This window comes from Proteiniphilum sp. UBA5384, assembly GCF_002410825.1.
Taxonomy (GTDB): Bacteria; Bacteroidota; Bacteroidia; order Bacteroidales; family Dysgonomonadaceae; genus Proteiniphilum.
Genome location: NZ_DHOS01000047.1, coordinates 72,022 through 129,692, shown reverse-complemented (window position 1 = coordinate 129,692; position 57,671 = coordinate 72,022). Strand labels below are relative to the sequence as shown.

The 57,671-nt window shown below is 44.4% G+C and carries 41 protein-coding genes, 1 tRNA gene and 1 pseudogene (1 of these 43 running past the window's edge); 18 read left to right on the top strand and 25 right to left on the bottom strand.

The genetic code is table 11. From position 1 onward, the window contains the following. The 3 genes in view from B4G81_RS09330 to B4G81_RS09320 are tightly spaced (at most 15 nt apart) and all read right to left on the bottom strand, a layout consistent with a single transcriptional unit that may run on beyond the window. Positions 1 to 438 carry the start of a hypothetical protein gene (locus tag B4G81_RS09330; protein WP_294081830.1) on the bottom strand. Its footprint begins 465 nt before the window's first position, so 438 of the gene's 903 nt are visible here — the first part of the coding sequence; its start codon is at positions 436 to 438; its stop codon lies beyond the left edge, outside the window. Further along, on the bottom strand, positions 425 to 1,759 hold the full coding sequence (locus tag B4G81_RS09325; protein WP_294081828.1) for a DUF3868 domain-containing protein: 1,335 nt from the start codon (positions 1,757 to 1,759) through the stop codon (positions 425 to 427). Before B4G81_RS09325 ends, B4G81_RS09330 begins: the two co-directional genes overlap by 14 nt. A 15-nt stretch (positions 1,760 to 1,774) precedes the next feature. Continuing rightward, entirely contained in the window at positions 1,775 to 2,350 is a 576-nt protein-coding gene (locus B4G81_RS09320) for a DUF3575 domain-containing protein (RefSeq protein WP_294081826.1), read from the bottom strand. A 584-nt stretch (positions 2,351 to 2,934) separates the two neighbouring features. Here B4G81_RS09320 and B4G81_RS09315 point away from each other — a divergent pair. Next, on the top strand, positions 2,935 to 4,386 hold the full coding sequence (locus B4G81_RS09315; RefSeq protein WP_294081825.1) for a LuxR C-terminal-related transcriptional regulator: 1,452 nt from the start codon (positions 2,935 to 2,937) through the stop codon (positions 4,384 to 4,386). Positions 4,387 to 4,498: 112 nt separating this feature from the next. Here B4G81_RS09315 and B4G81_RS09310 read toward each other — a convergent pair. From B4G81_RS09310 to uxaC, 7 genes and pseudogenes are all read right to left on the bottom strand, one after another. After that, positions 4,499 to 5,158: pseudogene (locus tag B4G81_RS09310) on the bottom strand (3-keto-disaccharide hydrolase); the annotation flags it as partial. Positions 5,159 to 5,278: 120 nt separating this feature from the next. Then, positions 5,279 to 6,700, bottom strand: coding sequence for a Gfo/Idh/MocA family oxidoreductase (locus tag B4G81_RS09305; protein ID WP_294081823.1), 1,422 nt, complete (start codon positions 6,698 to 6,700; stop codon positions 5,279 to 5,281). 15 nt (positions 6,701 to 6,715) lie between these two features. Next, the gene (locus B4G81_RS09300; protein ID WP_294081821.1) at positions 6,716 to 7,996 is read right to left on the bottom strand and encodes a lactate racemase domain-containing protein; all 1,281 of its coding nucleotides are present in this window, start codon (positions 7,994 to 7,996) and stop codon (positions 6,716 to 6,718) included. A gap of 107 nt (positions 7,997 to 8,103) precedes the next feature. Next, positions 8,104 to 9,558, bottom strand: a complete 1,455-nt coding sequence (gnd, locus tag B4G81_RS09295; RefSeq protein WP_294081820.1) for a decarboxylating NADP(+)-dependent phosphogluconate dehydrogenase — start codon at positions 9,556 to 9,558, stop codon at positions 8,104 to 8,106. Between the two features lie 77 nt (positions 9,559 to 9,635). Beyond that, positions 9,636 to 10,715: a PfkB family carbohydrate kinase gene (locus tag B4G81_RS09290; protein ID WP_294081818.1), complete on the bottom strand. Its 1,080-nt coding sequence runs from the start codon at positions 10,713 to 10,715 to the stop codon at positions 9,636 to 9,638. Between the two features lie 33 nt (positions 10,716 to 10,748). Then, on the bottom strand, positions 10,749 to 11,561 hold the full coding sequence (locus tag B4G81_RS09285) for an SDR family oxidoreductase (RefSeq protein WP_294081816.1): 813 nt from the start codon (positions 11,559 to 11,561) through the stop codon (positions 10,749 to 10,751). A 99-nt stretch (positions 11,562 to 11,660) separates the two neighbouring features. Next, positions 11,661 to 13,067 (bottom strand): glucuronate isomerase, encoded by a 1,407-nt coding sequence (gene uxaC / locus B4G81_RS09280; protein WP_294081812.1) that lies wholly within the window; start codon positions 13,065 to 13,067, stop codon positions 11,661 to 11,663. Between the two features lie 413 nt (positions 13,068 to 13,480). Here uxaC and B4G81_RS09275 point away from each other — a divergent pair, with 413 nt between their 5' ends. The 3 genes from B4G81_RS09275 to B4G81_RS09265 all read left to right on the top strand — a co-directional run bounded on the left by B4G81_RS09275 (position 13,481) and on the right by B4G81_RS09265 (position 17,188). Further along, positions 13,481 to 14,974, top strand: a complete 1,494-nt coding sequence (locus B4G81_RS09275; RefSeq protein WP_294081811.1) for an MFS transporter — start codon at positions 13,481 to 13,483, stop codon at positions 14,972 to 14,974. Positions 14,975 to 15,212: 238 nt separating this feature from the next. Further along, a complete protein-coding gene (locus B4G81_RS09270) occupies positions 15,213 to 16,559 on the top strand; it encodes an MATE family efflux transporter (protein ID WP_294081808.1) in 1,347 nt (448 codons plus the stop codon). 2 nt (positions 16,560 to 16,561) lie between these two features. Then, positions 16,562 to 17,188 carry an AAA family ATPase gene (locus B4G81_RS09265; protein WP_294081806.1) on the top strand — a complete coding sequence of 209 codons (627 nt, stop codon included), beginning with the start codon at positions 16,562 to 16,564 and terminating at the stop codon, positions 17,186 to 17,188. Positions 17,189 to 17,227: 39 nt separating this feature from the next. Here the strand turns inward: B4G81_RS09265 and B4G81_RS09260 are convergent, their stop codons facing one another. Further along, complete coding sequence (locus B4G81_RS09260; protein ID WP_294081804.1) at positions 17,228 to 17,449, bottom strand: helix-turn-helix domain-containing protein; 222 nt, start codon at positions 17,447 to 17,449, stop codon at positions 17,228 to 17,230. A 472-nt stretch (positions 17,450 to 17,921) separates the two neighbouring features. Here B4G81_RS09260 and B4G81_RS09255 point away from each other — a divergent pair, with 472 nt between their 5' ends. From B4G81_RS09255 to B4G81_RS09210, 10 genes are all read left to right on the top strand, one after another. Next, complete coding sequence (locus tag B4G81_RS09255; RefSeq protein ID WP_294081802.1) at positions 17,922 to 19,316, top strand: hypothetical protein; 1,395 nt, start codon at positions 17,922 to 17,924, stop codon at positions 19,314 to 19,316. A gap of 422 nt (positions 19,317 to 19,738) precedes the next feature. Continuing rightward, entirely contained in the window at positions 19,739 to 24,172 is a 4,434-nt protein-coding gene (locus tag B4G81_RS09250) for a hypothetical protein (protein ID WP_294081798.1), read from the top strand. Between the two features lie 59 nt (positions 24,173 to 24,231). After that, on the top strand, positions 24,232 to 24,711 hold the full coding sequence (locus tag B4G81_RS09245) for a helix-turn-helix domain-containing protein (protein ID WP_294081795.1): 480 nt from the start codon (positions 24,232 to 24,234) through the stop codon (positions 24,709 to 24,711). An 80-nt stretch (positions 24,712 to 24,791) separates the two neighbouring features. After that, a complete protein-coding gene (locus B4G81_RS09240) occupies positions 24,792 to 25,373 on the top strand; it encodes a DUF3575 domain-containing protein (RefSeq protein WP_294081793.1) in 582 nt (193 codons plus the stop codon). A 10-nt stretch (positions 25,374 to 25,383) separates the two neighbouring features. Beyond that, complete coding sequence (locus B4G81_RS09235) at positions 25,384 to 26,841, top strand: DUF3868 domain-containing protein (RefSeq protein WP_294081791.1); 1,458 nt, start codon at positions 25,384 to 25,386, stop codon at positions 26,839 to 26,841. 68 nt (positions 26,842 to 26,909) lie between these two features. After that, positions 26,910 to 28,523: an Mfa1 family fimbria major subunit gene (locus tag B4G81_RS09230; protein WP_294081789.1), complete on the top strand. Its 1,614-nt coding sequence runs from the start codon at positions 26,910 to 26,912 to the stop codon at positions 28,521 to 28,523. A 172-nt stretch (positions 28,524 to 28,695) separates the two neighbouring features. After that, complete coding sequence (locus tag B4G81_RS09225) at positions 28,696 to 29,703, top strand: FimB/Mfa2 family fimbrial subunit (RefSeq protein WP_294081787.1); 1,008 nt, start codon at positions 28,696 to 28,698, stop codon at positions 29,701 to 29,703. A gap of 44 nt (positions 29,704 to 29,747) precedes the next feature. Then, positions 29,748 to 31,154: a fimbrial protein gene (locus tag B4G81_RS09220; RefSeq protein ID WP_294081785.1), complete on the top strand. Its 1,407-nt coding sequence runs from the start codon at positions 29,748 to 29,750 to the stop codon at positions 31,152 to 31,154. Positions 31,155 to 31,185: 31 nt separating this feature from the next. After that, positions 31,186 to 32,271 carry a fimbrial protein gene (locus B4G81_RS09215; protein WP_294081783.1) on the top strand — a complete coding sequence of 362 codons (1,086 nt, stop codon included), beginning with the start codon at positions 31,186 to 31,188 and terminating at the stop codon, positions 32,269 to 32,271. Between the two features lie 47 nt (positions 32,272 to 32,318). Beyond that, positions 32,319 to 33,179, top strand: a complete 861-nt coding sequence (locus tag B4G81_RS09210; RefSeq protein ID WP_294081781.1) for a leucine-rich repeat domain-containing protein — start codon at positions 32,319 to 32,321, stop codon at positions 33,177 to 33,179. Positions 33,180 to 33,339: 160 nt separating this feature from the next. Here the strand turns inward: B4G81_RS09210 and B4G81_RS09205 are convergent, their stop codons facing one another. From B4G81_RS09205 to B4G81_RS09185, 5 genes are all read right to left on the bottom strand, one after another. After that, positions 33,340 to 34,929 (bottom strand): PQQ-binding-like beta-propeller repeat protein, encoded by a 1,590-nt coding sequence (locus B4G81_RS09205; RefSeq protein ID WP_294081778.1) that lies wholly within the window; start codon positions 34,927 to 34,929, stop codon positions 33,340 to 33,342. A gap of 154 nt (positions 34,930 to 35,083) precedes the next feature. Continuing rightward, a tRNA-Ile gene (locus tag B4G81_RS09200) sits at positions 35,084 to 35,157 on the bottom strand. Positions 35,158 to 35,324: 167 nt separating this feature from the next. Further along, the gene (locus tag B4G81_RS09195; RefSeq protein WP_294081776.1) at positions 35,325 to 37,178 is read right to left on the bottom strand and encodes a 4-hydroxy-3-methylbut-2-en-1-yl diphosphate synthase; all 1,854 of its coding nucleotides are present in this window, start codon (positions 37,176 to 37,178) and stop codon (positions 35,325 to 35,327) included. Positions 37,179 to 37,261: 83 nt separating this feature from the next. Then, positions 37,262 to 37,642: a VOC family protein gene (locus B4G81_RS09190; protein ID WP_294081774.1), complete on the bottom strand. Its 381-nt coding sequence runs from the start codon at positions 37,640 to 37,642 to the stop codon at positions 37,262 to 37,264. A gap of 128 nt (positions 37,643 to 37,770) precedes the next feature. Next, complete coding sequence (locus tag B4G81_RS09185) at positions 37,771 to 38,499, bottom strand: MBL fold metallo-hydrolase (protein ID WP_294081772.1); 729 nt, start codon at positions 38,497 to 38,499, stop codon at positions 37,771 to 37,773. 219 nt (positions 38,500 to 38,718) lie between these two features. Between B4G81_RS09185 and B4G81_RS09180 the strand changes: the two genes are divergently transcribed. The 4 genes from B4G81_RS09180 to B4G81_RS09165 all read left to right on the top strand — a co-directional run bounded on the left by B4G81_RS09180 (position 38,719) and on the right by B4G81_RS09165 (position 42,778). Next, positions 38,719 to 39,405 (top strand): MIP family channel protein, encoded by a 687-nt coding sequence (locus B4G81_RS09180; protein WP_294081771.1) that lies wholly within the window; start codon positions 38,719 to 38,721, stop codon positions 39,403 to 39,405. 227 nt (positions 39,406 to 39,632) lie between these two features. Beyond that, complete coding sequence (locus B4G81_RS09175; protein ID WP_294081769.1) at positions 39,633 to 40,490, top strand: enoyl-ACP reductase FabI; 858 nt, start codon at positions 39,633 to 39,635, stop codon at positions 40,488 to 40,490. Positions 40,491 to 40,592: 102 nt separating this feature from the next. After that, a complete protein-coding gene (locus tag B4G81_RS09170; protein WP_294081767.1) occupies positions 40,593 to 41,201 on the top strand; it encodes an L-threonylcarbamoyladenylate synthase in 609 nt (202 codons plus the stop codon). 11 nt (positions 41,202 to 41,212) lie between these two features. Next, positions 41,213 to 42,778 (top strand): S41 family peptidase, encoded by a 1,566-nt coding sequence (locus B4G81_RS09165; RefSeq protein WP_294081765.1) that lies wholly within the window; start codon positions 41,213 to 41,215, stop codon positions 42,776 to 42,778. A 57-nt stretch (positions 42,779 to 42,835) separates the two neighbouring features. Here B4G81_RS09165 and B4G81_RS09160 read toward each other — a convergent pair whose 3' ends face one another. From B4G81_RS09160 to B4G81_RS09120, 9 genes are all read right to left on the bottom strand, one after another. Further along, positions 42,836 to 43,195 carry a hypothetical protein gene (locus B4G81_RS09160; protein ID WP_294081763.1) on the bottom strand — a complete coding sequence of 120 codons (360 nt, stop codon included), beginning with the start codon at positions 43,193 to 43,195 and terminating at the stop codon, positions 42,836 to 42,838. 52 nt (positions 43,196 to 43,247) lie between these two features. Beyond that, complete coding sequence (locus B4G81_RS09155) at positions 43,248 to 44,504, bottom strand: DUF4886 domain-containing protein (RefSeq protein ID WP_294081760.1); 1,257 nt, start codon at positions 44,502 to 44,504, stop codon at positions 43,248 to 43,250. A 61-nt stretch (positions 44,505 to 44,565) separates the two neighbouring features. Continuing rightward, positions 44,566 to 46,599, bottom strand: coding sequence for an Ig-like domain-containing protein (locus B4G81_RS09150; protein ID WP_294081757.1), 2,034 nt, complete (start codon positions 46,597 to 46,599; stop codon positions 44,566 to 44,568). Between the two features lie 37 nt (positions 46,600 to 46,636). Then, on the bottom strand, positions 46,637 to 48,862 hold the full coding sequence (locus B4G81_RS09145; protein WP_294081756.1) for an alpha-galactosidase: 2,226 nt from the start codon (positions 48,860 to 48,862) through the stop codon (positions 46,637 to 46,639). 1 nt (position 48,863) lies between these two features. Beyond that, complete coding sequence (locus B4G81_RS09140; RefSeq protein ID WP_294081754.1) at positions 48,864 to 49,727, bottom strand: endonuclease/exonuclease/phosphatase family protein; 864 nt, start codon at positions 49,725 to 49,727, stop codon at positions 48,864 to 48,866. A gap of 11 nt (positions 49,728 to 49,738) precedes the next feature. Further along, on the bottom strand, positions 49,739 to 50,974 hold the full coding sequence (locus tag B4G81_RS09135; RefSeq protein ID WP_294081752.1) for a BT_3987 domain-containing protein: 1,236 nt from the start codon (positions 50,972 to 50,974) through the stop codon (positions 49,739 to 49,741). A 20-nt stretch (positions 50,975 to 50,994) separates the two neighbouring features. Further along, positions 50,995 to 52,866: a RagB/SusD family nutrient uptake outer membrane protein gene (locus B4G81_RS09130; RefSeq protein WP_294081750.1), complete on the bottom strand. Its 1,872-nt coding sequence runs from the start codon at positions 52,864 to 52,866 to the stop codon at positions 50,995 to 50,997. 11 nt (positions 52,867 to 52,877) lie between these two features. Further along, positions 52,878 to 56,216: a TonB-dependent receptor gene (locus B4G81_RS09125; RefSeq protein ID WP_294081748.1), complete on the bottom strand. Its 3,339-nt coding sequence runs from the start codon at positions 56,214 to 56,216 to the stop codon at positions 52,878 to 52,880. Between the two features lie 204 nt (positions 56,217 to 56,420). Next, positions 56,421 to 57,401, bottom strand: a complete 981-nt coding sequence (locus B4G81_RS09120; protein ID WP_294081746.1) for a FecR family protein — start codon at positions 57,399 to 57,401, stop codon at positions 56,421 to 56,423. Positions 57,402 to 57,671 lie beyond the last annotated feature (270 nt).

Sequence of the window (57,671 nt, the reverse complement as noted above, 5' to 3'; positions counted from 1 at the left end):
ATTAGTCGGCAAGTCGTAATTGATAATACCCCAATCGACCAGTCCTCCTTCCACGTTGAAGTCAATGGCACCTGCCACAAAATTACCTGGTTCACCGGCCGCCCCGTTTTCAGAGCTGACAGAGACCGTCGAACCAGAGTGTATCGTCACCTGGTCGGTTGCTCCTTTCACGGAGTAGGCCCTGTATTGTCCTTTCAGCAACTCGAGGGTGTTATCCGGTCCCACTTCGGTTATACGCCATTGCGCATCGGTAGGATACTTCACAGAAGTGGCTGCTTCGGACAAAAATTCATTGGTACTCTGTTGCAGTTCTACCGGGACAAGAGGGGTAATGGTATAGAGCCCCGGGCAATTTTCCGTGTCGTAATCAGATTTGATACAAGACACAAGCAGTAAAAGCAGTGTAATCCCTGCTATCTTATAGCTATTTTTTATCATTGCTTTTTTTCAATATTTTGATATATTCCATATTATTCTTACCCTCCGGTGTGGAAAGGTCTGCCTTCTGCATATACTTTTGGGCAGCCTCAATATCTCCTTGTTCCAGTGCTGCGGAAGCAGCATTCAGGTTGGCATCGGGATTATCGGGATAGGTACGCACTGCGGTTTCTATCAACTGATAATACTCCTCCGACCCACGTCCGCAGAGCAGAGCGGCATCATACATCTCACGCACACTTAATTGTGAAGGATTCTCCATGGCCACGCCACGCGCTTCCACAGCCGTATATTCCGGCAACACATACTCAATTTCGTAATTGGTATGGCGAAGTACCGGGAACCAGTTGCGGGTCATGTGGCGGAACGCTTCAGGCATCGCCTTCAATTCAGCCTCTTTCCGGTCGGGCTCGATATCCTTTCCGGCAATTTCGAGGATGCGCTCTTTTTCCTTCAACTGGGAGCTTTCGGCCAGCCGGATAAATCCTTCCCAGTTCTCCGGTGTATAGTTGGTTTCTATAATGGTTCCGGGGATTTTGAATTTCCGGATAATATAATCTTTCAATGCTTGCGTACGCCCTTTTGCGAGGTACACGTTATTATTATAAGATCCTTCGGGAGAAGCAAACCCGTGGAGGGAGAGCCTCTGTATATCGCTTGCCTCGAATCCTCTCAAGGTACTGTCTATCTTGGCCAATTCGATGGTGTTTCTCATATAATCGGGATAAATAACGATCTCGTTGATGGGGAAATCTATATAGGCTTGCCCTTGTAGCACGCGCCGTTTCACTTTCTCGGCCTCAGGCACCCTGTAAAGGATCGCCGGCAACTCGGGTGCCCGGGGTATGTCGATACCTGTCAAGGAGAGGTATGTGATATCTTCCGACTGATTCCCGCATCCACAGATATCCAGTTCCAGGATCAGTTCCGATTGATCCATCCACGGCTCGGCGGGTAAGGTAGCGCTATAGTTGATCACCTGCTCCTGCTTGTTGGTCCGCCGGAATACCCGCCCAGTCTCTTCTTCCGGTATACGATCATTACGTTCCGACAGGATCTGGCGCTTCCTGCCATATACATATACGGAAGGGAGCAACTCCTGATTACTTGTTCCACGGACGATAGGGGTGAGTGTCATCATCCGGTTCGTCTTCACTTTCAACCCTTCCGGCAGGACAAAGTCGAGATTGACATCCAATAGGTTGTTGTCCTCCAACAACTGTACATTCAGGTTCTCCACACGCACACCACCGGGGTATGATTGCCCCTGTAAAGTGACAATGGATAATAGGAGAAAACCGGTTATAAATATATTTCTCATTGCAATCATCATTTTTTAAAATACATAGATTATACTTAGTGCCGCTTTGGTGGGACCGAAATAGTGCTTGTCCTTGTCCTTCTCAAGACGCTTCCCGCAATCACCACACTGGTACTTGTCGAAATTGATATAGGCATATCCTGCCCCCACATTCGCCTCAAGATTCCAATGCTTTGAAAGCACCCATTGGTAGCCATACGAGACCCCTCCTCCGATAAATGCTCCCTCATAGCGATGCGTCCTTAATTGGGGATACATTTTGAAAGGCAGTTTCACATCTGCCCAATTGAAAAATCCGCCATGCAGGTGGACTCCCAGGAACGACCCGGCAAACTTCTCACAAAACCACCAGCGATACTCGGGCTGTACAAGCAAATGCTTGATAAGTCGTCCTCCACTTGGCTCCCATGGATTCCAATTCACGTAAAGATCCAATGTATTCTTAGGGGTCGTTGCAATCTCAACTCCCAGATTCATTGTTGTGGTGGCATCCGCTATCAAATTGGTCTTGATACCGGCTACCTGCGCATACGTACTATTACCGGCAAGTAATAGCGCTGTTGCGATAATTAACAGTTTTGGTTTACTCATACTTTTTAATAGATATATTATGTGTCATTATAATAAAAAGTTGATTCCTACCCCTATAATATGTCAGTTAATAATCCACTTTTTCAAAAATGCACAAAATGATGGCGCATTTTCTTCATTGTCTATATAATGAAATATTATTGTCTATTTTTATTGCAATTTTTATATAAAAAAGGACATGTTATTTATTAATAAGGACAATTTTATTTTCGACCATCACCTACCTCATATAGGGAATATTTCAGTTTTACAGACCTTTAACTCTCACCTAAAACTAGCTAATGGGATATCGGTACTAACAACTTGAAATTATCGGTAAAGTTCACACTATTTATAAAAAAAAGGACAATTCAAGGTACAACATACATACAACATCTCTTATTAAAGATTCCGCCTACAAGGATATCTCTCTAAATATCAAAGTATAATAGTTATCACCTTTTTTCTACCGGAAATATAGATTGAGATAAAACCCATATTTTTATTGACATAAAAAAGAGCGGATTCCGATACCAAAAGAGATAAAAATAAATTTTGAATTGAGTGGTATTAATACTATTTTTGCGAAAAGAGCACCAACATCTATGAGGCATTTCTTATTCTTTTGTTCATTATTCCTTATTTTTATCGACGCAGAAGCTGTATCCATTCACTTGGGGGAAGGAGGTATAGAAAAAGCCGACAGTTTAATTTCCACGGTGTCTGTAGAAATATCAAAAGTAAGACCGGTCAGAGCACTTGAACTCGCCACCGAAGCATTATCATTGAGCAGGGATATAAGGTATTCGAAAGGAAAAGCGATGTCCTGTTTTTATATAGGACAGGTGATGAGCTATCTGGGCAATTATCAGAAATCGCTGGAATACCTCTCACATGCGGAAGAAGAGCGCTACAGCAGAGATAATCCGATAATTCAGTCAGAAATAAGCAGGATAAAAGGGCAGGTATACTATATGCTCAATTTGGAGAATGCATCAATGAGAGAGTTCATGAAAGCCCAGGCCTATACCCGGAAGATAAAAGACAAGCAGGAAAGGGACCGTTTTACCAGTCTGGCTTATGAAAATTTGGCCATGGCTTATAGCATGATACGTGAAAAGCCGGATTCATCACTCTACTGGATGAAAAAAAATGAACAATTGCTCTCTACCATGAATGACAGTCTGTCATTCAGGAACAAGATCAACCTCTATGCCCATTTCGGCGAATATTATACGAAACAATTGCAATATGATTCGGCAACATATTACTTTCATAAGGCACATTCCATCATCCGTCAATATAATTACCCCTATTCCTCCTGGCTTTACCGGCGATGGGGCGATCTGCAAGTGGAAACAGGGAAAAGCGATTCTGCAATGGTGCTTTATCGTGAGGGACTGGATAACTTGATGTTAACCAATATAAAAAATGAATTACCGGAATTTTACACAAGCATAGCCGAGATTTACTCCCGCCGGGGTGAAGAAGACTCGGCAAGATGGTACCGGGAAAAACTGCAGCAGGTATCAACCGAATTGGGCGAGTCAAGGAATGAGGCGGCGGAGGAGGCTTTCTCGATGTTACTCGGTGAAGAGCGAAAAATGTCACACCTGAAACTGCAGGGAATCATTTCCCTGGTAGCCATATTCTTTATAATTGCTTTATTAATTTCAGGTATCATATACCGGAAACTGGTAATAAAAAGAAAAAAGAAAGAATCGGAAATCCTGGTACTGAAACAAAAACTGAGCGATGCGCTGGGGGAAGTGATTGAGTTGGCCAAAAGGAACAGCTCCGCTTTCCTGCCCCGCTTCAACGAGGTCTATCCCGAATTTTCACAAAACCTCCTCACTCATCATCCGGACCTGACCAATACCGAGTTGCGATTAAGTGCCCTTATTTACCTGAATTTCTCATCGAAGGAAATAGCCGATTGCATGTTTATTACGCATCGTTCGGTACAAACAAGCAAAAACCGGCTGAGAAAAAAACTGGGTATCCCGAGTGAAACCGACCTTTACCAATATTTCAAGTCGTTCACATCATTGGAATGAATCCCTCCTCCGCACGACCTTAGATTTTGATCGTTCCGTTTTCATCTATCAGCTCGCGAGCACCAATCACGTGCTTATTCCCTCCGTTTGTAACTCGCCCGAATTTAAAATGTCATAACTCTTTTATCTTAATATTCCGGAACCACACTTCATCACCATGATCCTGTAACAGAAGCAGGCCCTCTTCTGCATTTCCAAAATCAGGCCAATCCTTATATTTACTGTAATTTACTAATGCTTCCCACATCTGATTGTTGCGCTCATATTCAATGATCTTTATACCGTTCAACCAATGCTCCACATGATTTCCCTTGACAACCACCATGGCTGTATTGAAAACACCACTCCTGAATGGCTTATTTTCAGGAGCCGGTATCAGGTCGTAGAGCGAACCCAGCGTACGGTTCCCTTCCACACCAAGTTTTGCATCGGGGTGGTTGGCGTCGTCGAGTATCTGGAATTCACACCCGATAGCCGATCCCTCTCCTTTATTCAGGTTAGTATCTACAAAGTATTTGATACCGCTGTTAGCACCCTCGGTAATCTTGAAATCCACTTTCAGTATAAAGTTCTTGTAAGGGCGGATAGTAACAATATCGCCGCCGTTGGCGGACTCACCTCCACCGCTTTTTTGCACTTTCAGTATCCCATTATGGATTGACCATCCTTTTTCGGGAAAATGTTCCAATTTGGCTCCGCGCCACCCTTCGGTGGTCTTTCCGTCCCATAACAACTTCCATCCGTCTTTTTTCTCTTGTTCCGAAAGTGTGTTGGGATTATCCTGTGCGCATGCAGAAAAAGTTATTATCACTGCTAAGATCACTAATACTGTTTGTTTTATCATTGTTTTTTTGTTTTAAAGTGAATGAAAACGGGAAGAATCGGAAGATTCCTAAATCTTATAAAAGTCTTCCCACCCTTTCCGTGGTGGTTCGCCCGTAAGATAGGCATCTGCAAAAGGGTCATTTGTAACCCGTTTAGTTTTTCTATCGAAAACAATTTTGCGGTTGAGTCGCTGTGCTGCTACTCCTAAATTGAATACCTGACTTAAAGGAGCCGATACCTCGAATGGAGAACGGGTTTTCTCTTTACCCTGACAAGCCAGGAGGAAATTGGCAAAATGATTGGAGGGACTCTCGGGTACTGTGGGAAGATCCTTCGCCATTGCCTTTGCTTTTTCTTCCGGAATGATACTCAGTGTACTACCGTGTGACCCTCCTTTAAAAATGAGTTCCTTACTGTAAATCTCTTTTCCGGGATTCAATTTGGTCGGTTGTATCTGTCCGCCACCTACGGAGGGAATATTGGGATCGAGTTCCGATACTCCGTACCCTTCGGGAACAGGTGGGATATTGTCCAATCCGTCATACCATGTGATAACCAGCGGAGGCATCTTCCCCCGTTTCGGGAATTTGAATTCTATGGTACTCGACATCGGAAAGAAATAATCGTTATGATCCTTCAGTTTAACTGGTATGACTTCTTCCGGTAAGCCCAGGTCAAGGAATTCATGTACCGTATCGATAATATGTGCGCCCCAATCACCCAGGGCACCCATCCCGAAGTCATACCAACAGCGCCATTGCCCGTAGTGGAAATCCTTATTATAATCATGATACCGCTGTGCCATCATCCATACATCCCAATCCAATGTTTCTGGGATAGGTTCAGCGGCAGGAAATTTCCTGATATTGGGATCCCAGCCGTGCCAGCGGCGCGGGTTGTTCATATGTGCCGTAACAGCCGTTACATCCTTGATGATACCGGCCTCTTTCCACGCTTTGAATTGAAAGTAATTAGCTTCCGAATGGCCTTGATTTCCCATCTGGGTGACCACGTTCGTATACTTTCTGGAGGCTTTTAACAGTAATTCCGATTCATGAAAAGTACGACTCAGCGGTTTTTCGACATACACATGTTTTCCCTCCGCCATCGACATCATCACAGCGGGAAAATGGGCAAAATCGGGAGTTGCAATCGCTACAGCGTCAATCTCGTTACCCACTTTATCAAACATCTCCCGGAAATCCTTAAACCGCTTCGCTTTCGGAAATTTGTTGAGAGCATTTTTAGTATGTTCAGCTCCCATATCCACATCACAAAGGGCTACCACATTGGCCAATCCCGTTTTATCGAAATCATTGATAATTTCCCATCCCCTGTTTCCGATACCGATATGGGCTAAGTTCACCTTTTTATTGGCACCTACCACCCTACTGTAACTGGCAGCATTCATCTTAGTCGATATACCACCCATAGCCACCCCCACTGAAGCGAGGGCTGCGTTTCTGATAAATTCTCTTCTTGTTGTCATGATATATATAGAGTTTTATAACCTCTCTTTATATGCCCACAAACCAAGTGCAGGACTTGAGATATAGTATATCTCCTCTCCATCGGGAAGCACATTGAATCCTTCTTTAAGATACCGTGGATTATATCTTTGCATGGTCTCCTCGATATCTCCCCAAGAGAAACCAACGCTTTCGATCTCTTCCGCCGTAAGGTTCCAGTCTTCTTTACCGGGACAATAAGTGATAGAAAATCGCCCCTCGGAAGAGCCATGAATAAGATGTGCCGCCGCCCCGAGGTTATCCCTCAATTCCCGACTTCCGGATACAGCTTTAAGCGTATGGGGAGTCCCAAAATAGCCATACTTACGGATCAGTGCATCAATCGCCTTATCTTCGCCGAACTCTTTCAAAGCCGGGGCCAGGACAATCAGCTCGCCTCCATCGGCTATCGCCATCCGGGTACGGTAAATCGACTTATTCCCCAGCCAGGTACTTTTAAACTCGGAAGGATCAAGCCATACAACCACCTTTTTCAAAGGTCTCTCCACCATCACAAAATTAACCTCCAGGGAAAGTCTGACAGCATGATCAAACACTTCCAAATCGTTCCCGACGAACAATCCGTAGGTCTGCTGCTTCCCATGAGCATTTACCCCTACTACTGTCAAGACATATACGATAGGTAATTCTTTTAGATAATGTTCAGTGGCGTAGTTGAACACACGCCTTACCGGGGTATCGGCCTTTCCCATCATCCGTTCCATCCCATAGACTGCCCCGATATAATGACTTTTATTGATACCCTCACTTCCTCCGGTCCCGACAAGGATATTCTTGTTATAGTTGGCCATTCCTACCACTTCATGGGGGACTACCTGACCAATCGAGAGGATAAGATCGAATCCCCCTTCAACCAGTAGTTTGTTAACCTGTGCAGGCCATGAGAAATCCACCTTATCCTCTGAAATGCTGCGTATATATTCTGCCGGCACCTCTCCCAGCGTAATCACATCATTCCGCCAGTCATGGTCACGAAAAAGTGATTTAGGAGTTTTTCCGAACATATGACTGATTTGCTCCGAAGTCATAGGGGTATGTGTTCCTAAAGCAGGTAGGATATCGGTGAGTTTTTCTTCATAATACTCCCATGCGATTTCCGTAAGTTCTCCGGCACGACTGGGCAGACGGGTATAATCGGGCGGAACAGCAAGTATTTTTTGCCGTTCGCCCAATTTCTCCAGTGCTTCATACAACCCACCCCTCAAATCATCATGAGAGAGAGCAGTCGTAGGAGAACCATTTTCGTAGTAAATCATATTATTGATTTGATAGTCCCGATAAAACGGGAGAAGTTGTCCCGACTTTCAGGAAGTAGTGATAATTTATTGATTTGATGATCTTCATAACTCAATCATCACATCAATTAAACATCATACGTAGTGGAGGCCGTATTTCCTCCATGTCCGGTCCAATCGGTATGGAAAAATTCTCCGCGAGGCCTGTCTACCCGCTCATACTGATGTGCTCCAAAATAGTCGCGTTGCGCCTGTAAAAGGTTGGCCGGAAGACGTCCGCTCCGGAATCCATCAAAATAACACAGGGCCGAAGTAAGTGCCGGTATGGGAATCCCATTTTGCAAGGCTGTAGCACAAACCCTTCTCCAACCACCTTCTGCCGATAGTATAGCTTCCTTAAAGAAAGGGTCGAGCAACAAGTTTTCCAATAATGGGTTATTATCGAACGCTTTTTTGATATCTCCCAAAAAACGAGAACGAATAATACAACCTCCACGCCACATCAGTGCGATACCTCCATAGTTAAGATTCCATCCGTATTCTTTGGCGGCTTCCATCATCAGATCATAACCCTGCGCATAAGAGATAATCTTGGCTCCGTAAAGCGCCTTTTCCAGATCATCAATAAACAGGTTTTTATCTCCTTTAAAATCGGATTTCTTTATAGAGATGGCTTCAGAAGCTTTTACCCTCAGGTCTTTCTGTGCCGAGAGACAACGCGAGAAGACTGATTCACCGATCAGCGTAAGCGGGATTCCCAGGTCGAGGGCAGAGACTGCTGTCCACTTACCCGTCCCTTTCTGTCCGGCCGTATCAAGGATTTTTTCCACCAGCGGGCTTCCATCATCATCCTTATATGCCATGATATCAGCCGTAATTTCTATCAGGTACGAATCCAATACGCCGCTGTTCCACTTTTTAAATACTTCGTGCTGCCCAAAAGCGTCTATGTCAAGCAATTCTTTCATCAGATGATATGCCTCGTTGATAATCTGCATGTCTCCATACTCAATGCCGTTGTGCACCATCTTCACGAAATGGCCGGCACCGTTTTCACCTACCCAATCGCAGCAGGGTATACCTACCCCCACTTTGGCCGCCACGGCTTGGAATATCTCTTTTACATAAGGCCATGCTTCGGGTGAACCTCCGGGCATCATGGAGGGTCCGTTGAGTGCACCCTCTTCACCTCCTGAAACACCTGTCCCTATATAGAGTAACCCTTTGCTCTCTACATATTTTGTCCTGCGGATAGTATCCGGGAAATAACTGTTTCCTCCATCAATGATAATATCACCCGGTTCGAGTAGCGGATTCAGCTGTTCAATAAAATCATCCACCGGCTTACCCGCTTTTACCAGCATCATTACTTTGCGGGGCCTTTCCAGGGATGATACCAACTCTTCCAGCGAATGAGTTCCTATAAAATTTCTCCCTTTTCCCCTTCCATTGACAAACCTATCTACTTTATCCACAGTACGGTTGAACACTGCTACTGTGTAGCCTTTACTTTCCATATTTAAGACCAGATTTTCACCCATCACGGCCAATCCGATCAATCCTATATCTGCTTTTTTATTCATTTATTTTTTATATTTCAAGATTTTGAATTCCAAAATTATGAATTGTTTTGCGATCGACATGTCGTCAAATCGTGAAATCATCTCACCACCCTTGCATTCCCTTTCCAGATGCTCCAGATCATCTCCTCATCAGTCGGCTGGGCATAATCAGTCAGAAATGTCGTTGCCAGTGCACCGCTTGCCCACGCAAACTGTACCCATTTACCAGGTTCCATTCCTGTCAGAATACTATACAATAATCCACCCACAAAGCCATCTCCCCCACCTATACGGTCCATTACGTTGATCCTCCGCAAAGGCGCTTCGTGCCAATTCCCATTTTCATAAACAATAGCGCCCCAGAGATGTTCATTGGCACTGACCACTTCACGAAGTGTGTTGGCAAAAACAGAAACATTCGGAAAAACTTTCTTCGCATTCAAAATCATCCCTTTGAAAGCCTCCAGTGTGCTTCCAATATTTTCACCCCCTGCTTTCGGGCCTTCGATACCCAGACAAAGCTGAAAATCCTCTTCATTACCGATTACGATATCAGAGAGCGAAACGATCTCGGTGAAAGCCTCTCTCAAGATGTCTTCCCTACCTTTCCAGAAGGTAGCTCTATGGTTCAAGTCGAATGAGATAAGTGTTCCGTACTTTTTTGCGTAACGGGCAATCTCAAGGCAGAAGTTGTTCGTATCAGAAGAAAGAGCAGCGATAAGTCCGGAAAGATGTACGATCTGCACGCCCTCTTCACCAAAAATCCGCTTCAGATCGAAGTCTTTCACTTTCAATGTCTTCCCTACTTCCCCCGCACGATCGTTCTGTACCCTCGGCCCACGTAACCCAAAACCACTATCGGCAATATTGAACTGATGACGATAACCCCAGGGATCACCCTGTGCCACCTCCGGCCCTTCGTATTCCATATTTCTCGCTCTTAAATCGGCTTTGATAAAAGCTGCAATCGGGCTATCCTTTACAAAGGTAGTAAGAACCTTTACTGGAAGTCCAAGATAGGACGAGACACTTGCTACGTTGGTCTCGGCACTAGTCGCCTGCATCCGGAAAAGATTGGTACTCTGTACCGGTTGTGCATCTATCGGGGTAATACGTACTCCCATACTGGTAGGTACCATCAACGAATATTTGAATTCTTTTTTTAAATCTAAAGACATGTTTATTGATTTACTGATGTGGTGATGTGGTGATTAAATACTAAACGCATCAAAGCCGCCGTCGACAATTGCTACCGTTCCGGTTACAAATTTAGAGGCATCACTCACTAAATAGTGGAGTGTACCTAACAAATCTTCCGGGACTCCGAACCGGCGGAAAGGGGTATGCGCGATAATGGCATTGCCCCGGGCGGAATAGGATCCATCGGGATTGGTGAGCAACGTCCTGTTTTGTTCCGTGACAAAGAAACCGGGGCACAACGCGTTCACCCGAAAATCTTCCCCAAATTTAGTAGCCAGTTCTCCCGCCATATACTTGGTAAAATTGGTCACTGCCGCCTTGGCGGCACCGTATCCCGCAACACGGGTCAATGGGCGTAATGCCGAAGCGGAAGAGATATTCACGATATTCCCTTTTTTCTCCTTCACCATATATTCCGCAAAAGCCAGTGTGGGCATGACTGTACCCATCAAGTTCAGGTCGACCACCTTCCGGAAATCATCCGCTTTCAGATCGAAGATGGTATTGTCGGGGCCAATGGTAGCACCCGATATATTTCCTCCGGCACCGTTGATCAATACATCAACTTTCCCATACCGGGACACAATCTCTTCTGCATTTTGTTTCAACACTGCTTTATCTGTTACATCAGTTTGAAGAAATATGGCTTCTCCCCTGGCAGCTTTTACTTTTTGCACCAATACATCACCTTTGTTCCTGTTTCGTGCCATTATAGCCATTTTAGCACCATGTGCCGCCAGATACTCTACCATGGAGGAACCCAGAACTCCGGTCCCCCCTGTAATGACAATCACTTTACCTTTAATATCAAATAATTCATACATAGCTTATTGATTTTAATTACAGAGCAAAGATAGGCTACTCATCTTGCTTTCAATTCCTATTTTCCGCAAAACACTCTTCACTGTTTTATCGTATCGCCACTAAAAATTAAAAAATTGTTTTGCATTCTTATAGGATATGTTCTCCACCATCTCTCCAAGGAATTTCATTTCCGAAGCAGGTAATAATCCCTGCTCTATATCATTACCGATAAGATTACATAAAATTCGCCGAAAATACTCGTGGCGCGGGTAGGACAAGAAACTGCGAGAATCGGTCAACATGCCTACAAATCGACTTAAGAGACCCAGGTTAGAGAGGGAATTCATCTGTGCTTCCATTCCTGTTTTCTGGTCGAGAAACCACCATCCTGACCCGAACTGCATCTTTCCGGCAACCGATCCATCCTGAAAATTACCGATCATAGTGGCAATAAGATCATTATCTCTTGGATTCAGATTATAGATAATGGTCCTGGTCAATCGGTTGTCCTTATCCAGTTGGTCGAAGAAACGACTCATCGCTTTTGCAATAGTAAAATCACCCATAGAATCGAATCCAGTATCAGGCCCCAATTGATTAAACAACCGGGTATTATTGTTACGAATCGCGCCATAATGAAATTGTTGCGTCCATCCTTTTTCCCAGTCCATTAGGGCGCCTTCATAAAGCATCGCCGATTTGAATTTCAATATCTCTTCTTTTGTCAGTGCTTTCCCTCCGTACACCTTATTGAAGATCTGTTCAATTTCAGGTTGGGTATAAGGTTCGGCATAAAATTCCTCAATACCGTGGTCAGAAAGCCTACAGCCTACTGCTGCAAAGAAATCGTGCCGCTTACGGAGCGCCTCAATAAGGTCGTTATACTTGTGGATAGCCACTCCCGACACCTCGGATAATTTTTCCAGATATGCACGGTACTCCCGGGGATTTTCCACAGCCATCGCCTTGTCGGGACGCCAAGTGGGCAGCACTTTGATTTCAAAATTTTCTCCTTTCAACGCAAGATGATATGCTAAATGGTCAGCAGGATCATCGGTAGTACAAACCACCTCTACCTTGAATTTTTTCATCAATCCCCGGGCAGAGAACCCGGGTGTATGCAGTAACTCTGTACATCTGTCAAATATTTCTTTTGCCGTTTCGGGGTTCAGTAGCTTATCCACTCCAAAGGCAGTCTTTAATTCAAGGTGAGTCCAATGATAAAGAGGGTTCCGCATAGTATAAGGTACCGTTTCGGACCATTTCTCAAATTTTTCCCAGTCAGATATATCTTTGCCGGTACAATATTTTTCCTCCACGCCGTTGGCACGCATGGCGCGCCACTTATAATGATCGCCTTCGAGCCATATCTGACCCAGATTATCAAAAGTATGATCATTGGCGATATATTCAGGGTTCAAATGACAATGGTAGTCAATAATAGGTTGCATTTTGGCATGATTATGGTATAATTCCTTTGCCGTATCTGTCTGAAGTAAAAAATCTTCATGAATAAAGCCCTTCATAAGATATATTTGTTTGCTGTTTTAATATTTTATTTTACTGTTTACGTACACACAAGTTATACTGTGCAAGTACACAACCCTTATAAACTTCCAAAGTTATATATTTTTATTTGATAATAGCCACCTACAATAATTAAATTTTCACATTATTCCATATAATCCTTCTAAAAGTCTTTTTCATCTTCTGAAGGAGACGGGCCAAATAAGCAATCTAGTGATTTGATAATTCCAGATTTATAAATACGGATAAAAATTTAATATTTTATTTTGAATATGTCAAAACATATCGTAATTTTGTGCGCGTACACATCTGCCATGACATAGAGAATTACAAATTTAAAACAGCAAATTAAATACCGACAGATTAGATCCGAAGCATCAATTGTAAATAATAATAATCATTACAAAAAATCATGGGTAAACTACAACAGGGAGAGAAGGGAAAAATGACCAATTTCCGCTGGACAGTGGTTGCAATGCTATTCTTCGCAACCACCATCAACTATCTGGACAGGCAGGTATTGTCGCTCACATGGGATGAGTTTATCAAACCCGAGTTCCATTGGAATGAATCGCATTACGGGACTATCACCTCATTCTTTTCTATTTTCTATGCCATCAGCATGCTCTTCGCCGGGCGTTTTGTAGAATGGATGGGAACTAAAAAGGGGTTTCTCTGGGCCATCGGCGTATGGAGTTTTGGAGCCTGTCTGCATGCATTGTGCGGTATCATCACCGAAGCCTATGTCGGTCTGGACAGTGCGGCAGAGCTGGCAGCTGCCACGGGAGACTTGGCAGTAGTAATCGCCACGGTCAGCATGTGGTGCTTCCTAGTGGCACGCGGCGTGCTGGCACTCGGTGAGGCGGGCAACTTCCCCGCAGCCATCAAGGCAACAGCCGAATATTTCCCCAAGAAGGACCGTGCCTATGCCACTTCCATCTTCAATGCGGGGGCATCCATCGGGGCATTGTTTGCTCCTCTGAGTATTCCTCCTTTGGCAAAAGCGTTTGGCTGGGAAATGGCCTTTATCATTATCGGCGTGCTGGGTTTTATCTGGATGGCATTCTGGGTTTTCTTCTACGATAAACCGACAGAAAGTAAAAGGGTCAATCAGCTCGAACTGGATTATATTGAGCAGGACAACTATGAATTGGCCGAAGAGGATGCCAAGCCCGGTGTGGCAAAAGTATCCTTGAAGAAATGCTTTTCATATAAGCAGACTTGGGCATTTGTTGCCGGGAAGTTCATGACCGACGGTGTATGGTGGTTCTTCCTGTTCTGGACCCCCTCCTACCTGAATACGCAATTCGGCATTAAAACAACCGAAGGATTAGGCATGGCTCTTATTTTCACGCTCTACCTGATTGTGACCATACTCTCGATATATGGTGGAAAACTACCCACTGTGTTTATTCACAAGAGCGGACAGAATCCGTATGCCGCACGCATGAAGGCGATGCTGATTTTTGCATTTTTCCCGTTGGTGGTGTTGCTTGCACAACCCTTGGGTGTGGAGTTTGCTTATTTGGGTAAGAATGCTGCCTGGATTCCCGTATTGCTTATCTCTATCGGATGTGCTGCACACCAGGCCTGGAGCGCCAACCTCTTCTCAACTATTGGCGATATGCTTCCGCAAGGTGCCATTGCAACCGTCACGGGCATTGGTGGAATGGCCGGGGGTGTAGGGTCGATGATTATGCAGAAAAGCGCCGGTAACCTGTTCCATTTTGCCGGTGAAACCAATATGACATTTATGGGATTTGAAGGAAAACCTGCCGGTTATTTCATTATCTTCTGTATCTGCGCCTTTGCCTATCTGATAGGGTGGGCAATCATGAAATCACTCGTTCCCAAGTATGAACCCATCACGGAGTCTGACATTTTCTACACTCGACAAAACAAATAAATTTGACTGTATTTTCTTTCTTCACGCCTTATCAAAATACAAATCAGCAGCCTATACGTTTTGAGAAGCATAAGGATTGTTTGTTTATATGATCTATATAAAACGAACAAACCGGCCTCTCTTTGATCATCAATAGTATGCCGGATACCTTTTATTCAAAACATATATTTATTTAACAAAATCATCATTTTCTTTTTAGTAGCTTTGATGCCGCAAAATAAAAAAAGAATAATAACGAATGAGTGTAGTGAGAAATCCGACCGAATTAGGTACGGAGAAAATAGGTAAATTGTTGGCACAATATGCCCTCCCGGCTATTATTGCGATGACTGCTTCATCTCTGTACCATATTACGGATAGTATTTTTATCGGACACGGGGTGGGATCATTGGCCATTTCAGGATTGGCCATTACCTTCCCGCTGATGAATCTCGCGGCGGCATTCGGTTCACTGGTCGGTGCGGGAGCAGCCACGTTGCTTTCCATACGCATGGGACAGAAAGATTATAAGACCGCCAACATCATCCTGGGGAATGAACTGACATTGAATGTTATTTTCGGTATAGGATTCTCGGTTGTGGCACTTATTTTCTTAGACCCGATCCTCTACTTTTTCGGGGCTAGCGAAGTAACAATCCCTTATGCACGCGATTTTATGCATGTTATCTTATTGGGGAACGTTATCTCCCACTTATACCTCGGTCTGAACGGTATGTTACGCTCGTCGGGAAGGCCTGACAAGGCCATGGTTGCCACCATCGCCACCGTAATGATTAACCTTGTGCTGAATCCACTGTTTATCTTTGTATTTGAATGGGGAATAAAAGGAAGCGCATGGGCCACCGTCATTTCGCAAACGGTTATGTTGATCTGGCAATTGAAGTTCTTCAGCGATAAGAATAATTTCATCTACCTTCAAAAAAAAGCCTTCAAGCTACATAAAAAAATTGTGACCGATTCGCTTTCGATCGGCTTGTCTCCATTCCTGATGAATGCCGTGTCGTGCCTGATTGTCATTGTCATCAATCAGGGATTGTTACGCACGGGAGGCGACCTGGCCGTAGGGGCTTATGGCATCGTGAACCGTATCTCCTTTTTGTTTCTTATGATTGTGATGGGATTGAACCAGGGAATGCAACCCATCGCCGGTTATAATTTCGGTGCGATGCTCTATAAACGGGTGAACGAGGTCTTGAAAAAATCGATCATCGTGGCTACCGGCGTGACTACTTTCGGCTTTCTGGTGGTACGCCTTTTTCCGGAAGCGATTGCCTCCCTATTTACCAGCGACAGGGAACTGATTGAGCTTTCTAAAAATGGGTTACGCATTACTTTCATCACATTTCCGATCATCGGCTTCCAGATGGTGACGTCCAACTTTTTCCAGAGTATCGGTATGGTCGGCAAAGCCATCTTCATGTCACTTAGCCGCCAATTGTTATTCTTATTGCCATGCTTGCTGATCTTTCCTCATTACTGGGGAATCAACGGCATCTGGTACAGCATGCCCGCCGCCGACCTGATTGCGAGCATCGTGGCTGCCGCCATGTTAATCTATCAATTCAAGAAATTCAAAACAAAATGAATATGAACGACAATTTTATTATTAATATAGGTCGCCAATTGGGTAGTGGCGGACGGCAAATAGGACGGATCTTATCGAAGCAGCTGGATATGGCGTTTTATGACAAAGAGTTGATCGCGTTGGCATCGCAACAGAGCGGTTTGGCCAAAGAGGTATTTGAAAAGGCAGATGAGAAGAAACGTTTCACCTTGACCGGAGGACTGCTGGGACTTAAATCACCGGTGCTGGACGAAAATTTTTCCAACAGTTACCTTTGGAACGAGAAGTTATTTCAAATTCAAAGTGAAGTGATACAGAATTTGGCCCGCGAAAAATCGTGCATATTTGTAGGGCGTTGCGCCGATTATATTTTACGCGATCATCCACATGCCTTAAACGTCTTTATCAGCGCTGAAGAAGACGACCGGATAAAGCGAGTCATGGATTACTATGAACTGACCGAGAAGAAAGCCTTGGAGCTGATTGGGAAAACAGATAAAAAACGGGCCGGATATTACAATTATTACAGCAATAAACAATGGGGCGCCGCCGAGTCGTACCATTTATGCATCAACTCATCGGCATTGGGCATCGAGGCGACCGCCGATTTTATCGAGGATTTTCTATATGGATTCACCCAGCGCGGATGACATCCTTGGGAACCATATAAACAGTAGCCCAAGTATAGGTCAATCATCCACATTTACCAAATCTCTTAACTTGATATTGAGTGATTGACTAATTTTATATAATGTCTCCACAGTTGGATTAGTTCTCCCTTTCTCAATCCTTATTAGGTTATTGTACTCAATATTCAGTTTATCAGATAATTCTTGCAAAGATAAATTTTGAGACATCCTAAATTCTCTGATTCTTTGACCAATCTTTAGACATAAATCCTCCTTATCCATAAAACTCTATCTTTTATGATTGAAAAGCAAAGAAAAATCTTTATTTTCGCACTTCACCAATCATATATGACAGTGTCGATATGGCATAAAATATATAATTATACATACCAATGATAGAGTCTGTTAAATGTGATATCAATGATCAAGAATTTGTATATAAATTTTCTTCTGGCGATTTGCGGATGGGAATAAAGTTTCTATTCTATCCTCCCAAACACTTCTAATCGAAAAAAAGCAAAAAACACATCTTTTAGACTGGAATAAGGGAAATAGAGTGTATTTAGAGTGTCTGTTTTTAATGCTTAAATCGATGAAAATGATTTGTTTTGCAACAAATTAAACCAAAACTATTTGCTTTTCGAAAGCAGACAATGTCATGTCAATTGTAATCACTCCAATATTGAAAACAATCTCGTTGTTTTCAATAGTCCTATTGTTACTTGGGGGTTGTTCCAGGTTCAAAACATCGCCGGTGAAAGTGAGGCAAGAGGTAGATAGCCTACTCGACCTCGCACAGGATTATAGTGCTTTAATTGATACTGAAAACAGTCTCCGGTTTGCTTTTAAAGCGCTTGAATCAGCCCAATCGTCAAACTTCCGCAAGGGGATAGCTGAATCTTATTTTTATATTTCACAAGCACTTTTTGACACGGGGAATTATGATAAAGCAATGCACTATGCTATTCTTGGAGAGGAAAATACAGATGGAGATCCCAAATTAATCTCCGAATTTATCAGGATACGGGCCCGGATTTATTCCTACGTGGGTTTACAGGAAAAGGCTAAAGACGAGTATTTAAAAGGTCTTACCTATACAAAACAGATAAATCAACCATTGCATAGAGATTATTTTACCGCTCTCGCTTATGAGAACCTAGCACATCTATATACAATAATTGATTGCCCTGATTCAACACGGTTATATACCCAAAAAGAAATTGAAATATTAACCTCGATGGATGAATCTATCGTTTATACTCTCCTTATCAATGCATATACTAACTTGGGAACATTCAAGGCCGATGAAAGCGAAATAGACTCAGCGCATAATTTCTTCAACAGGTCCATTGAGTTGGCAGACAAGTACAATTACCCTTATTATCACAGAACCTATTCCCGCAAAGGAGATATGTTCTTTTCAATGAATAATACAGACTCGGCATTATACTACTATTACAAGGCATTGGACAGTCTCGATGAATTAGGCTTAAAAGCTGCATATCCATCTATCTATGAGCGTTTGAGCAAAACATTATTACTACTCAATGATACAATAGCTGCCAAAGAATTTGATAAGAAGAAATTTCTTATTGAGAAGGAGCTTGACGAAAATAAATTAGGAGTAGCTAAAAACATGATTAACTTACTAATAAACAACGAGAAAAAGTTAAATAATGAGCAAAACAAAAAATTCTATATGGATAGAGCTGCTATTATCTTGTTATTAAGCACCATAGTTTCTATGCTGGTATTTAGTAGACGATACAAAGCAAAATATCACCGGCAAATAGAACAGAAAATGAAAGTGCACGAAAAAAAGATAAATGAATCATTGACAGAGGTGATAGAGCTGGCAAAAAAGAATGATCCGGCTTTTATGCCTAAATTCCAAGAGGTTTATCCTGATTTTACAAACAAACTTTTTAAGCATTACCCAAAGTTGCTTTTAAGTGAATTACAAACACTTGCCTTTATTTATCTTGGATTCTCCAACAAAGAAATATCTGATTTTACCCACCGCTCATTCAGGACAATCGAAAATCGTAAATACCGGCTCAGAAAAAAACTGAATATCGATACGGAAATTGATATGTATTATTGGTTGAATGAGTTTCTCCAACATACATCCAAAGAAAAAAACAGATAATCTTCAATTTACACATCCACAATCACCCTATATTGCCATAGAGTATAAATAGAGTGCCTGCAAACACACCCGCGAAGTGTATTTGAAGTGTGAGAATATTTCTCATGGATTCCGAATAACTATAGTTTTGCTGCCTTAATCCCAAAACCTACAAAGCTCAATGACGAGTGGAGTAAGATCCATTGAGTTGAAACTAAAACAACCAACCTGTAATTATGAAAAAAGAAAATTCTTTCTTTTTTACCCTAACATTATTATCTGCTATGACATTTTTTGTCATGTCCATTTTTAATAATGTTAATGCACAATTCCCATAAGTTTTGATTATATCAGCAAGCAGGACGGTAGTTATACTTCCGGTTCCACATGGTTCGGAGGTTACCGATGCGAGGAGAGTCACTATAAATTAAAGTAGCACTAGAATGATTATTTTCACAGCAAAAAAGAAATCGCTTTTATTGGCAATGGTACTGGGATTATTTTCGTCCGGTATCTTTGCCCAGACGGTTACAGTTGTAACAACTCCCACATTCTGCGAGGGTGATGGCAAAGCCGCTTTCACCGTGCGGAACGCAAAGGTGGGCGCCACACTCGATTTTATACTCTACAAGTTACCCGACACGAGTAATCCTTACCGGACACCCATCTCCCAGGTAGAAGCAACCGCAGCAACCGTAACGCACACCGAAGACTTTCTGCAACAAGGTAGCTACACGGTGCAGGTAGTGCAAAATTTCGAGGGGGAGATCGCCAACCTGATCCCCGTTGACTTCAATGTCGGTAACAATTTTGTGGCCATCCCCACGGCAAACATAACCATAACACCCAAGCTTGTTTGCGGCGATAAGAGTGTGCTCACCGTAAATACAGGCACAACCGGCAGGCCCGTCCACTACGAACTGCGCGACCTTACCGGGGCGGTTATTTATCCTTTCCAAGACTCCCCGACCTTTACGGAACCGGTCGCATCGGGCACCTATCGCGTGGCAGTGGAAGACGCTTGCGGCAACGTGGTAACGAAAGATGTGCCCGTAAACCCGCTCATCGCAACAGTGAGGCCTTCAAACGCATCGCTATTTGTTTCCGGCAACCTCACTTCCTGCAACGGATTTAGTTTTACTCAAAGCATAGGAGGAGACAGAGGGGGAGCCTACTCACCTTCATATATTCTTGATTACCAATATCCCGTGGAAGTGTATATGAAAGCAACGAAAACAGCTACCGGAGAGGTCATTTATGAAGAAACCCGAGTAGTAAGCAATTTTACTGAAACGCAAATACCGGTACATGTCGGGAATGTCAACCCGGGAGATGCGTTGAATTATACCGTCACCACAACGGATGCCTGTGGAAAAGTGGAAACACGACAGTCGAACTCCACCTATCAACCTGACTATAGCTTCGGTAGTTATATTGGCAATTGCGGGAATAGGTATTTCAAGATACACAACTTCAGTTATTTTTACGTGGGTGCGGAGACCACGGTAACGTTCGACAGTTACCCGTCCGATTTTAAACCCTGGGAGTATAACGACGATTTCGCCGACGGGGAATACAGCCATACCTACACCTCGTTGGAGGAAGCGTACACAAGCGGTACAGAGATAGCATTCGGTTCCGCATCCCATCCGGTGCCATTCGGGAATTATACAGTTACCGTTACCAATGAATGTGGAGTTTCCAAAACGAGGACTTTAACAATCACTCCCCCTACTACTAAACCAACTCTTTTTCAAGCCTCTAATCCCGACTGTGAGGAGGGATGGTACAATATCGGGTTCTATTACAACAACACAACCGAAGTTGTCAAAGTTATCGTAACCGAAGCACCCCAGGCATTTATCGATTCTTACGGTCCGCTGCCTTTTGACGCATCGGCGTATATTTTTGAATCCAACGGCAGGATGGCATTCAAGATGAGAGTGCCGGAGGGTGATTATACATTCTTAGTAACCAACAGTTGCGGAGAGGAGATTACACAGACAGTGTCCCTCCGGAGCAAGGTAGTAGAATTGACATCCTCAAATGTCTCATACACCCGTTATTGCGGAAGCTATTTTACCGTAGCGGCATCGGCTACCATGACCAGTTCAAATAACGCTTCAAATTCATATTATCTTCAGAAATGGTATCCGGAAAAGAATGCCTGGGGGCATCCCACTACGGCGGTTACCGGCGATGTACCGATTCGCAATGAATCCTGCATGAAATTCTCAACTAATACACCGTTCTACGTGTCCGGCGATTTCCGGGTAATCACCTTTCCTGTGTTATCTCGTTTCGTCGGTGGTACTAATAACTATACGGACACGGAATGTCCCAATATCTGGTTTGAACTGGACAGGTTCACCATCCCCGAAGGATCCATCGCCCTGAACGACTATTACACCATCGGCTGTGAATACGGAACCTATAACTTGCTGATAGATGCCACGGGCGTGGGCGATCTCAAATATGAAATTATCAGCAAGGACGGACAGGCATTCCCCGTAAACAACGGAAACGACCCCGTCTTCACCGGTCTTGCCCCGGGAGAATACACCGTAAGGATTACCGACTCGAAGTGCGGCGACGCACTCACCGCCAACCTGAAACTGATTACCAACAAACTGCCGGTCATCAAGTCGCAGGAGCTGTGCGAAGGCAATGACGGACGGCTGTATGTCAACGGCGCATCGTTCCTTACGGTGGAATGGTATAAGAATGGGACACCCACCGGCATTACAGGCCATTATTACCCATTTGCCCCTTACGATGCCGAAGCCGACAAAGGTCTGTACGAAGCACGGCTAAGCTATCCATCCAATTCCAACTGGTGCAGTAGCGACGGAAATACGACTATTTCTTTCGACTTGAAACCCTCCATCACCAACGACGCACATGCGGGCACCGGAAAGACAGTCACCATCGCGCGGAGCGATTTCGATGACGGGCTGGTCAACCTGTTCGATTATCTGGAAGGAGAATACGACAAGCACGGAGAATGGATGGATATGAACGATACCGGTTTCCTGTTCGGCAATATGTGGTATGTAAAAAACATGCCGGGAGGAACCTACCAGTTCAAATATGCGGTGGAAGGTACCTGTACGGCTTATGACGAAACGATTGTCACCATTACCCTTATCGGCTCCAACTACTGGCACGGCACCATCGATACCGACTGGGCTAAAACCGGTAACTGGACGGCCAACTATGTGCCCGGCGAAGGCGAAGACATCGAGTTTGCCACCGCCGCCAACAACGGCGCGCTGGGTGGGGGCAATGGACAGGGTCCTGCGAAGAATCACCTGCTGCTCGACCAGGACCGCATCATCGGCGACCTAATCAACGATTCCGATAAGGATTTGTGGGTTACCACCGATAACCAACTGGTGGTAAACGGTGAAGTGAAAGATGGTAATCCTTCAGCCGGAACCATCAGGGTAAAAGCGGATCCCGAGAACAAAGAGACAAACGGTACGCTTATCTTCGCCAACCCCGAAAGCAACTCAAATGTGCAGGCAATCGTGGAATTTTACAACAAGGCTTATGAATGCGACAATTGCGGTTTTTATCGCAACCAGTGGCAGTACTTCGGCATTCCGGTACAGCAGGCGGCATTTCCCGCCACCGGAAACGAAACGGTGAACCAGTGGTCGGAACCGACCAACGGCAACAAATGGATCACACCTGCTTCTCCCATGCAGAAGTTCAAAGGCTACCAGATTACCCATAACGCCACTATCCCGCCCTCTCATATCTATGATTTCAAGGGAACACTCAACGTGGGCAACGCCCTTGTCACACTCTCGAAAACACCGATGGTGAACTATTCAGGTGCCAACTTGGTGGGTAACTCCTTCACGGCGGCAATACCCATCAATTCCGAGGCATTGCAGTTCTCAACCGAAATTGGCGACAAGACGGTGTATCTTTTCAATACGGGAACACGCGACCAGTGGCGCAAACTCAACGGCGGAACTGCAGACGGTCTTGCCGCAGGACAGTATCTGGCTGTACCCATCAACCTTGCCGGGCAAGTAGATTTGCCAAACATGATTCCCTCGACCCACTCCTTTATGGTATTCGCCGATCCGGCGACGATGCTCACCATCGACTATAAAAAGTTAGTAAAGAACGAATTGATTAATGATGCAACGGGCAACAAGATTGCCACCCGTTCGGCATCGATACCGGCTCCGGCGGGAAAAACCTCCACCGTGCAACCATTGCCTTTCGTACGCATCGACATCATCGGAACGGCATCCGCCGACCGGATATGGATATTCAACAAGCAGGGAACCACCCACGGCTTCGACAGCGGTTGGGACGGCAGGAAAATGGAAGAGGACGGAATAGCCCAACTCTATGTGTCGGCGTCCGATAACAGCAAATTGCAGGTGGCTACTGTACCCGACATACATAATACATCCGTAGGATTTGTAGCCGATGCCGATGGCAAATACACGCTGGAATTCTCGTTGTCTGAACAGTTGAAAAACGCAGAAGTCTATTTATACGACGAGGTAACAAAGACCAGGGAACGCATACATAACGGTGTATCCTACACTTTCGAGACGAAAAAGGGAGAAACAGCAAACCGTTTCCGTTTGCTGAATGAGACACCCCTCTCACAACTCTCGCCCGACGAGGAACTGATCAACGTCACGACCACAGCCGACGGAAAAATAATAATCACCAACCGGAGCAAAAACGACTGTTCAGCATTTATCTCGGGTATAGAGGCTCCTCAGGAACGGATAGAAGTGAAAGCGGGCGGGGAAAAGACCATCGACAGTCTCTCCAAGGGTATCTATGTCGTCCGTTTGCAGAATGCGGAGATTACCGATGCAAGGAGAGTAATCATAGAATAATAAAATGATTGGCATGGTTGATTCGTAAAACTATATGGTGAACTAAAAAAAAGGATTGAATGGAAGTGAATGAACAAATAAGGAAAGAGACCGAAAGCAAGTATTTGCTGACGGATGTGGCATCCTGCACCTTCACCTTCTCCGACGGGATGAAAAGTAAGATAACCACATCACCCGACAAAGAGGTCGTTCTTCTGAAACTGATTCCTCGCACATCAAAATCAAAACGGTTCGAGGATAGTGTACTGAGCAACTATATGTCGGCAAAAAGCATCAAGGAGTTGGCAAAAATGTGTGGTTATGACTGTTTAAAGACATTTACACGCCATTTCAAAAAATGTTTTGGGGAAACACCTTATAAATGGATGCTCGACCAAAAAATAGAAGAGATACAACCGCTTGTACTTAAGTCGGACTTCACCATTACCGAGATATCCAGAATGTATGGTTTCAAGAATGTATCGCACTTAGTGAATACATACACCAAAAAATTCGGTGTTTCTCCACAAAAAGACAGACTTTCTAAAAGAGCTATATGACGCGCTGTCTCATAAAAATAGTATGCAAAGAATATTCCGTTAAAAGCTACTGAGTTAGTATATCAATTAATAAATATATTATGTACAAGATTAGTCACAAGTTTCTTTTAGTCATTTTGGCGCTGGCGGCCTCCCTTCCGGGAGCATTCGCGCAAAAGGTGGCAATAAAAAACAATCTTCTTTACGATGCTACCGCCACTCCCAACCTGGCGTTGGAGATGGCATTAAGCCGTAAGATGACCCTGGAGCTGGGTGCAGGCCTCAACCCGTTCACCTTTTCCGACAACAAGAAAATCAAGCACTGGCTGGCACAACCCGAGTTACGTTGGTGGACCTGCGACGTGTTCAACGGCCACTTCTTCGGCCTGCATGCCCACGGAGCGCAGTTCAACGTGGGCGAATGGGACATCCCGTTGGGGCGCTTGGACAAATTCAAGGAGAACCGCTATGAGGGGTATCTCTACGGGGGCGGCATCAGTTACGGCTACCAGTGGCTGTTAAGTCCCCGCTGGAACCTGGAGGCCGGCATCGGCGGCGGTTACGCGCGCATCCATTACGACAAGTATCCCTGCGCCAAGTGCGGCACCAAGCTCGACAAGGGCAAATATAACTACTGGGGCGTGACCAAGGCGGCGGTATCATTAATTTACATCATTAAATAAGAAAGCGGAAATGAAGACAAAGAATATCATATACCTTATCATCGCATTCTTCACGGCCATTCCGGGGGCTTATGCCCAGGATGCAGACCTATCGGGGATCGCGATAGAGAATCTGTTGACGGTGAAACAGCAGAACCGGCTCTCCGTTTCGTTCGATATTTCGATGGACGCATTGCGAATGAAGAATAACAACATGTTAGTGTTGACTCCCGTGTTAAGATCCAATGCCAACAACCTCGACGAGGTAGCTCTTGAGCCCGTGGTAGTGGCTGGCAAGAAGCGTAATAAGATACTGAACCGCAAGCAGCAGCTGGGAGAAAAACTCCCATTGGCCGGCAAACCGGTAGCATGGCTAACGCGCAGGAACAACACCAGCCAATCGGTACATTATACCATGGAGGTGCCCTTCCGTGAGTGGATGCAGGACGCGTCGCTATCATTAGTACACGAGGTGTCGGGGTGTGCCGACTGCATGGGCCTCGAAGGTGAGCAATTGCTTGTAGGAAATATCCTTCCGGCACCCTACAGCCCGGTATATAGGCTGACATATATCATGCCCGAGGTAGAGGAGAAAGTCAGGAGTGACCGACATACCGCCACCTTCAACTTTGCGGTGGACCGCTGGGAACTCCGCCGGGACTATAAGGACAACGCTGCCAAGTTTAATGAAGTAGACCGGATCGTGAACGATATCCGCAACAACGCCGATTTGGAAATTACCGAGTTCACCATCGACGGTTACGCCTCTCCCGAGGGAAGTGCGCCACACAATCAGATGCTGGCCGAAAACCGTGCCAAGGCGTTCGCGGACTACTTAGTGTCGAAATTCGATATCGCTCGCAACCGCTTCACAGTCGGCGGACATGGTGAAGACTGGGAAGGCTTACGTAAGGCGGTGGCTGCATCTTCTCTGGCAGACAAGCAGGCGGTGCTCGATATTATCGACCGGGTATCCAACCCTGACGCCCGTGACGCCGAGCTGATGAAACTCTCGGCAGGTGCAACTTACCGTACATTACTCAACGACTACTATCCGTCGTTACGCCGCACCGAATATGTGGTGGCCTACAACGTGCGCGGATTTGATGTGGAGGAGGCGAAAGAGATCATCAATGTCAACCCTAAACTATTAAGCCTAAACGAAATGTACCTGGTGGCACAGAGCTACCCGGTGGAAAGTGCCGAGTTCAGCGAGGTATTCGACATCGCCGTGCGGCTCTATCCCGACAGCGACATCGCCATCCTCAATTCCGCATCGGCCGATATCGAAGTTGGCAATATGGATGCTGCCATCGCAAGGATGAACAAGATCGGTGACAATCCCAAGGTATGGAACAACCTTGGCGTGGCGCACGCACGCAAGGGCGACTTCGACAAGGCGAAGGAATACTTCGACAAGGCCGCCGGACAAGGTGACAATGATGCCCGCAAAAACCTCGAGGAGCTACGGAAAGCATCTGAAAAATAACCAAACAACATAAAGACAAAATAAATTTTAGAGACCAGACATTATTATTCATTTTTAATTTTCAAAACATGAAGAAATTAAGTAAATTATTATTGATGGCCGTAGTAGCCCTCGGAGTGGGGTTTACGGCATGTAACAGCGACGACATCGACGTCCCGCAAGGTGGCAAGAAAGGTGATACCCATGTGAGTGTCTCGCTGAGGTTGGCGAAAAATGCCGAAACCCGCGCATTACCGAATGATTATAACTATGTAGGCAAATGGGGAGGAAACGACGAAATCACTTCCATCATCGTTTTTGTTTCGGATTTTACCGAGGTTGCCTATAAAGAATATAAGGTAGGTGCCGGAGAAGCGTATGAAATGGAAGGCGATGTGGTTACACCAAAGACGATAGAAGCTGCCATTGAAACCTCTGCCGGTTTGAAGGAGGTATTTGTGCTGGTAAATGCCAAGGCCGATGCTAAAACTTATTTGGGTGTTACGGGACTTAGCGGTACCCTCACCAGTGCGGGCAGCTTTAAAACAAAATATACGAATATCCTTGCATTGGAAAACTCTTTCTATGAAGCAGGCAGTTTTACAGTGAATACCTCCGCGATGAAACTGGCTGGAGTGAATGCCGGTAAAGATGAAATTATGATGACCAACGTCGAACCTAAAAGCATCACTGTTGCAGCAGGTGTGGATGAGTCTGAAACCCTTGCAGGAGCAAACCGGGTAAGCCTTGAAGTGGAAAGGGCAGTGGCACGCGTGATGGTCACGACAAAAGCAGATAGTTATGTTGTGCCTACCGCCGATGGTTCAGATAAACTTGGTGATGTAAGTGATATCACCTGGGTATTGGCACAGGGCGAAAATTCACTCTATGTACAAAGAAAACCGACTTGGGAAACTCCCAATTATGGATGGGTGCCCGGTGTAAATGGCGATTTCATTGCTGATGCAGGTGAAAAATACGACTATTCCGGTCTTTACGAAAACTATGATGCCGCAACCCAGTTTGGCGGCACACCTGTGCCGAATATTACGGATTACAGTACAGCTCCTGCAATTGGGACTGAAAGCATCCTGAAAGGTAAGTTCATCCTTCCCAATACACATGAAGTTGGCGTTGAAGAAACATCTAATTATAAGAAAGGGAATACCGCTTACGTGATGGTAAGGGCCAAATTCACCCCCGCTAAATTTGCCGACGCAGACTCAGTCGCCACATACAGTGATGGAACATTCTGGTTAGGTGAAGACGGTAAATTTTATCAAAACGAAAATGCCTCAACCCAAACCGTATATGATGTGAACGGTCCCGATCCCACTGTAGTCCTTTCTTCCCAAACAGCCAACAAGTATGTGGGTGGCAAAGTGATCTATTATGCGTGGGTAAATCCCGATGAAGTTCCTGACTGGTACAATTCTCCGGTAATAAGGAACAACATCTATCACATCCATATCACCGGTTTCAAAACCATCGGAACCAACTGGAACCCCTTGTTCCCCGAAGATCCGGATAACCCGAAATCTCCTGAAGATGGTGGAAATCCCGACCCGAAACCGGAAGGTCCGGAAGGTCCCAACCCGATTGATCCGGAAGAACCGTTGACTACTCCCAAGACATTCATGAGTGTGGATGTGACTGTATTAGAATGGGATGTCCATTCTTATGAAGTAGATCTCGGAATTTAATAACACACAAACGTTAGAATAATCAAAATGCCCGGGGGAGGAAACTCCCCGAAGACTCTCCCGGGTTTTTAAACAACAACACATTTTCCCGACAGATACAGCATTCTTGCATTCATGACACCCCGGGAAAAAACGACAAACATTAATTGAAACAACTTTCAAAACGCAACGAATGATGAATTTACAAAACAAGATATTGATAACGCTGTTCGCGTTGGGAACAATTTTCTGGGGTTGCGACTCTCTGATCTATGATGATCTGGCCGATTGTCCCCAAGGTGTATATGTGAAATTCTACTCAATGACACCTTGTGCGTCAGATTCAACGTTCTTGGGGAGCGTTGCCTCGCTTACCCTGTTCGCGTTTGATGAAAACGACAGGCTGGCTACTTCCGTCACGCAAAATAATGTGACACTGGACCGTGACTACAATGTACTGATGCCCGTGTCTGACGGGAAATTCTCTTTTGTGGCATGGGCCGGCGTGAATGATAATTTCACCTTGGGTTCTTTCATTAACGGCACCACCACGAAAAAGGATGTGATGCTCACGTTGAAAACTGCCTCCGGCGTGGCTGCCAACCTGAGCAGCACACGGGTATGGCAGGGCGAAAGTCCCGTGGTATTCCTGCCCGACCCTTCAGAATATGCCAGCTTCTATGAATATACCGCCGTAAACCTGCAGGAGATAACCAACCGGATTACATTGGTGGTGGAATTCGACAAGGCCTCCATGGAGGAGAAAGATATTAAGGACCTGGACGCGGAAGTATCCGCCGCCAATGGAACGATCAATATAGACGGCTCCATGCCGGCCGGCAAGGAGGTATTGAAATATACATCCGACTCCGCTCCGGCGTATAGCGTCAACGAAAGCAACGGCAACCAAACAGTCACCTGGAATTATAACCTGCTCGACTTGAAGACCGGATTCTTCAACAATCTTTATCTTTCTTATAAAGATGACGAAGAAGAGGGTTCGTTCTTTGATGGCGACCTGATCGGCAGCATCCTGTTGACAGCGGATGAAAAAGGAGGGGTGAACCTCGACTGTGACAACGATTTCACCATCAGGTTTGTCATCCGCGACGCCTGCGTGACATGCTGGACACATATGAGTTGCGACATCTGGATAAACGACTGGCAAGTACATAGCTATAGTACTTCTTTGGGAAATTAACTCCTGATATTTAAAATCAAGGAAAGATCATGATGCAATTAAAGATGAAATATATAATGCTTACCGCTCTCATCCTCGCCTTCGCGGGGTGCGACAAGCTTATTTACGACGAAAAAGAATCCGGTAATGAAATGAAGGTCTACCTCTCGGTGAACGTGCGGGCGACTCAAGTCACGAGCAGGTTAAGAGCTACCCCTTCCATCAATACGGATGTCACCCTTTACGAAGACAAGGTACACCATCTCGCCATGCTGATATTCGACAGCAGCACCGGCGACATAGTGGGTGCCCCGTACTTTAAGAATAGTCTCGGGAGTGGAGAATCCACGTATGCCTTTACGGCAGAGTTGACTGCCGGGCAAACGTGCGACTTCTATTTCGTGGCCAACCTGCCGGGATTGAAAAGCACTTTGGAAAGTATTACCACCAGGGAGGAAATGAATACGTTTATGGACACCCTTCGCGACCTGGATCACATGCATTATTCAGGAGCGAACTACGATAACGGTTTTCCAATGGCACGTGTGTACCGCAACCAACCTATCCCGGCAGGTGGGTCAATCTACCAACCGCTACCGTTCAAGCCGAAATATACGCAGGGAGGCACAGTGGCTATCCTGACGGGTAGCGGCATTGAAACCGAAGAACCCTATGTAATGCTTACGCGCATGGTAGCGAAGTTGGAATTGGTATTTAGCGGAACGGACCTGGCCATCGCCGAAGTGAAATACCACAATGCTTTCCGCCAATACAGCCTGGTTGAACAGAATCCACCCATCCCTTCGCCCCAGTATCATGCCGATGCGACGCTGGCGCCTGCAGCAGCCGGTGGCAGCACCTATCTCTACTATATGCCGGAAGCGCTGCTCCCCACTTCCTCCACGTGGACAGGGGCGGCCGACCATAAGCCTATGAATTATTTTTCGGTGAAAACCACGGACGGCGCCGTCTATGAAATTCCCATCGTTTCCTATGGAATTCCCGGTACCGACCCGGATGTGACACCGGTAAAACCCTTCGACGATTATTTGAAATTCGCAACCGGCGGCCTTACAGACAAACCCGACTACAATATCTACCGTAATCGGCACTATAAATTCACGATCAAGAACCTGCAGAAAATTGAAATCTTCTACGAGATAGACCCGTGGGTGAAAGTAAGCAAATCGCTCTACATGGGCTATGGTTACAATGTGGAAGTGGACGGAACAAACATTACCATCAGCAACACGATACTTGCCTGTGCCCCGCATGGGATAGTTTTAAAAACAATTGATCCATATAGATTTAGCGATGGTTCTAATGAAAAAACATTCAAAAACGGGGTGGAAGCGGATGCGCTGGAACTCACCGCTTCGGAAACTTACACATTAAATACTGAGCCTGACGGAGGAGATGAATACCTGGAAGTATGGTACAACGGTGATCTGGTGACTACTTTTAAGAAATAAATGACGAGTTGTGAATTATAAGTTATAAGTTATGAATTATACACTATACATATCTTTATGGATTACCCTGTGGATGGGCCTCTCTTTCATGGCCTGCTCCGGTGACGAAGTGGTGATACCGGGCACGGATGAAAGGGTGGAGATTACGTTCAGGATTGACAATTACACGAAAGTGGTGACTTCTACAAGAAGTGCTTCCAAAGCGGTAACCCGTGCGACGGATATCGGAAGTACCGAAGAAAGCCAAATCGACGACCTCTACCTTTTCCTCTTCAAGAGCGACGGCAGCGACCCGGTAAAATATTATATCAGCACTGCTGGCGATTTCACCTACAACAGCAAGAGTGGCAACTGGGACAAGACCAACGGCAAGATTACACTGAATATGACGCAGGCCGAAGCAGGCACAAGGCTGGTATATATTGTGGCCAACTGTGCCGATCTAAAATCCAACCTGGATGCTGTGACAACTGTTTCAGGCACCGGAACAACCGCATTGCAAACCGTATTGCATACGACACCTACTCCCTGGTCGCTGACTACGCCCCTACTGATGTCGGGGAATGCCATGCACAATTTTATTGAAAACCGTGTGCTAGGAAGCGGCGGCACCAACCCTAAAGTAAAATTGACGCGCGCCCTCGCTAAAGTGGAATTGAATATCACACTTAAAACGGAACACCAAAGCAAACCGGTCGTAAAAGAAGGTGATTTCAGTGATCCCAATCCCAGTTTGACGGATAAGCCGCAGTATCATTACGCTTTCCTGAATTTCGACAAGAATACATATCTGTGGAAACCCGGCACGAAAACGGGAGACTTGACAGCTCCCGCAGCAACGGTAGACCTCCACTCTCTGAGCGAATCGGCCTGGGTAGTATGGAATACTTTGGGAACTTACACGCAGGATAGCAATGGAATTGTCACAACACTGAAATTAATTACCTACATCAACGAAAGGGATGAGGAAGCGGGCAAACCACTATCGTCAATAGGGATAAGCATGCCATATACAGGACCTAAACCGCCGCCTGAATTCGGGCCCGATATCTCCCAAATCTTCCTGCCGAAAAAGATTGAACGGAATCACTGGTATGTGTATGATGTTGAATTATAAGTGGATTTTCTTCGTTCTTAGTTTTTGATTCACAAATTTTCAAACAAATGAGAATAAATAAAATATTTGCAGCTTTGAGTATCCTTGCCATTGGTGTGGTGAGCTGTACACAAGACGATTTTGGCGTACCCGGAGGAATCCCGACCCCCGGAAAATCAGGTAATGTGATTTCATTATCTACCGGCCATGCCGACGGCTTGGTGAGCCTTGCGGTTGATGCTCTCCCGGCCGACCGGCCGGGCGTATGGATTGACCTCGACGGCAATGGGCTCCGTGCCGAAGACGGCACAGAGGATATCTCCTCGTTTAACGTCTATCAGGATTACAAGCTATCAGCCGGCAAAAACACGTTTACGGTACATGGAAATATCACCTACTTTGCCGCCGCTTCCAATGAGTTAACCGCACTCGACGTGTCGAACAGTCCGCAATTGCAAACACTGAATATACAGGATAACCGGATTACTACACTCGACCTGTCCAAAAACACGGCACTCACCCGGCTGGATTGTTCGACGAACAGTCTCAACACGCTCGACGTGTCCGAAAACAGGGAGTTGATCTCACTATGGGCATTCGATAATCAACTGACCGGGTTGAACGTGTCGGGGAACTCCTCCCTTGCTTTCCTCGATTGCTCCGGAAACAGCCTCTCTACGCTCGACGTCACCGGGAACAGCGAACTGGTACGCCTCTTGTGCCACAATAACCAGATATCCTCTTTGGATATTTCACAAAATAAAAAACTTAATCGGCTCTGGGCGTTTGGCAATCCCATTTCGTCAGAAGAGATGGAGCGTATGATCATTTCACTACAGAAGGTGGCAAATGGAAGTTTGTGGATTGCCTATGAACAGATTGCTGCCGGACAGGAAGAACAACTTATTGAGAAAGGGTGGGCAATGTGAAGTGATCGAGTAGTGAATTCCTTTCAACGCTACAAGTTTCAGTATTATTGCTCTGTCGTTTTAATAAATGGCTGGAAAATTGTCGATACCCGCAATTATAGTATTCACGGATACGACAGTTTGACAACAGAAAGGGATACCTCTTCTACCCGAATGAATCTCAATCACCTGAATCCGGCATAAATCGGGTGACCTGTTTAAAAATGGATTGCCAGAGAGAATCCGGTACCGGTTGGTCCAACCGGCTGAGATCGATCTCCGAAAAAGAATCTTTATCAAAGAAATAAAGCTTATCACGGTATAAAAACATCTCACCGGATGCTTTCAATGCCGCCACCGGATTGTCCGAAGCATCGAGCACTACAAAATCGGCATCGTTATTTGTGATCAACGCATACCGAGAATTTTCAGTCGCTATATGATACAGATCGTCCCTGTCATAGGCGAATACCTTCTCCAGGCTGTCGGTCAGCACAAAAACCCGTCCTTGGGTGGTCATCATCAGATTGTAATTGGAAAACTCGGACATGAGGTCTGTGAATTCGGAATCGTTCCGTTTCCAATATATCCCCGACTCTACAAAAGCATCTAAGTGCTCATCTTTCTGCAGTTCAATCACTTTCTCCTTTATCAACGTGCCATCTCCCAATCGATAAAAGCCGATCTTATCTTCAAAGACCACGAACAGCATATCGTTTACCACCTGAAAATTACGGATAAACTCTTTCTTTTCCTGGATAAGGGTAAGATATAACCGATTACCGGTCTTCAGATCAAATGCCGCGAGATAGGGGTCTCCAATCATAGAAAAACCGCCGTTGTATTGCGCATACCCCCGATTAATCATATACACCACGGAATCGACGAGAAACAGGGATGATTTCGAAGTAATTTTCTCCGGCAATGGAGTAGTCCACAAAACATTCCCGGCATTATCCACCCTGGCAATTTGATCACGAGAAGCCAATACGATGGATTCATCGGGGTCGATCAGCATATTCGACACCATATCGGAAGCCACGTCAGGCTGGTCCTGATAAGTATATACACCGGTAAACACACCAAGAAGGAGACCAAATGCATTGACACCGATCATCTTCCCAATCTCTTTTTTTGTAGTATTTGCCTTGTATGCCCAACCCGCTCCATTTACAAGATGGACAGCCCGGAGACCATTGGTTGAAATCAACAATACGGAATCATCCAGCATATATGCATCATCCCAACCGAATGAACGGTCGAGATCCCTGTACCACAGTTCTTTTCCGTTTGATAAATTGACAGCCGTCAATTTGTTCGACATGGACTGGATGGGATATCCCACGCCGATATGCAGGGAAGGTTCTATAAAATAAAAATCATTCTTATTCTCCCACAACACCGCTCCCGTTTCGGGATCAATGCAGAGGTTTTTCTTCTTGTCGGTAAGAAAATAGTAGCTGCCCTGCTGTTTCAGTTCCGAGGAGTTATAGTTTACCTCCCTTACCCATTTCAACTCTTTATCCCACAAGCCGACCATGTTAAGCGTTCCACCGTTTTTGAATGACGTCCCTTTCTTGTTGGTCTCCCTGAGTTCAAGCAATAAATTATCCGAGCCACCATCCCAGTGCCATCTGTATATTTTAGCAGGAGTTTCGTAACGGGTTGCCGTAACGGGAAGGCCTGTCAGAGACGACATTCCGGCGATGGAATCTTTGACTGAAAACCATTGGCTTGGTGTCTGTCCAAAAGCCGCTCCTAGAAAACACATGAGTATTAGCAATAGAACAAACGCTCGTTTCATAAAAGAGACCAATTAAGAAGATGATTTTTCACGACAAATGTAAGAAAAAATCAAAGCCGCCCCACCATGTATGCACAAAAAAAGAGTTACCCTCACAGGCAACTCTCAATTCAAAAGAATGTGGTCCCACTTGGGCTTGAACCAAGGACTCCCTGATTATGAGTCAGGTGCTCTAACCAACTGAGCTATGGGACCTCTCTTTCAGCTTTTAGTTTCAGCGAAAGCGGGTGCAATATTACTGCTTTTTTCGGAAATTTCCAAAAGAAATGCCAATAATCATTTTATCTTTAAACATATCCTTTCCTGAATGCAAACATATCTTATGCCCCTTCTTCTAAAACGGGGGTCCATGCCTCTCCTGATCAGTTCCTTTCAGGTTCAATCCAGTCGCCATGGTCTTTGATCAGTTGGATCAGGCGTTCTACAGCTTCTGCCTGGGGAATATTTTTCTCTACCAGTTCCTTCTTCCGGTAGAGTGATATCTTTCCATGTTCGGCCCCTACATATCCGTAATCGGCATCGGCCATCTCACCGGGTCCATTCACAATACAGCCCATCACCCCTATTTTCAAGTGCTTGAGATGAGAGAAATGCTGTTTTACCAAAGCAACAGTCGTCTGCAAGTCGAATAATGTCCTTCCGCAACTGGGACAGGAAATAAACTCGGTTTTGCTTGTCCGCACGCGTGCTGCCTGCAAAATACCGAAAGCATACGCATCGAGATCGGTAATATCTATCTGCCCCTGATTACTTATCATAATTCCGTTACCGAAGCCATCGAGGAGAACAGTACCGAAATCCACGCCGCCTTTCACCTGAATATCTTCTGCCTCATCTTCGGCATAATTCCGCTGAATGATGACCGGCACGCGGCAGCCTGCATTCAATAACGCATGAAAGAAAGCCCTTTGTTCGCCTACACCGTTCTGATGACCCGTAGTAAGAATCACCGCTATTTTGGGCGTCTTCTTCAGGAAAGCCATCACCTCATCCGAAAGGTCGGGATAGGAAATCCTTAAAAACTTCACTTCTGCGTTGCAATCGTTTATTTTATCAAGGGAGTCGCCCGTAAAGAGTGGAAAATTATCTATCCTCTCTTCCCAATAGGGATAATCGATAATAGATTTCATTCCCTTCGGGAAGTTAACCGGCATACGGTTTCCCACATAAATATAATCGGGGATGAAATGCGGATTGATCGACATGTCATCGATTTTACTCCTGTCGGATATTACCACCGGTAGATATTCTCCACCGATATTCCAGACACTGTCCGTTTCACGGCGGTCTGTGGAATAGGGAGAGAAGCCGGGATAAGCACGGCCTTCTATTGGCGTATGCCCGTTTCTCAGGTTTACATAATCCACCAATTTCCTGGCCACGGGCACTTCCGCTTCGGGGTCTTCGCTCAACGAAACACGGATGGTGTCCCCCAGACCGTCGCTCAACAGGGCACCGATGCCCACCGCCGACTTCATCCTACCGTCCTCTCCGTCTCCGGCTTCGGTCACTCCCAGATGGAGCGGGAAATGGATATCCTCCTTGTCCATAGTGGCGACTAACAGACGTACGGCATTGGTCATCAACAAGGTATTGGAAGTCTTCATCGATATCACTATATCGGAAAAATCTTCTTCCATGGCGATCCGCAGATATTCCATACAGGATTCCACCATCCCTTCGGGGGTGTCACCATAGCGGCTCATGATGCGGTCCGACAGGGAACCGTGGTTCACGCCGATACGCACGGCCGTTCCATGTTCCTTACAGATACGCAGAAAAGGAACTACCTTCGAACGTATTTTTTCCAGCTCCTGTGCATACTCCTCATCGGTATACTCCAACTCGGCAAAAGTTTTTTGCTTATCCACGAAATTACCGGGATTGATACGTACTTTCTCGGCGATGGTGGCTGCCACCTCCGCCGCACGGGGATTAAAATGAATATCGGCCGACAGGGGGATGGTATATCCCTTATCCCTCAGTTGCTGATGTATCTCCCGTAAATTATTGGCTTCGCGTACACCCTGCGTCGTCAGGCGGATCAGGTCGGCACCGGCAGCGATGATGCGTTCGCACTGCGCCACGCTGCCCTCGGTATCGAGCGTATTGGTACTGGTCATCGTCTGCACGACAACCGGATAGTTTCCACCCATGACTAGATTTCCCACATGTACATCGATGGTAGGGCGACGCTTGTAATTGAAAAAATCCATACTCTTAAGAGACAAAATTAAAAACCCAAATGTTTCAACGCATTTTTTTGAACGGAGAAAAACGCCCGGGAATATTTTACTGATTACTTCTGCAAAGGTAATACTTCAATCCAGTATCCGTCGGGATCAATGATAAAATAAAGCCCCATTGTATGATTTTCGTAACACACACAGCCCATTTCCTTATGGAAAGCCCTCGTCTCGTCATAATCTCCTTCCACACGGAGACATAGGTGCTGCTCGTTATCACCCATATTGTAAGGCCTGTCCCAATCGCGCAGCCATGTGAGTTCGAGTGTAAAACCCGTCACCCCATCACCCAGATAGACCAGTATATAGGATCCGTCGGATGCTTCTTTACGGCGGACCTCTTTCAGGCCCAATGCCTTGTCATAAAATTCAATACTCTTTTGTAAGTCAAATACATTGATGTTGTAATGATCGAATCTTGCTTTTATTTCCATAATTTTTTAATTTTTTAAACTGTTGAATTATTTATTGAGAAGTTAAGAAACCAAGAATTCGCTTACGCCGTTTTGCAATTCACTGTCATTTGTCAATTAATAAACTCTTGGTCCTAAAATCCCAAACCCTACATCCCAAATTTAAATGATTGTCCCGGATGAAACAGCGGCAGGTATTGGCAGTTATACCGGGCAGCAATCTCCCCGAACCGGTTCACTTTATCGTAATTCTCGCCAAAATGCATCGGCAGGAAGAGATCAGTTCTTATACGTGACACAAACTGTTCCGGACCCCGCATAAATTCTTTTCCCAACCGGGGATCTACAGGAAACATTGCCAGATAAATACGATTAACTTGTTCCGCCAACAATTCCAGTTCACATAAATAATGATTTTCATAAGAAAGCGCCTCTTCCGTGCTTACCTCCTCACTCCAATGCCAGTTGTTCAGATCACCGGCATGAAAAAACTGTCGTTTATTGTGCTCCACCAAGAAAGAACCTCCGACGTCCGTCGATCCAAATGCTTTTATCATAAGCCGCTGATCACGATATACCTCTTCTTTTTCGAGATAGAGAGCATCCTCCGCCTTTGACACCCCGCTCTCCAACAACTCCTTGGAGAAAATATAGCGGATATTCTTTTTCCGTTCCTTCCAGGAAAGAATTTCAGGATTAAAATGATCGTGGTGCGAATGCGAACACAACACATAGAGCTCCTCCTCCTTATTGAGCAGCCAATCCCTCACCCATTCTGAACCATCTTCACGGGGCACATCCTTATAATAATCGAAGAGCATTGAAAACCCCTCGAACTCAATCAGATAGCAACTATGATATATATAAGTGATTGTCATAACTGAAATTGTTACCATTAATAACAACTAAACGGACAAATGTTCAACGGGTTTCACATAAAATTTGGTAAAACAGGAGAAACTTAATGTGAATAATGAAAGTAAAAAAAGTGTGGAGCCAATCCCCATTTTTATGCCTGATTAGAAAATTATTACAAATTAATTCCTTTCTTTGCAGTGCAATATAGTATATGTTTTACTAAAAAATATCAAAAAGCAATGAAGAAGTATTTGGCAGAAATGATCGGTACGATGGTACTGGTATTGATGGGCTGCGGCGCAGCCGTATTTGCAGGGACAGGGCAACCTTTTGATTCCGTAGGCACATTAGGCGTTGCGTTTGCATTCGGCCTTTCGGTAGTGGCTATGGCATATGCCATCGGCAGTATTTCGGGATGCCATATCAATCCGGCCATCACCTTGGGTGTATTCCTCTCGGGCAGGATGAGCGGTAAGGATGCCGGCATGTATATGGCTTTTCAGGTGATCGGAGCTATCTTAGGTTCTTCCATCCTCTGGTTTTTGGCAAAAGATTCCGGTTCCACCACCACCTTCACCGGTGCTAACAGCTTTGCTGACGGGCAGATGAGTGTAGCCTTTGTAGCCGAAACGGTGTTCACTTTCATCTTTGTACTGGTTGTACTGGGAGTGACCGCCAAGAATGGCCTGAATAAATTTGCAGGCTTGGCTATCGGCTTAGCATTGGTCTTGGTGCACATTGTATGTATCCCCATTACGGGAACTTCTGTAAATCCCGCCCGCAGTATCGGTCCGGCAATTTTTGAAGGAGGAGCCGCATTGTCTCAACTCTGGCTATTCATTATCGCACCCTTCCTTGGTGCAGTCATCGCAGCGATTGTCTGGAAAGGAATTACAGTGGAAAATGAAACAGTGAAAGTGGCATAATTTTTTACATCCAACGTTTGAAAAACGAGGGTGAATCTGCAAATGATTTGCTCTCGTTTTTTTATAAAAACGAGCTTACTGAAAACTTATTTGCTTACTGAATGTTTATTTATTGCACATTTTTTGTAAATTTGCGCAGTTTTTCGAAAGAGAATCACAGCAAAGTTCAATTGCATAGATACATTTCGTGATTGGACTTTACATGGAAGATCAAAATTGAAATAATTATGAATCACAATTTATTAAAAGGAAAAAGAGGTATTATCTTCGGCGCGTTGAATGACCAGTCCATCGCATGGAAAGTAGCCGAGAGAGCCGTTGAAGAAGGCGCTATCATCACTTTGTCGAATACTCCTGTAGCAGTACGCATGGGGGATACAGCCCAATTGGGAGAGAAGCTCAATGCAGAAATCCTTCCTGCAGACGCTACCAATGTAGAAGACCTAGAAATGGTATTTTCCAAATCGATGGAAATATTGGGTGGAAAAATTGATTTTGTACTCCATTCTATCGGTATGTCGCCTAACGTGCGTAAAAAACGGACATACGACGATCTCGACTACGATATGTTGGCCAAAACCCTCGATATCTCAGCTATTTCCTTTCACAAGATGCTTCAGGTAGCCCGTAAGTTAGACGCCGTTGAAAGAAACGGTTCGATGCTCGCACTGACCTATGTAGCAGCACAACGTGTTTTTTATGGATATAACGACATGGCCGATGCCAAGGCGTTACTTGAGTCTATCACCCGCAGCTTTGGATATATCTACGGGCGTGACAAGGGGGTAAGGGTGAACACCATCTCGCAATCACCGACAATGACCACCGCCGGAAGCGGGGTGAAAGGGATGACCGATCTGATGGATTTTGCTGAACGGATGGCACCCATTGGAAATGCCGATGCCGACGATTGTGCCGATTACTGTATTGTGATGTTCTCCGATCTCACCCGTAAGGTCACCATGCAGAATCTCTACAACGACGGCGGTTTCTCGAGTATGGGTATGAGTCTCCGAGCCATGAAGCAATACAGCAACGGGTTAGATGAAAACCGCGATGAGAACGGCAATGTAATTTACGGATAAGTATCACCATACTATGAATAAAATAGCTTTGACCTATACGGTTGAAGCTATTTTTTTATACATCTGAGCTATAATCCATTTTTATCACGTATATTTGCCGCTATGCTTCTGAAATTATATAATGAGAACCCGAATCCGCGGGAATTAGAAAAAGTGATTTCCGTGCTTCATGAAGGAGGTATTGTCATTTATCCCACCGATACTCTCTACGGCATGGGATGTGATGCATTAAATGTGCGAGCGGTAGAGAAAATATGCGGGTTGAAAGGGATTAATCCCCAAAAAAGTAATTTGTCGATCATCTGCAACGATTTGAGCATTATCAGTGAATATGCCAAGGTGAGCACTCCCGTCTTTAAGCTGATGAAGCGGAATCTGCCCGGCCCCTTTACCTTTATTTTGCCCACTACCTCATCGCTACCCAAGATTTATAAAAACAAGAAAACCGTAGGAATTCGCGTGCCCGATAATAATATCATCCGTGAGATAGTAGCGCAACTCGGAAATCCGGTGCTAAGCACATCTGTAAAGGATGAAAATGATGAAATGGAATATACCACCGATCCCGAACTAATCCACGAGAAATGGGGAGAAATTGCCGATATCGTTATCGACGGAGGTTTCGGAGGAATTGAACCCTCCACGATAGTGGATTGTACTTCCGATGAACCGGAAATCATACGACAAGGCAAAGGGATATTAAATATCTAAAATATTATAATATGAAACGAATATATCTTCTTTTATTTTGGGGATCAATAATTGGCATTATTCATACCTCTTGCGAAAGAAGTGATGAAAATGGCTTATCGGATAAGGATTCCGCAGTTGTATCCCAATTTGTATATGACGGTTTATCCACCTATTATTTTTGGGCAGACGATATGACAAGAAAAAAACCCACATCCAACGATACCGATCCGAAGGCATACTTCAAAAAAGTCCTCCATAGCACAGACTCGGAGCATGGATGGTCCTGGATCACAGATGATGTAAATGCGCTTCTTGCCGGGTTTTCAGGCACAGACCTTTCGTTTGGTTACGATCTGGAGTTTATTGAGGATAAGGAGGGCAACAATACTGCTTATGCTTTTATCAAATATGTGTATTCCAACACACCAGCAGCAAAAGCCGGGTTAAAACGACTCGACTTAATCAAGGAACTCAATGGGCAACCTATCAAAACCGAAAGACGGGATGGAGATACTTATGTTGCTTCCAGTGCTATAAATCTACTTTATGGCAATAATACCGTCACATTCAATATCTATAAATTCTCAGAAGATCAAATCGTTCACGATAAGGAAATAACCATCACACCTGATAAGAGTGCGAAAAATCCTGTATTATACGACAATGTGTATGAAATCGGAGATAAAAAGATCGGTTACCTGTTTTATACCGACTTCTATGACAACTATAATAATCACCTGTTTGAAGTATTTCAAAATTTCAAACAACAAGGTATAACCGACTTGGTATTGGATTTACGCTATAACACCGGGGGAGCCGCATCCGCAGCCCTCTACCTGGCTTCTTTGATCGCACCGGAGAGTGCAGTGAAAGCGAATTCCCCCTTCGTTATGATGAACTACAACAAACTGTTGAACTCATCTTTCGACAAGTGGTATAATGAAGCAAAGCCGGCAGATAAGTATAAATACGATAGAAAACAGTATTTAGGAGAATACGATCAACGGGTAGAGGCAAATCCTATGGAAGCGAATCTCGATTTGGACAAAGTCTACATTATCGCTACAAATGGCTCCTATTCCGCTTCGGAACTGATTACATTCTGCCTAAAATCCTATATGGATGTGGTCCATATTGGGAGCAAGACAGGTGGAAAATACACAGCTTCATGGACGATTCACGGATATGACGACGACTTGGGAGTACCTGTATACGATTCCCAAAAATTATCCTCTAAAAATAAGGAAGTCCTGAAAAATTGGGCGATGCAACCTATTGTGGCACAATATGCCAATTGGGAGGGAGAAAGTTTCAGTAATCCAGGGTATCTGGCTCCCGATTATCCATTGGAAGAGGGGTTTGGCAAACTCATACAATGGACTCCTATTGGTGATCCCAAAGATGTCTTATTGGGACAAGCCCTTTACTTGATTTCAGGTGACCCCGATTACCAGCCCAAGGAGATCAGATCGATAAGCATCACCCGGTTAATTAGCCGGAAAGTAGCCAATCCTATAGATATGTCTAAACCCGTAGTTATCGAGCACAATTTGACTACTGAGGATTTCTTGGAATTGAGGGAATTACAAAACTAAAATTGGAGGAACAAGTATCTTCCTATAATGAAAAAGAGGCTTTGTAAGCCTCTTTTTTTATTGTAACCATAACGACTGTTTCTTTACCCGGTCATTTTCAATCGCATCATATTTGATATACTGGTCACGTTCCAATATTTTCTGCAATTCGGTATCCCGTTTCTGTTTCAATTTTTCAATCCGTTTTTGTTTGCGGCATAAAAAACAGTTTTCAGTTTTGTTCACTTCCTTCAGGAAATGTAATTCCATTTCCATGAGTTTTTCCGCCTGCGCATCGTCAAAACCGATGAGTTTCTGCATAGAAGCTACTTTCGTTTCTACACTACTGACCAATACATTCTCAATAATGGAGGATTGCTGTGCGGAAAGACCCGTCACAGCCAACAGCAACAATCCCAATACTAAAATTTTCTTCATATCTTATTTTTGTAAAAGCCAGCTTAACAAAGATAAGACATTTCAATCAATTTCAATCAGTCATAGGCGTTATTTCAAATGGCTTTTCGATAGCAGACCGGGCAGCCTTAAGTGCCAACGGACCGTTGATTGTGGTAACAGGCGTGGTATAATTATCCCCAATGGCTGTATTTGAACTGGTATTCGCGTAACTTCCGTCGAGCTTGACACCAAATACAGGCGTAAAAATGCTCTCGAAGAATGTACATGCAGCGCCATAACGTGCTATCCCCTTATCCATATGATACCCGTCGCGCGTAAGATCCACCGGCGTATTTGCCGATGAAGTACGGAGGTTTTGCAACATGGTACCGGTGGCAATCACACCGTCGACAGACGTCGCGGCAATCGCTTTCTTTGCCCGATCCACAATCACATCATACATCTTCTTTTGATCAGACTGAAAATGATCTTGCAGTACCATTGTCTTGATTTCAGAACTGCTAACCATCTTCGCCGGATCACCATACGCCACCGCCATTACATATATTATCTTGGGGGCTCCTTTCTGATCTTTCCGGATGTTTTGAATCAGGCCTTCCAGATTATTACGGTGCCTGTCGTTCCATTCCCAGGCATCCTTAGTCCCGGTATGCTCCTGTATGGTAATCAAGTTCCATTGCGTAGCTTTCACCACTTTAGGGGAATTGCCCGTGCCTGAAGGCTGAACATGCTCCCATTTCATTGTATTTCCGGAGGGTTTCATGATCTGGTAGTAATATTCGTTATACTCCGGAGCATCCGAAACTTTATATTTCTCACTATGTTCCGCTACCGTTCTGCCTCCTTTGTGCAGCCATGACAAGAAAACCTTATCTGTAATACCCGATTTGGCAATCAGGTCGGCATAATGATTCTCGATAGCATCTTGGGTAAAGCTATTACCTATGTGCAGCACGTTGTAAGTTCCGGTCACATACACAAGACATGAAGCCTGCTTCTCTCCATCTGCCGTCTTCACCGTGATGCGGGCCTCACCTTCTTTTTGCGGTATAATCTTACCCGATTTATCCACTCTGGCTATTTCCGGGGCACTGCTTTTCCATTCCATACTTTTGTCGGTGGCATTCTCCGGAAGGATGGTTGCTACAAGAGACAATTCCTCATCTTTATAAAGGGTGATCTTGTCTATATCGAGACTTACTCCGGTAACTTTCACCGGATCGGGATCAGCGTTATTATCTCCTCCCTTATTAATGGGATCATCCGTTTCGTTTCCACAGGCTACAAACAGTACCAGGAGGAGAAGTGTGAATCTATAGATTTTCATGTAATTATTTTTTACTTTTTATCATTCAATTTGCATCGATCGTATGGGATAAATCAGTCCCTCAAGGGGTCCATATATCCATTGATTGTACCTCAAATGGGGTCTCCTTTGCACGACGTGCTGCCTCCCACGCGTATGGCGCACTCTCATCTGTTATCTTGCCTGCGGCAGACCTGTAGCCATTTCCTTTCACTGTAACATTAAAAACATCTCCAAAGAGCGTTTCAAAAATCAGGCAAGCCGATGCATAACGGGCATATTCATTCAACAGCCCATTCGATGCAGTCAGGAATGTGGCATCATTCATCGATGAAGAGCGAAGATTCTGTATCACGGATGCTTTGGAAATAACGAAATCAAAATCAATATCATTCAGCATACGCTGCGTACGTCCAATAATGGCATCATACATTTTCTCCTGAGAGTCCTCAAAGTGCTTGGTCAATATGGCGCCCCACCACCCTTTATTGGTCAACGGTTGCGGTATCATATAGGCAGTCTTGGGTACACCTTGCTGTTTCTCCAAAAGCCAACCCATGAAATCTTCCATCGTCTTTTTCTGATCGTTATCCCATTTCCAAAGATAATCAAACTCATCCTTCGTACCTGCATCTTCCGCCAATACAACCAAGTTCCATTCTTTCGCTGGATATATTCCTTCAAGGGATTTACTACTTTCTCTCGTCCAGTACCTGAAGTCTGCAATTGGCTCGTCCCTTTGGAGTTCAGAATACCAGTAATAGTAGTGCGTCTTTACACGATCCTGATAATGCATCTTAAGGGTATAATCCGACTTATACATCCACGAGATATTTATCTTATCTTTTATGTTTGTTTCCCGGATTATTTCCAATAAATGGTTATTCACTGCCTCATCAAGGAAGTGATTACCAATAAGCATCACATTGTAGGTATCAGTCACCACAATCTTGCAAGAAGCAAAAACACCGCTCTCATCTGCAGCGGTTACTGTGATGGTTGTCTCTCCGGCAGATTTGGCCTGCACTTTCCCGGTTTGATCTACTTCAGCCACAGCCGGATTACTGCTGCTCCATACCATTGTCTTGTTATCTGCCTCTTCAGGCAACACAGACAGTACAGTAATCTCCAGGCTTTCTGTCTTGTACAACGTCGCTTTCTCTTTATTGATTGTTATTTCCGTAACCGGAGTACTGTTGCTCGTCCCTTCTGTCAACAGCAGCTTATCTCCATCATACGAAGCAGGGAAATAAAGAACACTCCCTTTTTCTGTAGTTTCGTTTTCTGCCAGTATGCTGTTTGCACTCTGTGCAAGCACATTATCATTTGCATCAAGGACTTTCAGTTTCATCTCGGGCAAAGCCTCACCATTGGGAGCGAACCAGCCCCAGAACTGTTGAGAGGCATCCTTTGCAATATTGACCGGAACAGACAATGCAAAAGTCAAAGCCTTCACCTCTTCTGCAGCGCTATCTTCAAATCTACCAGCCACAAAGTCGAAAACCACATCACTTTTATATACCCCAACAGCAGTCGCCGGAGCTACCGGCACGAGCTGCACCTTCGCTATATTATTCCAATCCTGATCACTTTCATTTTTCAGTTCAACTGAGAGTAGTACACCCACATGCTCAAGCAGTACAATCTGTCCCTTGGAGCTTCTGGCAATATTTTCTTTGACAAAGCGCAACACTATCGGCACCTCATTCAAGTCTTTCGCAGCATAATCAGTCGGTAACTTCACCTTTGTATTACCCGCGCTTTCTCCACCACCGGCATATATGCCATACACATTAATATTTGCCTCACCTTCGGGTAATTTCACCGAGAGCATCGCCGTTTTACCCCTATCTTTGATATCTATCTCTTTCAATTTCACCACTTCTGAGACAATATTCTCTCCGGACTCTATATAGTACTGGATTTGATCGTCTATTTCCCATTTAGTGATACCATTCAAGTCATTACCTTCGGTCAATTGTGATGGCATACTCAATGCAAAAGAGATATATCCCTCCTTTTCCTCAACTTTCGGCTCTTCCACATCGGAATCTGTACTACAACCGGTCAACACCAACAGGGTTGCAGCCAATACATTCAAAAATAGCTTCTTCATATTTCTTTTTTGTTTTAGGCTTAAAATAATATTTATATCACTCCACTTCTTCCAGAAGAAAGAGTGCACTTTCATACATCTTCTCCAGTTTGGGATTAATACCCTCGTTGATCAGGTATTCACCTTTGAAGAGTTGGTTATTTCCCCAGAAAGTGGATTTTTCTACGTTCAGTTCAGTAATTCGATATTGCCTTGTTGGGTCAAGACCATATAATTTGACAGCTTTAGAATTACCTGTACGTCCCCGGTACTCGAAACAGTAATCAAACACGACTGCCCGTTTCTTGTCCTTGCTTACATACATGATAGCATACAGGCCTTTCCCCTCGTAGGGAGAAATGATCCGGTAAAGATCGCCCTCCATGACAATATCCCTGATACCTTTATAGTTCTCAATGGCCACTTTCGCGAATTCCTTTTCTTTTTCCGACAAATCCTTGGGTTGCAACTCCATTCCGAAACGACCACTCATCGCCATGTCGAAACGAAATTTCAATGGGGTCACATTTCCTGTCTGGTGGTTGGGTACTGCGGATACATGGGAACCGGTGACCAGTGCCGGATAAATCATATTGGTCCCGTACTGGATGAAGATGCGGCTACGTGCGTCAGTATTGTCGCTCGTCCATACTTCCTGATGGTATTTCAATGCACCATAATCCATCCGTCCACCACCCGACGAGCAGGCCTGGATCAGCACATCCGGGTATTTAGCCCTAATCCTTTCATATACGCTATATAACCCCTGTATATATTTGATCCAGAAATGAGATTGTTTATCCTCGGGGAGATAATAAGAACCCACCGACTGTACATGCCTATTGGCATCCCATTTAATATAGGAGATATTTTTCGACTGTTGCATCACATTGTCAAACACACCGAAGACAAAATCCTGCACTTCCGGGTTCGTCAGATCGAGCAACCACTGGTTGCGGGTAGCAGGTACAGGGCGCCCCTTCACCTGCACAATCCAGTCGGGATGTTGTTCCGCCAACTCACTTTTCGGATTTACCATTTCCGGCTCTATCCAGATACCGAATCGTAGTCCTTTATTTACCGCATAATCGGCCAGATGGGATATACCTCGTGGTAATTTATTCCTTGTCACCTGCCAATCACCCAACCCTTGCCCCGTACCGCTGCGCGGATATTTATTTCCGAACCAACCATCATCCAACACAAACATTTCAAGTCCCATACCGGCAGCATCATCAATCATATCGGTAATAGTCTTCTCCTCGAAATTAAAATAGGCACCTTCCCAACTATTTAACAGAGTCGGGCGAATGGTAGCGGCATCATACACCTGGTAATAGCGTGCCCAGTCATGCAGATTGCGGCTGACACCACCGGCTCCGTCAGTGCTATAGGTATAAATCATCTCAGGGGTATGGAATATTTCTCCTTCCTCCAATGTATATGATGAGGCATAAGGGTTTATCCCGGCCGTGATACTCAAGATATCAAACTCATCTACCTGAAAGTTCATCTTGTAATTTCCTGACCATGCCAAAGCTCCTCCAATCGCATCTCCCGTATGCTCATTGAGCGGCATATCCAGTGCCAGCACGAAAGAGGGATTTTCGGTATGGGTAGTACGTATTCCCATCCTGTTCTCTATCGATTTTACACCATGGCTCAACAGTGATTCTTCCATGAACATTTCATGTGCCCACGCCCCGTGAAAAGAATTGAGATAATAGTTCTTTGCACGCATAGGCAGATAGGAGGAGTAAAAACTATGCAAGACAACCGGCTGTTTTTGCCGGTTAATTATATTCACCCTCTGGGTAAATACATTCTCCCTCACATAAGCAGTTACTACCAGTTCGACTATCAACGGCAATTTCTTATCCTGCAGGGTGATGGTCGTCTGCACCACATTGTCGTCGCCAAGCATCTTCTGCTGATGCCCCACATAAGCCAGTTCGGTATTCAGATCACCATCAGAATGAGTCACACGCAATGCCGGCTCACGATAATTGCGGCCACCGGCTGCAAGATAGGCATGTGGATCAGTACCATAATCCGCTCTCCGATAAGTCTGTTTATTCAAGTAAGGGGAGGCATCGCCTATCTTTCTCCCAAAATGATGAAAGTAGACTACACTATCCTTACCTACTGTCATAATCATCGACAGCTTCTCGGTCTGCATGTTGATAGTTATACCTTCCCTATCAGCCGTACCAGCCTTTATGGCTATGGAAGAGAGGAACAACAGGATAAAAGAAATTGAAATTATACCGATTCTCTTCATCATCTCATTTTAATGGGATTGATAATTCCGAAACGATGGGCAAATGATCTGACGGGTATCGATCATCACCATACATATCGGTCAATGTAGCATAATTCATGACCTTGAAATGATCGCTTACAAAAATAAAGTCTATTCTTCCTTCGGGTTCACCCTGAAAAATCCCCCCTCCGAGGTTGGTATCTTCAGGGCCTACGGGAGGTGTTTCAGTAATTACATAAGCATCCCTAAGTTCTGTCAGAATAGCCTGGATCTGCGAAGTGTTGGATAAGGAATTATAATCCCCTGTACTGATTACCGGGGCATCACCCGCTATTTCCCGCACCTTCCGGGTCATCAGCGGTCCCGAGTTCTCTTTTGCAAGGTGCATTCTCCAATAAAAATGCGCGGTAAAGAAGTAGAATTCGATATCTGTCTCCACATCCTTGAATTTCGCCCAATAACAGATACGCCGATCACTCGCGTCCCAGCCGATACTAGGCTCGTCGGGCGTTTCGCTGAACCAGAAGACACCCTCATCAAGCAGATCGTATTTCGACTTCTTATAAAAAATGGCACAACTGTGTAAATCATGCGTTCTCCCGCCGTATGGATGTCCCACATAATCATAACCGGGTAGAAGATCCTTCATATCTACCAACTGGGCACTGTCACCCTCTTGTGTCCCTACAATATCAAAATCGTGATCCAGGATTACTTTCGCCAAATATGGCTTTCTCACATCCCAGCCATTTCCGGTTTCAATATCCTTGGGGGCATCATACCTGATGTTGTAGGATGATACTTTCAAGGTTAGCTCTCTCGCCTTCGGGTATCCACAAGCAGACAGGGAAATAAGGGCTATACTTATGATAAAAATATGTTTCATATCTAACATAACTACTTCACTTCAAGAATCACTCTCACGGGGCAATGGTCTGAAGGGAATTTACCCTCAAAAGTGGTGGTGATTATCTCATGCGTTTTGACATTCAAGAACGAAGCGTTATACAGGAATATATGGTCGATCCTTGCTGTTGAAGTATATGCAGGATTGTAGGCGTTATGCGTTCCCTTCTCTTTATTGAGATGCTCGGGAGCAATCACATACGAATCTTTCAGCACGCCCGAATGTTCCAATGTATTGTAATTTGCATCATTTTGGTTGAAATTAAAATCACCTGTCAGGATAGCAGGATAATTGCCTGCAATCTCGGGTATTTTTTCCAATACCAACTCCGTGCTCTTCATGCGCGCCTCCACTCCCACGTGATCCATATGGATGTTGAAGAAGTAAAACTCCTTGTCGCTATTCATGTCCTTGAAATGCACCCAGCGGCACTTTCTCGGGTGATAGGCATCCCAACCCTTCCCGGGTATGTCAGGAGTGGGAGACAACCAGAAGATATCACTTTCAATCACTTCGAACCTATCTCTTTTATAAAAAACAGCCACACTTCCAGTAGCCCCCGTTCCCAAATAGTCATAACCGGGAGCTGCCGACCTGATATCGTCCAGTTGTTCTTTATCGGGCTCCTGCACCCCCACGATATCAAAATCGTATTGCTGAAACATTCTTCCCACCAGTATCTTCCTGGAAGACCATGGTCCACCGGCACTATTTAGATTGTTATACTCTATATTATAACTGGCAATATTCAGTTCGTTGGGTACAATGGTTTGTAATAACATTGTTTTCTTGGCTTCATTGATCCATGCCGGATTTGCACAGGAAATGCTTAGAGGAAGGATATAACCATCTCCCACACCTGTCGGCGACGAATTCAGTTTTATTTTCACATAATTCGTGCGGTTCTCATTGTCCAAAGTGAGAGAAGTCTCCATTTCATAGGAGAACGACGGCAATAATCTGAAATCAGTTCCATTCTCTTCATTATAGCTGTCGAGCGCTTCTTCGTCGACATGAATAGTAACAGTCGACTTTTGCGCATCATATCCTCCTTTATATACCCATAACTGATAGCCTTCTTCAAGTTCATTGAGCGTCATTGTCTGGAGTCCGCTCTTCACAATATATATAGTTGGCTCAACTTCCACATTCACTTGGTCTCCGTCAGTTGCACATCCCCATACAAGAGGAAAAATCCATAACAAAAATAAAAATCTATATTTCATACGATTAGAATATTTATAGTTTAGTACCCCGGGTTTTGCACCAAGTTATAATTGACATTCAACTGATCGAGCGGAAAAGCCAACCATATATTTTGGGGATGCACAAAATTTCTCACTCCACTCTCCGGCATGGTTGATAGAGTATAAAACGCACTTTGGGTTGTGCCTTCCAAGTTCCAAGCCTCCTGGTTTGCCATCACAATGTCTTTTGCAATACCCCACCGGCGGGAATCGTGATACAATCTACCCTCGGCGGTCAACTCTATCGTGCGTTCCTGACGGATCACTTTCTGCAAATTTTTTCCTGTAGGGATTCCTCCTACCAAAGCCCATGAATCTTCAAACTTGGGCAATCGGCTTCTTGACCTGATTTTATTGATGTACCCCAAACTTTGTGCACTTAAAGCTCCGTTATATTCAAAATCGGCTTCTGCATAGTTCAGGTATAGTTCGGCCAACCTGATATAAGGGAAAACCAGTTTTCTATAGGAAATCGACTTGTCGGATGGATTGTACAAAAGCTGCTTGTGGATATACTTCTTGTTCAAGTATCCGGTAGGGCTTTGGTATTCATGCGCGGTATTTCCTGTACTTCCATGCGTCTCCCCCTTTCTCATCTTCAGGATAATGGTTGTGCCATTGATATCATACTCACCTCTGTCATATCCCACATTGGCATAAAAACGAGGCTCTCTGTCTCTATGGAACAAAGCGGTACTATCGCCGGCTGCCACCTGATACAAATTCTGTCCTGCTGTCAGGGGATCCACATCCAAGGGAAGACCATTCTTTGTATAGTACTGCTTCAACATATAAAAGGTAGGTGTAACCTGATTCCTGAATCCATCGGTTGAATAGGGTAATTGAAAACGAGGGGCCGAGTTGCGCTGAAATGCTTCTATCCCTGTCTGGGATGCTCCAGAGAAGAAAAACTCCTTTTCGTTCCAGATAGTCTCACAAAATGCATCATGATAATTCTTCACACCCTGTTCGAATTCAGTGATGGGTGTAATAGACTGATTTTCATAGAGGATATATCCATTGCTTTCTGCCAACTGAATCGCATCCATAGCTGCCTTTCTGGCTCTTTCCCATTTTTCCTTGTCGTAAGTCAACGACATCAGCTGGGTCCCGTCGGGATTTTTAAAATCAGCGTAATCAGCCGTATTCCCATTGTATTGCGGGCTTGCTGCATGCAACAGCAACCTTGACTTGTAAGCCAATGCCGACACAGAGGTGGCTCTCCCCAATTGATAGTCATTTCTCGTCGGCGGCAATAAGTTGGCTGCCTCATCCCACATGTCGGCGATAAAATTCACACACTCATCATAAGGCGCTCTTATCGGATACATATCCAACTCCGTCGCATTCAATGAAACAGCCTTTGTCTGGATAGTTACCGGACCATAAAAGTCGAGCAGCACTTGGTGGTAATAAGCAATCAACCAATAAGCTTCGCCTCTCCACTGTCTATGGTTCGCGTCTGATATATTCGGTACCCTATCAATATTATCCAATAGGATGTAGGCATACCGGATCCCCTTGAACACTTCATAATTCGTCTTACCGGTCGGACCGCTTGATTCGGGCGCCCACATTCCATAATAGGTTTGGTTGGCACTCTCATCTCCATACAACATACTCTTGTAATTGTACCAACGGGTGGTACCTCCCCTACCGGTCATTAAATCTCCTCCGGCAAACATATCGGGGAGCCAATTCCAATATCCATGGGTTGGAATGTTGTGGTACATATAGTACACAAACTTCTCACAATCTTTTTCAGAGCGAAAAAGGTCATCTAACGTAGCCTGTCCTTCGGGCACCACATCTAAAAAGTCACAAGAGAAAATGGTCAAAACCAAGCATATATAAAATAGAATTCTTTTCATTGCTATAAGTTTTAGAAATTAAACTGACATCCAATCGTGGCGGTTCTCTGCAAGGGATAAGACAAGCCATCCCCGCTACCCAATTCCGGATCCCAATATTTAAATTTGGAGAAAGTCAATAGATTGGTTCCTGTCACATAGAGACGTATATTTTTATGTGACCAACCAATTTCCGCACTCTTCAATCTCAAATAAGAAGCATTTCTCACCCAGTAGCTGGAAACTTGCGTGTTATTGCTGTTCCACTGGGCGGATAAACGAGGATAGTTTGCATTGGCATTGGGTGACGATTCACTCCAGCGCTCATCCGCAATCCATTGTGTGATGCCCAATCCTGCATATTCATTGCTCACAAAGGGATGCATATTGTTCATCTGTAGTGACACACGCCCTGTCCCCTGCAGGAAGAAGGAGAAATCCCAATTACGATATTTCACCGACGGACCAAAGCCATACATAATCTCCGGTCTTGTGGGATAACCTATTGAAGTGATATCATTGCGGTCGATAATTCCGTCTCCATTCAAATCGACATACTTAATATCGCCGGGAGCAATCTTATCTTTTTCAAAATCCTGTACCGGAGAATTCTTTATTTCATCCCAGCTGCTGAACAACCCATCTGCTACCAATCCGTAGATAGTATTGATGGGGTGACCAATTTGAGAAGTATAAGGGAATAACAACGGGGGTTCGTCTCTTGCTATCACTTCATTATGCGCATAAGTGAACGATCCTCTCAAAGAAAGGATAAGGTCTTTGTTGAAGGCTTTATTGTATTCAAGAGAAGCGTCAAAGCCCTGGTTGGTCACTTTTCCCAAGTTTCCATAGGGCAAAGAACCTGAATAACCCGCACTGGAAGGGATAGAACGCCGCTGCATGAAAATACCCGAGCGTTTATCTTCAAAGAAATCCACAATCAGGGTTAAATCATAAAACAAGCCCAATTCAAGTCCGATATTGGTTTTTGTACTGGTTTCCCAAGTGGCGAGTTCATTCCCCATTGTATTGATAGTCGCCCCTTTTGCCCGCTGGATATCCCTTCCGTAATAGAAATATAGATCTTGATTGGTCAGAATCGTTGTCAAATAAGGGAAACGGCTGGAAAGGGCGTCATTCCCCGACTTACCCCAAGAGGCCCTTACCTTTAAGAGGTTAATTTTATCCTGCAATGGTTCGAAGAATGCTTCGTTAGAAATATTCCAACCTATAGCCATGGAGGGGAAGAAACCCCAACGATGCTCAGGCAAGAAGTTTTCGGATCCATTGTATCCGAAATTGGCTTCAAACAGATAGCGATGATCATAGCCATAGGTAATTCTACCTGCGATACCCTGCTCCCTATAGGGAAGCACCTGATATTCATTGGCATCCGGTGTATTATCTACCCGCTCTTTCTGATGATATACCAATAATGCATTCACATCATGCACTTTATTAAATCTTCTGTTATATTCAATGGCTCCCTGCAATGCATATTCCCTATGCCCATCCCGTCCCGTGCTTGTGGCCAAGTAATTTGTTCCATCAGGACCGATGGAGGAAGCATTGTATATTTGATTCCCATCTACATCTGTAGTAAAAGGATCATCCGCATTCAACCAGAAGTAGTGTGGAGTCAGATAGCGATAGGTTGCCGCGTACGTCTTGTTATAAAACGAAGCCTGGAATCTTGCTTTCAGTCCTTCCGTAAGGAAAGCCAAATCCTGGTCCACATTGAAAACCGTAGTCAGATATGAGAGATAACGGTTTCCATAGCCTCTACTCATCAACGCAACCGGGTTTATATCGGTGGCACCACCTGCCCACGAAGGAGCATTTCCGAAACGGACGAAGTCATCTCCCGGCTGTGCAGGAAATGTAACAGGAAAGCCAACAGGATTAGCCCTCATCGCCATGTAGAACAAATTGTCGATACTTTCATAGGGCCTGTGATTATATTGCAACAACGTATTCATTTTCACACCTACCCTCGTTGTGGGTGTAATCAGCGACGAGACATTACTTTGGAAAGAATATTTCTGCAATCCCACATTGGTGCTATAACCAAATTCGGGTTGATCTTTCAATATCCCATTTTCATTATGGATGGATGCATTCAGAAAATAGTCTATTTTCTTGCTTCCACCGGTCACATTGATATTGGCATTCTGATTAAAAGTGAAATCTTTAAACATCAAGCCATACCAATCATTATTGGGATAAATATATTTGTCGTTTCCGGCAAGCGTATTGTCTATTTTATCCCTCGAATAGTAATCATAACCGATCGCTTCGTTATAGCGTTCCATATAGGTTACGCCATCGGCTATCTTCTGTACTTTGGTAGGAGAGGACAAGCCCGTCTGCACACGCACGTTTACATTCATTCTATCCAGATTGGAACCGGTCTTTGTCGTCACAATCAATACACCATTCGCACCACGGCTTCCATAGAGAGCTGTGGCAGTAGCATCTTTCAAGACAGAAAACGATTCAATGGTTTCGGGAGCTATCGAGTTCAACATTTCCGATACAATCTCCACACCATCCAAGATAATAAGGGGAGAAGCATTGGTTCCAAAGGTTGAAATACCCCTGATCCAGAAGTTTGCACCATCGGCACCCGGTTCTCCCGAAGCCTGTGTGGAGATTACACCGGCAATTCTTCCGGCAAATGCAGTCGTGAGGTTACTCGATGAAGTTTTCAATTCCGATGGTTTTACCGCCTGTATAGCTCCTACCAGACTTTCCTTCTTTTGGGTACCGAACCCTACTACAACCACTTCATCAAGAAGTTCTGTCGACTCCTCCATTACAACTAACTGGAAAAGTAGTCTGTCTTTCACCTTAATCGTTTTGGTACGATAGCCGATATAGGAAAAAGTGATCTCCACTGTAGAAGCCGGGACCATCAGACTATATTTTCCATCAATATCTGTAGTCGTACCAATAGAGGTACCAGCTACAGACACTGTTACACCCGGGGCGGGTTGATTATCATTCCCCAATATAACAGTTCCACTTACCTCAACTTGTTTTTCCTGATCTAACTTTGCCGTTCTCATCTCTTCCCGGGCAAGAATAATATCTTGGCCGATGATACGATATGAAATATCCGATGACGTGAACAGTTCATTCAGTACAGAAACCAATTCCTCAGACTCTGCCGTCAGAGAAACTTTTTTATTCACATCCACCAGTTTACTATTGTAATAAAACTGATAGCCGGTCTCCTTCTCTATCATCTCCAATACCTGGGCAATAGACTCATTCTTCACATTAATCGACAATATATTTTTCTGTGCATTCACATTGGATGCAAAGGCAACAGAGAATGAAAAGAGAGATAAAAACAAAAGTAATTTCATACATAATGGCACTTTAACGCCCAATAAGAAAAGCTTACACTTCTCCCCTAGTTGGATAATGATTTCTTTTTTCATACATTTGTGTTGTGTTGATAAAAAAATAATGGTTGCATTGTTTTCACAGGAAATATGCTGGTAACATATTTCCTGTGTTTTTTTGTTACAGTTTTTTCTACATATAGTATCGTTTAAAATTGTTAATCATCATTTCGTATATAGTACAATAGAAGTTTCTTCAATATTGGATTCTATTCCTGACGAGATTTTCATATAGTCCAACACTGTGGACAAAGATTTATTTTCAAATGATCCTGTAAAAAGGTATTCTTTGAGGCTTTCCCCTCTTAGTTCAAATTCTACATCATAAAAAATAGATAGTTGGCGGGCCACTTCAACCAACGGTGTATTTTTAAACACCAAGCTATTTTTCATCCAGGCAAGGGCATCGTTTGTATTGATATGCTCTTGTATGCTTTCTCCCGTTGCAAAATTGATCGTCACTCTATCTGAAGGGGTCAATATTCTATCCTCTTTTCTGCCTTGCGTGTCGCTGAGCTGCATATGGATACTTCCGGTCACCAATGTAGTTTGAGCAATATTATCATTTGCATAGGCCTGCACATTAAAACTGGTTCCTAACACCTCTATGGTCATTCGATTGTCAGGCGTATTTACAAGAAATGGTTTTTCCTTATCAGCTTTCACTTCAAAGAATACTTCTCCATCCAAAATTACTTTCCTATCTGCCTGCCCGTATTCAGAAGTGTATATTAAAGAAGTATTCGCATTCAGATGTACAACTGTACTGTCAGGAAGAAGGAATGTCGTGCATCTTTGATTGTCTTTTGATTGCAATGTATACAGAATGGGTTCTATTTGCTGATTATTCAGATAGAGGAAAGTAGATATACCCAATAAAACCAGGAAGGAGGCGGCTATGCCGACGCTCCTCTGCAATGTCCTTTTTATGCTGTTTCTACGAATCTGTTTTTGTGTCTTTTCGTAAGCAGCATTTATATCTCTCTTTTTGATCCGTTCCTCTGTTCGCTGCATGAAATATATTTTAGACAATGTCAATAAAGTTTGCTCATTCTCTTTATCCTCAAGCAACCAACTTTCAACCTGTTTGATCTCCTCCGGTGAAGCAATTTCCCTAATATACCTTAGAAGCGTCTCTGAATTCATAAATTTTCCTCCATATTTATCTTCTCTATATATACGACACGCCCGACAGAGGAGACCCTAAGTTTTTTCTCTTTTTTTATTATATGCGTATCTTTTGAATGGATGATGATTGGTTTTTGTCGTGGCATCATAAAGAATTGTAATTGATTAGATTTTTACATTAGTGTCCACTTAAATTTAAAAAATCTCTATATATAAAATTGAAGCAATGATATTTACGAGCAAAAATAGATGTCCACGATTTGAATTGCTACTTTTATATCCATCATT

Coding starts and splice junctions, on each gene's coding strand:
- B4G81_RS09190 (WP_294081774.1), bottom strand. CDS start 37,642: ATGGAAATAAAAGCAAGATTCGATCATTACAACATCAATGTATTTGAC.
- B4G81_RS09230 (WP_294081789.1), top strand. CDS start 26,910: ATGAAGAAATTAAGTAAATTATTATTGATGGCCGTAGTAGCCCTCGGA.
- B4G81_RS09275 (WP_294081811.1), top strand. CDS start 13,481: ATGGGTAAACTACAACAGGGAGAGAAGGGAAAAATGACCAATTTCCGC.
- B4G81_RS09185 (WP_294081772.1), bottom strand. CDS start 38,499: ATGACAATCACTTATATATATCATAGTTGCTATCTGATTGAGTTCGAG.
- B4G81_RS09240 (WP_294081793.1), top strand. CDS start 24,792: ATGTACAAGATTAGTCACAAGTTTCTTTTAGTCATTTTGGCGCTGGCG.
- B4G81_RS09130 (WP_294081750.1), bottom strand. CDS start 52,866: ATGAAAAGAATTCTATTTTATATATGCTTGGTTTTGACCATTTTCTCT.
- B4G81_RS09120 (WP_294081746.1), bottom strand. CDS start 57,401: ATGAATTCAGAGACGCTTCTAAGGTATATTAGGGAAATTGCTTCACCG.
- B4G81_RS09170 (WP_294081767.1), top strand. CDS start 40,593: ATGCTTCTGAAATTATATAATGAGAACCCGAATCCGCGGGAATTAGAA.
- B4G81_RS09305 (WP_294081823.1), bottom strand. CDS start 6,700: ATGACAACAAGAAGAGAATTTATCAGAAACGCAGCCCTCGCTTCAGTG.
- B4G81_RS09135 (WP_294081752.1), bottom strand. CDS start 50,974: ATGAAATATAGATTTTTATTTTTGTTATGGATTTTTCCTCTTGTATGG.
- B4G81_RS09225 (WP_294081787.1), top strand. CDS start 28,696: ATGATGAATTTACAAAACAAGATATTGATAACGCTGTTCGCGTTGGGA.
- B4G81_RS09270 (WP_294081808.1), top strand. CDS start 15,213: ATGAGTGTAGTGAGAAATCCGACCGAATTAGGTACGGAGAAAATAGGT.
- B4G81_RS09320 (WP_294081826.1), bottom strand. CDS start 2,350: ATGAGTAAACCAAAACTGTTAATTATCGCAACAGCGCTATTACTTGCC.
- B4G81_RS09160 (WP_294081763.1), bottom strand. CDS start 43,195: ATGAAGAAAATTTTAGTATTGGGATTGTTGCTGTTGGCTGTGACGGGT.
- B4G81_RS09215 (WP_294081783.1), top strand. CDS start 31,186: ATGAATTATACACTATACATATCTTTATGGATTACCCTGTGGATGGGC.
- B4G81_RS09180 (WP_294081771.1), top strand. CDS start 38,719: ATGAAGAAGTATTTGGCAGAAATGATCGGTACGATGGTACTGGTATTG.
- B4G81_RS09175 (WP_294081769.1), top strand. CDS start 39,633: ATGAATCACAATTTATTAAAAGGAAAAAGAGGTATTATCTTCGGCGCG.
- B4G81_RS09235 (WP_294081791.1), top strand. CDS start 25,384: ATGAAGACAAAGAATATCATATACCTTATCATCGCATTCTTCACGGCC.
- uxaC (WP_294081812.1), bottom strand. CDS start 13,067: ATGAAGGGCTTTATTCATGAAGATTTTTTACTTCAGACAGATACGGCA.
- B4G81_RS09315 (WP_294081825.1), top strand. CDS start 2,935: ATGAGGCATTTCTTATTCTTTTGTTCATTATTCCTTATTTTTATCGAC.
- B4G81_RS09195 (WP_294081776.1), bottom strand. CDS start 37,178: ATGGATTTTTTCAATTACAAGCGTCGCCCTACCATCGATGTACATGTG.
- B4G81_RS09245 (WP_294081795.1), top strand. CDS start 24,232: ATGGAAGTGAATGAACAAATAAGGAAAGAGACCGAAAGCAAGTATTTG.
- B4G81_RS09140 (WP_294081754.1), bottom strand. CDS start 49,727: ATGAAACATATTTTTATCATAAGTATAGCCCTTATTTCCCTGTCTGCT.
- B4G81_RS09265 (WP_294081806.1), top strand. CDS start 16,562: ATGAACGACAATTTTATTATTAATATAGGTCGCCAATTGGGTAGTGGC.
- gnd (WP_294081820.1), bottom strand. CDS start 9,558: ATGAATAAAAAAGCAGATATAGGATTGATCGGATTGGCCGTGATGGGT.
- B4G81_RS09300 (WP_294081821.1), bottom strand. CDS start 7,996: ATGATTTACTACGAAAATGGTTCTCCTACGACTGCTCTCTCTCATGAT.
- B4G81_RS09250 (WP_294081798.1), top strand. CDS start 19,739: ATGATTATTTTCACAGCAAAAAAGAAATCGCTTTTATTGGCAATGGTA.
- B4G81_RS09155 (WP_294081760.1), bottom strand. CDS start 44,504: ATGAAAATCTATAGATTCACACTTCTCCTCCTGGTACTGTTTGTAGCC.
- B4G81_RS09290 (WP_294081818.1), bottom strand. CDS start 10,715: ATGTCTTTAGATTTAAAAAAAGAATTCAAATATTCGTTGATGGTACCT.
- B4G81_RS09325 (WP_294081828.1), bottom strand. CDS start 1,759: ATGAGAAATATATTTATAACCGGTTTTCTCCTATTATCCATTGTCACT.
- B4G81_RS09210 (WP_294081781.1), top strand. CDS start 32,319: ATGAGAATAAATAAAATATTTGCAGCTTTGAGTATCCTTGCCATTGGT.
- B4G81_RS09260 (WP_294081804.1), bottom strand. CDS start 17,449: ATGGATAAGGAGGATTTATGTCTAAAGATTGGTCAAAGAATCAGAGAA.
- B4G81_RS09150 (WP_294081757.1), bottom strand. CDS start 46,599: ATGAAGAAGCTATTTTTGAATGTATTGGCTGCAACCCTGTTGGTGTTG.
- B4G81_RS09145 (WP_294081756.1), bottom strand. CDS start 48,862: ATGATGAAGAGAATCGGTATAATTTCAATTTCTTTTATCCTGTTGTTC.
- B4G81_RS09220 (WP_294081785.1), top strand. CDS start 29,748: ATGAAATATATAATGCTTACCGCTCTCATCCTCGCCTTCGCGGGGTGC.
- B4G81_RS09285 (WP_294081816.1), bottom strand. CDS start 11,561: ATGTATGAATTATTTGATATTAAAGGTAAAGTGATTGTCATTACAGGG.
- B4G81_RS09125 (WP_294081748.1), bottom strand. CDS start 56,216: ATGAAATTACTTTTGTTTTTATCTCTCTTTTCATTCTCTGTTGCCTTT.
- B4G81_RS09165 (WP_294081765.1), top strand. CDS start 41,213: ATGAAACGAATATATCTTCTTTTATTTTGGGGATCAATAATTGGCATT.
- B4G81_RS09205 (WP_294081778.1), bottom strand. CDS start 34,929: ATGTGTTTTCTAGGAGCGGCTTTTGGACAGACACCAAGCCAATGGTTT.